This window comes from Arthrobacter sp. Ms25 (genome assembly GCF_059090365.1).
In genome coordinates, this window is sequence record NZ_JBNHFP010000001.1 from 1 (window position 1) to 57,671 (window position 57,671).

The following is a 57,671-nucleotide window of genomic DNA, read 5'->3' on the forward strand; positions in this document are numbered from 1 at the left end:
TCCGGGAGGATGTGGGAGAGTAGGTCACCGCCGGACAATATTTGTGTAGAGGGTCAGGTCCCGCACCATTGGTGCGGGACCTGACCTGTTTAACCGGTCTAGAAGACTGGTAGCCGACATGTCGGCGGGTCCCTGAAGTGCCGTGGTGTCCAGACTCACTCTCCCACCAGCCCCGATACGGCCGGCGGAATCGGCGCCAGGGAGCCCACTGGACTAGAATTACCCGGAGGCCAGATAGCCTCCCCACAACTTTTAGACTTCATTACAGATACATAGTGACGAGCGACTGCAGTAATTCCGTTGGTCGGCTCACGACGAGAGGAACTCAGCAGCATGTCAGAGCACAATAACCGGGACCAGCGAAGCAGCGACGGAAACCGCGGCAGTAGCTCATCAGACCGCCGCGATGACCGCGGCCGTCCAGCCACAAACGACCGCAACGCCCCCAAGCGCTTTGAGGACCGCAAGCCGTCCTTCGGCGGCCGCCCGGCGCGGGACGGAGAGCGGAAATCCTTTGGCGACCGTGGAGCCTCATCTGAGCGGAAGCCGTATTCCAAGGACCGCAAGCCGTCCTTTGGCGGCCGTCCGGCGCGTGACGGCGATGACCGTCGTCCGGCCCGTGATGGTGAGCGTAAGCCGTTCTCCCGTGATTCGCGTCCGGCCCGTGATGGTGAGCGTAAGCCGTTTGGTGATCGTTCGGATCGTAAGCCTTCGTACGGCAGCGATGACCGTCGTCCGGCCCGTGATGGTGAGCGTAAGCCGTTCTCCCGTGATTCGCGTCCGGCCCGTGATGGTGAGCGTAAGCCGTTTGGTGATCGTTCGGATCGTAAGCCTTCGTACGGCAGCGATGACCGTCGTCCCGCCCGTGACAGCGACGGCCGGCCGCCGTTCAGCAATCGTTCCGAACGGAACGACCGCGCCAGCCGGGGGAGCGATGACCGTCGTCCGGCCCGTGATGGTGAGCGTAAGCCGTTCTCCCGTGATTCGCGTCCGGCCCGTGATAGTGAGCGTAAGCCGTTCGGCGACCGCAGTGAGCGTAAGCCGTTCTCCCGCGATGATCGTCCGCAGCGGAACAGCCGCCCGCCCCGCGGCGACCGGCCCGCGAACGGTACCGACCGTCCGTCCTTCCGCCGCGATGACGCCCCTGCCGCACCCCGTGCGCGCAACGCCAAGGACCTGCGCAGCGCAAACCGCCCCGATCGTGAGCGCTCCCCGGAAATCGATGAGGACGTCACAGGGCAGGAGCTGGACAAGGTTACCCGCGCCCAGCTGCGCAACCTGGAGGAAGTCAACGGCGAATGGGTCGCCAAGCACCTGGTGATGGCCGGCCGCCTGATCGACGCCGAGCCGGAACTGGCGTTCCAGCATGCCCTGGCCGCCAGCCGGCGCGGCGGCCGCATGGCTGTTGTCCGCGAAGCCGTTGGCCTGACCGCTTACGCAGCCGAGCACTTCGGCGAAGCACTGCGTGAATTCCGCACCTACCGCCGCATCAGCGGATCCAATGCCTACCTGCCCATGATGGCCGACTGCGAACGTGGTCTGGGCCATCCGGAGAAGGCACTGGACATGGCCCGCTCGGAGGACGCCAAGGACCTGGACACCGCCGGACAGGTGGACCTGGCCATCGTAATCTCCGGCGCCCGGATGGACATGGGCCAGTTCGACGCCGCCGTAGCAGCACTGGAAATCCCGCAGCTGGACCGTAACCGTGCGTTCTCCTACAGCCCGCGCCTGTTCCGTGCCTACGCGGACGCCCTCGAAGTAGCCGGACGCGACGAAGACGCGGAGAAGTGGCGGAAGCAGGCGCTCCGCGCTGACGAGGCCCTAGGCTTCGGCGACTTCGCCGAGCCGGAGATCTTTGACCTGGTACCCGAAGAAGAGGAACGTCCTAAGCGCCGCCCCGAGGGCCGTGAGGACCGCTCCGGCGCGTACTTTGCGCCCGCTGAAGAGGCACCGAAGGACACGCTTGAGCCGGCGGACGACGTCGACGCGCTGCCCAGCGACGAGCAGGAGGGCCTGCTGACCGAGAGCAGCGACATCCACGACGACGACGATGACGTGGAAGTCACTGTTTCGGACTTCAACGCAGACGACGATGATGACGAGGAAAACCCTCGCGAAGACGACGATGATGACGAGGAAAACCCTCGCGAAGACGCCGATGAGACGGAGCAGCAGCGCATTGACGACTAATCCTTCACTGGTCTCCGCCTACGACGCGGTCTTCTCCGACCTGGACGGCGTGGTGTACGCCGGACCGCACGCGATACCGGGGGCCGTGGAGGCCTTGGGCAGGCTGGCCGATGTATCGGTCCAGCTTGCCTACGTCACCAACAACGCCTCGCGCTCCTCGGAGACGGTGGCTGCCCACCTGCGCGAACTCGGAGCACCCGCCACCGCGGAAAACGTCTTCGGGTCCGCGCAGGCAGGGGCTGAACTGCTGGCCTCCAAGGTCCCGCCGGGCGCCAAGGTCCTGGTGACCGGCAGCGCGACCCTGGCCGCTGCAGTTGAAGCGCAAGGCCTTGTCCGGGTTGCCTCTGCTGATGACGCGCCTGATGCCGTGATCCAGGGTTTTGATCCCTCCCTGGGCTGGGCAGACCTTGCCGAGGCGGCTTTTGCCGTCGGACGCGGGGCCGTCTGGGTGGCCACGAACACCGATCTGTCCATTCCGCAGGCCCGCGGCATCGCTCCGGGCAACGGGACTCTCGTGGCCGCCGTCGGCGCTGCCACCGGCCGCGTTCCCTTGGTCGCCGGCAAGCCGGAGGCGCCTCTGTTTACGACGGCGGCCCGCCACCTGGACGTTCAGCGCCCGCTTGTTGTGGGGGACCGGCTGGATACAGACATATTGGGCGGCACCAACGCGGGCTTTGACACCGCCCTCGTGCTCACCGGCGTCGATACGCCCCTGACCGCCCTCGCCGCACGGACACCGGAACGGCCGGTGTACCTTATCGCGGACCTTCAGGGGCTCTTTGAGTCGTATCCGATGCCCGCGCTGGAAGCCGGACGGTACCGCTGCGGCTCCGCCGTCGCCTGGGTGGAAGACACAACCGTGGTCATTGCCGGCGATTCCTCCGACCTGGACAGCTGGCGCGCTGCCTGCGCCGCCTGGTGGGCAGCCAGGCCGGACGTCGATTCCGCCGAGGCGCCCGAGATCCGCTGGACTGTCACCGCACGCGGCTAGGCTTCCAAGCAGGAGTCTCCACACTCGTCACGCACCCAGCAGGCAACCGCAGGAGGAAACCAGATGTCCGAATCCCAGCCGGCGGCGACATGGCCGCAGACAGCCGTGTGCACGGACGACACCGCCGTCGACTCCCTCCTCGAAGCACTCGGCCCGGTGCAGGCCACCCAAGTGGCGGCACACGCAGCCGTCTATGCGGAACTGCATGATGCCCTGCTCACTGAGCTGAATAAACAACCCCCGGCGCCGTCTCCCCTGCCCGGGAACCACAGAGCAGGATAGATATGCCGCGACTCGACCAGGAACTCGTCACCCGCGGACTCGCCCGTTCGCGCACCCAGGCCGCCAAACTCATTGCGGCCGGGAGGGTGCTGCACGCAGGGACCGCGGCGGGCAAGCCCTCGGCCCCGGTGCATGCCCAAGACCGGCTGGAAGTGCTCGACGACGGCCTTCCGGACTACGTCAGCCGGGCCGGCCACAAACTGGCCGGCGCCCTGGCGGCTTTCCCTGCCGTCCAGCCGCACGGGCTGCGCTGCCTGGACGCCGGTGCCTCCACCGGAGGCTTTACGGACGTCCTGCTGCGTTCCGGCGCGGAGCACGTGGCCGCCGTCGACGTCGGCCACGGCCAGCTGGTGGAACAGCTCCGGCAGGATCCGCGGGTGAGCGTGTATGAGGGCATGAATGTGCGCTACCTGGACCCGCAGGACATCGGGGGCCCGGTGGATCTGACGGTGGCCGATTTATCCTTCATCTCCCTCACCATGGTGGTGGGCCCCCTGGCCGCTGCCACCCGTCCCGGCGGCAGCCTGCTCCTGATGGTGAAGCCCCAGTTCGAAGTGGGCCGCGAAAGGCTGGACCGTACCGGGGTGGTAACGGATCCCGATCAGCACCGGTCGGCCGTCGCGGCGGTGGCCGCCGCAGCCATGGACGCGGGACTAGCTATCGGAGGCATCGCTCCCAGCCCACTGCCCGGCCAGAACGGCAATGTCGAGTTCTTTATGTGGCTGCAGGTGCCGGAACAAATCCCTGCCTCCACAGGTGCAGGAGCAGCCGCCGCGGGACAGCCCGACGGCGCACGGACCGCTGATGCGGCGGCCGAGCTGGTAGATGCAGCCTTTGCCGGGTTTGCGGAGCCCAAGCCCGGCGTAGAAGACTGACGGATGGACAATGCCCCGGGCATCCACCCGTAAGACGAAGAGGATGAAGACGCAGATGAGCAGACGGATACTGGTTCTGGCCCATACCGGACGGCGGGCCGCCATGACCGCTGCCCAGGAGGCATGCACCCAGCTCCACGAATCCGGGCTGATTCCCGTGATGCGCCGGAGCGACCTCGAAGACATCCAGGCCGAATACGGTGTGCTCACGGCCCCCACAGAAATCCTCGACGAAGACGTAGCTCTGGACGATGTGGACCTGGGCATGGTGCTCGGCGGCGACGGAACCATCCTGCGGGCAGCAGAACTGGTGCGCGGCACCAATGTCCCGCTGCTCGGCGTCAACCTGGGCCACGTGGGCTTCCTGGCCGAAAGTGAACGCGCGGACCTGGCGCAGACCGTCCACTGGGTGGTGGAGCGTGCCTACACCGTGGAAGAACGGATGACCATTGATGTCCTGGTCTGGCACGGCGGGGAACTGCTGGCCCGCACCTGGGCGCTGAACGAGGCAGCCGTGGAGAAGGCCGACCGCCAGCGCATGCTCGAAGTGGTCATCGAAGTGGATGCCCGGCCCATCAGCTCCTTCGGATGCGATGGCGTCGTGCTGGCCACCCCGACCGGCTCCACCGCGTACGCGTTCTCCGCGGGCGGCCCGGTGGTCTGGCCCGAGGTCGAGGCGCTGCTGCTGGCGCCCATCAGTGCCCATGCATTGTTTGCCAAGCCTCTGGTGGTTTCCCCGACGTCCGTGCTGGCTGTGGAGATCCTGACCCGTACCGACGCCTCGGGCGTGCTCTGGTGCGACGGCCGGCGCAGTATTGACCTGCCGCCGGGATCCCGCGTGGAGGTGACCCGTTCCCAGACACCGGTGCGCCTGGCCCGCACCCACACCACCCCCTTCTCCGAGCGGCTGGTCCGTAAGTTCCAGCTGCCCACCCACGGCTGGCGCGGCCCGGCGCCGGCGGCGGCCCCCGGAACCCAGCTCAGCCCTGCAGTCAAACCCGCAGTCCTGGGCAGGAACCCGGACGGCAGCAGCGCAGCAAAGAACAGCCCGAAAGCCAGGGGCGCAGCAGTTTCGGACAGTGGAGGCTTGGTCGAATGATTGAGGAAATCCGGATCAGGGACCTCGGTGTCATTACCGACGCCACCCTGGACCTTGGACCCGGCTTCACCGTGGTGACCGGTGAGACCGGCGCAGGCAAGACCATGGTGATCACCGCCCTTGGGCTGCTCCTGGGGGCACGGTCCGACGCCGGTGCCGTCCGCATAGGTGCCAAGTCCGCCGTCGCCGAGGCGCTCGTCCACGTGGATCCGCAGAGCGCTGCGGCCGTGCGCGCAGCCGAAGCCGGAGCCGAACTCGAGGAGTACGACGGCTCTGCTGAACTGACACTCGTCCGAACAGTCAATGCTGACGGCCGCAGCCGTGCACACGTCGGCGGACGCTCGGCGCCCGTCGGTGTACTGGCGGAAGTGGGTGAGCACCTGGTGGTGGTCCATGGCCAGACCGACCAGCTGCGGCTGAAAAGCGCTGCGGCCCAGCGTGAGGCGCTGGACAAATACGCAGGAGCGCCGCTTGCCGCCGAACTGGGCACCTACCGGGAGGACTATGCCCGCTGGCGTGCCGCGGCGAAGGAACTCGCCGACCTGCGGGACCAGGCGCGGGACCGGCTGCGGGAAGCCGAATACCTGACGGCCGCCCTGGAGGAAATCGAGGCGGTGGATCCGCAGCCGGGCGAAGACGATTCGCTCAAGGCCGAAGCCATGCGTCTGAGCAACCTCGAGGAACTGCGTACCGCTGCCGTCAGCGCCCACGCGGCCCTGATTGCAGACGACTTTGCCGACGGCGGGGATGCCACCTCGCTGGTGGACGCGGCGAAACGCCAGCTGGAAACAGCGGGGGAGCATGATCCGGCGCTTGCCGCGTCCGGACAACGGCTGGCGGAGGTGGGGTACATCCTCGCAGACATCGCCACGGAGCTTGCCAGCTATGCGGCCTCGCTGGATACCGAAGGGCCGGAACGGCTGGCCGAGGTGGAATCCCGGCGGGCGGATCTGGCCGGCCTGGTCCGCAAGTACGCGCCGTCGATCGACGGGGTCCTGGAGTGGAGCGGCGAAAGCGCCAAACGGCTGGCGGAGCTCAGCTCCGACGATTCCCGGATCGAAGCACTGGAAGCGGAGATCAGTGCCCTCGGCGAACGCCTGGCAACCCGCGGAGCGGCCCTGACCAAGCTGCGCACAGAAGCGGCAGCGGAACTCGCCCAGCGCGTTAGTGATGAACTGACGGCGCTGGCCATGAAGGACGCCAACCTGGTGATCGAGGTGGAACCCGCGGGGGAGCCGGGACCGCACGGTGCCGACAGCATTTCCTTCCTGCTGGCACCCCACCCCGGCGCGCCCGCCCGCCCGCTGGGCAAGGGTGCCTCCGGCGGTGAACTCTCCCGCGTAATGCTGGCGATCGAAGTGGTCCTGGCCGCGGTGGACCCTGTCCCCACGTTCATTTTCGACGAAGTGGACGCGGGCGTCGGCGGCAAGGCCGCAGTGGAAATCGGGCGCCGGCTGGCCATGCTGGCCAAGCACGTGCAGGTGATCGTGGTGACCCACCTGCCGCAGGTGGCGGCCTTCGCCGACCACCACATCCGCGTCATCAAAACCTCCACGGCAGCCGACGACGGTTCCGGCGTGACCGCCAGCGACGTCCGGGTGCTGGGCCAGGAGGAGCGGATCAAGGAACTCGCCCGGATGCTTGCCGGGCAGGAAGACTCGGCGTCGGCCCGTGCCCACGCCGAGGAACTGCTGGAATCGGCGGGACACCTTCAATGACGTCCCAAGACCAAGAGACAGGTTCCACCCGAAACGACAAAAGGTGATAGGCTCGAACTCCGTGGTGCAGCGATCAAATTCCAGGTTTCCCAAGTCGTCTTCTACGACCAAACACATCTTCGTCACCGGTGGCGTGGCGTCCTCACTCGGTAAGGGGCTGACAGCGTCAAGTCTCGGCCATCTGTTGAGGTCGCGCGGCATTGCGGTGACCATGCAGAAGCTCGATCCGTATTTGAATGTGGATCCGGGCACAATGAATCCCTTCCAGCACGGCGAAGTCTTCGTCACCGACGACGGCGCCGAGACCGACCTCGACATCGGACACTACGAGCGGTTCCTTGACGAGAGCCTCGACGGCTCCGCCAACGTGACCACCGGCCAGGTGTACTCCACGGTTATCGCCAAGGAACGCCGCGGCGAGTACCTCGGCGACACGGTCCAGGTCATTCCGCACATCACCGACGAGATCAAGCGCCGGATGCGCCTGCCCTCCGAGGCGAAGAAGACCCCCGATGTCATCATCACCGAAATCGGCGGCACGGTAGGCGACATCGAGTCCCAGCCCTTCCTTGAGGCAGCCCGCCAGGTCCGCCAGGACATCGGCCGGAGCAACGTCTTCTTCCTGCATGTTTCCCTCGTGCCGTACATCGGCCCGTCCCAGGAACTGAAGACCAAGCCGACCCAGCACTCCGTGGCCGCCCTGCGGTCCATCGGCATCCAGCCGGACGCCATCGTCATCCGCTCGGACCGCCCCGTGCCCGATGCCATGCGCAACAAGATCGGCCGCATGTGCGACGTCGACGTTGATGCCGTCATCGGCTGCCCGGACGCCCCGAGCATCTACGACATCCCCAAGACCCTTCACTCCCAGGGCCTGGACGCGTACATCGTCCAGCACCTGGACCTGAAGTTCAAGGACGTCAACTGGACCAAGTGGGACCGCCTGCTCGAGTCCGTGCACAACCCGAAGCACCACGTGGACATCGCCCTCGTGGGCAAGTACGTGGACCTGCCGGATGCCTACCTCTCGGTGACCGAAGCCCTGCGTGCCGGCGGCTTCGCCAACAAGGCCAAGGTCAACATCCGCTGGGTTCCCTCGGATGACTGCGACACCCCCGAGGGCGCAGCCAAGGCCCTGGCCGGAGCGGATGCCATCTGCGTGCCCGGCGGCTTCGGCATCCGCGGCCTCGAGGGCAAGCTCGGCGCCCTGACCTACGCACGGGAAAACAAGCTTCCGACGCTGGGCCTGTGCCTTGGCCTGCAGTGCATGGTCATCGAGTACGCCCGCAACGTGGTGGGCCTTGAGGGTGCTTCCTCCTCCGAGTTCGAACCGGATACCCAGTACCCGGTGATTGCCACCATGGCCGAGCAGAAGGACATCGTTGCCGGCGGCGGCGACATGGGCGGCACCATGCGCCTGGGCCTGTGGGACGCGAAGCTGGAACCGGAATCCGTGGTCGCCAAGACCTACGGCAAGACGGAGGTGGCCGAACGCCACCGCCACCGCTACGAGGTCAACAACCAGTACCGCGACCAGATTGCCGACGCCGGCCTGGTGTTCTCCGGAACCACCACCGACGGCGGCCTGGTGGAGTTCGTCGAGCTTCCTGCCGACGTGCACCCGTACTACGTGTCCACCCAGGCACACCCGGAGCTCAGCTCCCGCCCGACGCGTCCGCACCCGCTGTTCGCCGGACTCGTCAAGGCTGCCCTGGCCCACCAGAGCGGCAAGGCCTAGCCATGGCACAGGGGTTCGCCGATGCACAAAGCCCGCGCCCGCTGCTGGAATCGGAAACGGTGTACAGCGGTCCGGTGTGGGACGTGGTCAAGGAGAAGTTCACCCTGACCGACGACGGCGAACCCCTGGTCCGTGACTACATTGCCCACCCCGGCGCGGTGGCCATCCTGGCCATGAACGACGCCGGGCAGGTGTTGCTGATCAACCAGTACCGGCATCCGGTCCGGATGACCCTGTGGGAAATTCCGGCCGGACTGCTGGACGTGGAGGGCGAAGACTTCCAGGTCGGCGCCGCCCGTGAACTGGCAGAGGAAGCCGACCTGGTTGCCGAAGAGTGGCAGGTCCTGACGGATCTGTTCCTCTCGCCCGGTTCCTCCCGCGAAGCCCTCCGCATTTACCTGGCCCGGGGCATCTCCGAGGTGCCTGAGGCACAGCGGCACACCCGCACCCACGAAGAAGCCGAAATCAAGGTCGAATGGGTGGATTTGGACGAGGCCGTGCAGGCCGCCCTGCAGGGACGGATGCACAGCCCGTCCGCCGTGGCTGCCGTCCTGGCCGCCGCCGTCGCCCGCGGCAACGGTTTCCGCGACCTGCGTCCGGCCGATGCACCGTGGCCGGAACACCATTCGCAGCATTCCTCCTGGGCCAACGGCCCGGTGCGCTAGGAACAACCGATGCCCAGCGCTGACGCTGATGCGGGCCCTCCGAATAACGACACCATTGCCATTCAGCTGCCCGCCTCCCTGAATCCCACCCTGAAACTGGATCTGGAATCCGAAGAAGCCCGACGGCTGCGGGATGCCGATCTGGCGGAACTTGACCGGACCGGTTCGATGCAGCCGCCCCCCGCGCCGGCACCGGAGCAAAGTACGGCACCGGAGCAGAGCACGGCTGCCGAGCCGGCGGCTAAGCCTGCGCCCAAGGCGGCGGCACCGGCCCGGACCCGTGCCGCGGCAGTGCAGTCTGCTGCAGACGAACTGCGCTCCACCCCGGCCGGCCGGGCCATCGGCAGCTATCTGCAGCATATGGCCGTGGAACGCGGGCTGGCGTTCAACACCCTCGATGCCTACCGCCGGGACCTCCTGCGCTATGCCCGCTTCCTGAGTGCCCGCGGCGTGGAGGACATCTCCCGCATTACCCGCCACGACGTGACAGCGTTCGCGCAGTCGATTTCCGAAGGGTCCGACGGCGCGTCCGCCCTGAGTGTGCGCTCGGCTGCCCGCACGATCGTCGCCGTACGCGGACTGCACCGTTTCTGGGCGCTCGAAGGGATGACGGCGGCCGATCCGGCGTCGGACGTCCATCCACCCATGCCCGGCAAACGCCTGCCCAAGGCGATCACCGTTAACGAAGTCACCCGCATCCTGGAAGCCGTGTCGCTCGATACGCCTTCGGGGCTGCGGGACCGCGCCCTGCTGGAGTTCCTCTACTCCACCGGGGCGCGCATCAGTGAGGCCGTGGGCCTCGATGTGGATGACCTGTCCCTGGAACGTATCCCGGCCAAGGGGCCGGACGTGGTGCGGCTGTTCGGTAAGGGCTCCAAGGAGCGGCTGGTTCCTCTGGGGTCCTACGCTGCCCGTGCCCTGGACGAGTACCTGGTCCGCGGCCGTCCGGCGGCCTCGGTCAAGGGCAAGGGCACACCTGCCCTGTTCCTGAACGCCCGCGGCGGACGGTTGTCCCGGCAGAGTGCGTGGACCATCTTGAAGAACGCCGCCGAGAAAGCGGACATCGGCCGGGATGTTTCTCCGCATACCCTGCGGCATTCCTTCGCCACGCACCTGCTCGAAGGCGGGGCGGACGTCCGTGTGGTGCAGGAGCTGCTGGGCCACGCCTCGGTCACCACCACGCAGGTCTACACACTGGTCACGGCGGAAACACTGCGCGAAGTCTACGCAGCGGCGCACCCGCGGGCGCTGTAGTGGAATTCCGTGCGTCCCCGGTGGTCCTGTGCTTCCTGTTCCGGGAGGCGCCGGACGGCCGGCAGGTGCTGATGGGGTTGAAGAAGACTGGCTTCGGTCTTGGCCGCGTGGTCACCCTGGGCGGCCATATCGAGGCGGGGGAGACTCCGGAGCAGGCCGCCGTGCGCGAGGTGGAGGAGGAATCCGGCGTCGCCGTCCGTGAGGCGGACCTGGAGCGTGCAGGCACCATCGAGTGGATCTTTCCGGCCCAACCAAACCTGGACATGTCCACCATCCTGTTCCGGGCACACCGCTGGGACGGCGAACCGGCGGAGACCGATGAGATCCTTCCGGCCTGGTATCCGGCCGGGGGGATGCCCTACGCCAGGATGTGGCCCGATTCGGCCCTCTGGATGCCCCGCCTCCTCGCCGGCGAATATTTCAACGCGGTCGTCACTATCTCCGACGATAACGTCAACGTGGCAGGCATCGAATTTTCCTAGCCCGGACTTATCAAGCCGCGCGATCGGGTGCGGCTCCGGGAGAGAGCGGGCCCCCGAAGGGCCGCCAGACGAGGGTGCCGTGGACGCATAGGGGCCCCGGATAAGGCGGCTTTAATATTCCCTGCGAGCTCTGCGAGCGGGGAATTTCGTTGCCGCCGTTCCGGGGCCCGGGAGCTGGCCCCTCGGGTCCGGCATAAAGGGTTACGGCAGGTGACGCTCCTCGGCCCCGTTGTACTCGCTGAGCGGCCGGATCAGGGAGTTGGCTTCGAGCTGCTCCATGATGTGCGCCGTCCATCCGGTGATCCGCGCAGCTACGAACAGCGGCGTGAACGTCAGGGTGTCAAAGCCCATCAGGTGGTACACGGGTCCGGCCGGGTAGTCCAGGTTCGGCAGGATGTTCTTGCGCTCGCCCATGGCCGATTCCAGCGCCGTGTAGAGCTCGCCCATATCCGGACGGTCGTAGTACTTGACCATGTTGTCCAGTGCGGCCTTCATGGTCGGCACCCGGGAGTCGCCGTTCTTGTAGACCCGGTGGCCGAAGCCCATGATCTTCTTCTTTTCCGCCAGCGCTTCATCCAGCCAGGCCGCGGCGTGGGCCGCGACGTCGCCGTCGGACGCGCTCTCGGTGATCTCCGCGAACGTGTGCATGACGGCTTCGTTCGCGCCGCCGTGCAGCGGGCCCTTGAGGGCGCCGATGGCACCGGTCACGGCCGAATGCAGGTCCGACAGCGTGGAGGTGATGACGCGGGCGGTGAAGGTGGACGCGTTGAAGGAGTGCTCGGCGTACAGGATCATCGAGACGTTGAAGGCCTCCACCACCTCGGGGGCGGCTTCCTCGCCGAAGGTCATCCAGAGGAAGTTCGCCGAGTAGTCCAGGTCGTCGCGCGGTTCCACGACATCCTCGCCGCGGCGGCGGCGCTGGTCATAGGCGACGACGGCGGGCATCGCCGCGAAGAGGCCCACGGCCTTGTCCATGTTCGCCTGGACGGAGGAATCCCCGGCCTGCTCATGTGACGCGCCCAGGACCGAAGCTGCGGTACGGCAGACATCCATCGGGTGGCAGGTCACGGGCAGCGCGTCGATGACGGCCTTCAGCTCGGGGGTGAGGGCGCGCTGGCTGCGCTCCCCGTCGGTGAATTCGGCCAGCTGCCCCTCGGTGGGAAGCTCGCCGTTCCACAGCAGGTACGCCACTTCCTCGAAGCTGCACCGGGCGGCGAGTTCCTGGACGGGATAGCCGCGGTAGAGCAGGGAATTGGTTTCCGGGTTGACCTTGGAAATGCGGGTGGTGTCTACGAGTACCCCCGCCAGGCCCTTGTGGATCTGGGTATCTGTCATTGCTGCTGACTCCTTCGTCGTGCGGTAAAGCAGTGCCGGTCCTAGCGGGTGCCCGGAACCTGGAAGTTGAAGACGGACGTGTCGAACTGGTTGTACGCCTCATAATCCACCAGATCGTACAAACGTGCACGTGTGAGCATGTTGGGCACATCGGTCTCCTGCGTGCCGTGCGCCTTGATGGTTTCCAAAGTGCGCTCGGCAGCACCCATGGCGCTGCGCAGCAGGGTGACCGGGTAGATCGCCATGTTCACGCCCACGGAGGAGAGCTCCTCGTAGGTGAACAGGTCGCTCTTGCCGAACTCGGTCATGTTGGCCAGGATCGGCACGTCGACGGCGGCGCGGATGGCGGCGAACTCCTCCAGGGACTTCATCGCCTCGGGGAAGATGGCGTCGGCGCCGGCGTCGACCAGCGCCCGTGCGCGGTCCTGCGCCGCCTCGAGGCCGTCCACGGCGCGGATGTCGGTGCGGGCCATGATCAGGAAGTTCGGGTCCCGGCGTGCATCGGCGGCGGCGCGGATGCGCTTGACTGCGGTTTCGGTGTCCACCACGTTCTTGCCGTCCAGGTGGCCGCAGCGCTTGGGGTTGAACTGGTCCTCGATATGGCAGCCGGCCAGGCCGGCGTTCTCCAGCTCCTGGATAGTGCGTGCCACGTTCATGGGCTCGCCGAAGCCGGTGTCGGCGTCGACGATGGCGGGGAGGTCCGTCATCCGGGCGATCTGCCCGGCACGGGTGGCCACCTCGGTGAGGGTCGTCAGTCCGATGTCCGGCAGGCCCAGGTCATTGGCCAGGACGGCACCGGAGATGTAGACGCCGTCGAAGTTTTTTTCTTCAATCAGGCGGGCCGAGAGCGGGTTGAAGGCGCCCGGGAACTGCTGGAGCGTGCCGGAGGCCAGGCCTTCGCGGAAGGCAATCCGCTTGGCCTCGGGGGTGACGGAGGAGTACAGCATTTAGAAGAGTCCCTTCGGTGCAGCGGCGGGGTTGATGACGCCGTCGGCGGCGGTGATGTTCAGCTGGTCCAGTTCGCCGGCACCCAGTTCGGGCAGGCGCTGGACGGTGGCCAGGAAGCGGTCGATTTCCTCTTCGGCGACCAGGCCCTCGGCTAGGGTGCGGAACTTGGTGATGTACTGCTCGCGGGTGAACGGCTTGGCGCCCAGCGGGTGGGCGTCGGCAACGGCGATTTCGTCGGTGATGACGGTGCCGTCGGTGAGCACGATGGTGACCTTGCCGCCGAAGGCCTTTTCGCTGATGTCCAGCGAGTGGTAGCGGCGGGTCCATTCCGGATCCTCGACGGTGGTGACCTTCTGCCACAGCGCAACGGTGTCCGGCCGGCCGGCGCGTTCGGGGGAGTAGGAGTCCACGTGGTGCCAGGCGCCGTCCTGGAGGGCAACGGTGAAGATGTACGGGATCGAGTGGTCCAGGGTTTCGCGCGAGGCGGTGGGATCGTACTTCTGCGGATCGTTGGCGCCGGAGCCGATCACGTAGTGGGTGTGGTGCGAGGTGGCGATCAGGACGCTTTCCACGTTGGCCGCGTCCGCTGCCTCCGGGTGCTCGGCATGGATCTTGCGGGCCAGGTCGATCCAGGCCTGCGCCTGGTACTCGGCGGAGTGTTCCTTGGTGTAGGTGTCCAGGATGGCGCGCTTGGCTTCGCCGTCTTCGGGCAGCGGCACTTCATAGGCGGCATTCGGGCCGTCCAGGAGCCAGGCGATGACGCCGTCTTCACCCTCATAGATGGGGGTGGGGGAGGACTGGCCGCGCATGGCCCGGTCCACGGCCTCGACCGCCATCTTGCCGGCGAACGCGGGGGCGTGTGCCTTCCAGGTGGAGATTTCGCCCTTGCGGGACTGCCGGGTGGCGGTGGTGGTGTGCAGCGCCTGGCCCACTGCCTGGAAGATGGTGTCGACGTCGAGCCCCAGCAGGGTGCCGATGCCGGCGGCGGCGGACGGGCCGAGGTGGGCCACGTGGTCGATCTTGTGCTTATGCAGGCAGATGGCCTTGGCCAGGTTGACCTGGATCTCGTAGCCGGTGGCGATGCCGCGGATCAGGTCCTTGCCGGAGGCTCCGGTGTGCTGCGCGACGGCGAGGACCGGGGGAATGTTGTCGCCGGGGTGGGAATACTCCGCAGCCAGGAAGGTGTCGTGGTAGTCCAGTTCGCGCACGGCCACGCCGTTGGCCCAGGCGGCCCACTCCGGGCTGGTCTTGGCCAGCACGCCGAAGACCGACGCGCCCTTGCCGTGGGCAGAGGGGGAGAAGGACAGTGCCTGGGCGCGGGCGGCAACGATGGGACCGCGGTTCAGGGAGGCGACGGCCACGGAGGCGTTGTCGATGATGCGGTTGATGACCATGTCCGTGACGTCGTCGGTGACGTCCACGGGATCGGCGGCCACCTTGGCGATTTTGTAGGCCAGCTGGTCCTCGCGGGCCAGCTTCTCATCGCTGCGGTAGACGCGCACTTTATGCAGGTTCACGGTGTGTCCTTATCTCAGGGGTGGTGATCTCAGGGGAACCGGTCCGGGCGGACCGAAGATGTTCAAGGCTTTTGTGCAGGTGGACCGAAACGGAGGCACCGGCCAGGTCCGGGTCCCCGGAGGCAACGGCGGCGGCAATGGTGGCATGCTCGCCGGCGGTTTCCCGCAGCCGTTCGGGGTTGTCCTTGGCCAGGCGCCGCACGCGGGCCAGATGCAGGCGGACGTTGGCCAGGGCCTGGGTGAGGTAGGAGTTCGCGGCGGCGGTGTCGATGGCGGCGTCGAGTTCAGCCACCAGCTGGTAGTAGCCGGTGCGGTCCGAATCCGTTCCGGACGTTCCGATCAGTTCCCCCGCGGCGCGGAACCGGGATGCCAGCGAACGGAACACCGCCGCTTGTCCGCGTACCGCGGCCAACGCCGCGCTCTTGCATTCCAGGGCCTGCCTGAGCTCAAAGAGCTCGGCCACGGTGTCGAGGGAAATACCGGTGACGACGACGCCGCGTCCGCTGTGCGGGGCGGCCAGGCCGTCGGCGGCCAACCGGCTGAGTGCTTCACGCAGGGGCGTGCGGGAAATACCCAGCCGCGCAGATTGCTCCACCTCGCCCAGCACCGTGCCGGGCGGGAGCCGCCACTCCACGATGTCCTGCCGCAGGGCAGCGTACGCGCGGTCACTGGCCCGCATGGTGCGCCTCCTCACGACTGATACCTGCGTCACGTTACCCGTCAGTGTATACATGAGCTGGCTCATATGCGTACTGTGGACGCACAGCCGGCACCTAGACGGCGTCGCTGTATACACAACCGCCCTTGTGGAAGCGTTAAGCACCCATGACCATGGCGGGGTCCCACCGGAATCAAGGAGGATTCATGGACGCGCAGAGCACCGGAGCCTACGAACGGGCCTATGCCCGCAGCAGTACCGATCCGGAAGGCTTCTGGCTGGGAGCCGCCGCCCTGGTGGACTGGAACAAGCCGCCGTCGCGCGCCCTCGAGGATTCGAAGGCGCCGCTGTACTCCTGGTATCCCGGGGCGGAACTCAACACCTCCTTCAACGCCCTGGACCGGCACGTCGCCGCGGGCCGCGGGGACACCGCAGCCCTCATCTATGACTCCGCCATGCTCGGCACAACCCGCACCTACACCTACGGCGAACTCCTCGCCGAAGTGGAACGGTTCGCCGGAGTGCTGCGCGGGCTCGGCGTGGGCCCGGGGGACCGGGTGGTTATCTACCTGCCGATGATTCCCGAAGCGGTGATCGCGATGCTGGCGTCCGCCCGGCTGGGCGCGGTTCATTCCGTGGTGTTCGGCGGATTTGCCCCGCGCGAACTCGCGGCCCGGATCGACGACGCCGGACCCACGGTCATCGTCACCGCCAGCGGCGGACTCGAGCCTCGGCGGGCCGTGGAATACCTCCCCGCCGTAGCCGAGGCTTTGGAAGCCGCCACCCACAAGGTGGCCGCCGTCGTCGTCGCCGAACGTCCGGGCTTCGCCGCTGCCCGCGAGGAATTCGACGGCACCGGCGGGGCCGCCTGGCATGACTGGGACGCGCTCGCCGCAGAGGCCGTGCCCGCCGGGCCGGTTCCGGTGGCTGCGGTCGATCCGCTGTACATCCTCTACACCTCAGGCACCACCGGATCCCCCAAGGGCGTGGTGCGGGACAACGGCTCCCACGCGGTGGCCATGGCGTGGTCCATGGAAAACATCTACGGCGTGGGCCCGGGGCGGGTCATGTGGACCGCTTCGGACGTCGGCTGGGTGGTGGGCCACTCCTACATCGTCTACGGCCCGCTGATCGCCGGAGCCACCACGGTGCTGTACGAGGGCAAGCCGGTGGGCACCCCTGACGCCGGCGCGTTCTGGCGGGTGGCAGCGGAGCACGGCGTCGACGTCCTGTTCACCGCCCCCACCGCGCTGCGGGCCATCCGCAAGGCCGACCCCGGCGCCGACGAACCGGGCAAGTACGATCTCTCCCGGCTGCGGCACCTCTTCGCCGCCGGCGAGCGCCTGGACCCCGCCACGCTGGAGTGGGCACAGGCCGCCCTCGGAGTGCCGGTGATCGACCACTGGTGGCAGACCGAAACCGGCTGGGCGATCTGCGCCAACCCCGTAGGGCTGGAGGAACTGCCGGTCAAGGCCGGATCGCCCACCGTCCCGGTGCCCGGGTTTGCGGTACGCGTGCTCGGGCCGGACGGGAAGCCGGTGCCGCCGGGCACCGAGGGGAACATTGCCCTGGAACTGCCGTTGCCGCCGGGCACCCTCCGCACCCTGTGGGGCAGTGATGAACGCTACCGGGGCGCCTATCTGGAGGTCTTCGACGGCTACTACGCCACCGGAGACTCCGGCTACGTGGACGAGGACGGCTACGTGTTCGTGATGGGCCGCACCGACGACGTCATCAACGTCTCCGGCCACCGGCTCTCCACCGGAGCCATGGAGCAGGCCGTGGGCTCCCATCCGGCCGTGGCCGAAGCGGCGGTGATCGGCATTGCCGATCCGGTGAAGGGCCAGCGGCCCTCCGGCTACGTGGTGCTGAAAGCCGGAGCGGAGGTGGACATGGACGTGCTGCGCGCCGAACTGGTGGAACGGGTGCGCTCGCAGATCGGCCCGGTGGCGGATTTCAAGGACGTGTACGTAGTCGATGCCCTGCCCAAGACCCGGTCCGGGAAGGTGCTGCGCAAGACCATGCGCCAGATCGCCGACGGCGTTCCGCACACCGTGCCCTCCACCATCGAGGACCCCGGCGTGCTGGACGCTCTGACCGCTGTGCTGCGCCCGGTGAAGTAGGCCGGGAATAACGGGGGGGATCAATCCGCCGGCTGTTCTGGGGCAGGGGCCCTGCTACGAAGCACGGAGGCATGCCCCAGGGTCTGCAGGTCCTGCAACCATCCCCGGGGTCCCAGCCGCGTGCAGCGCAGCGCAGCGATTTCGGCAGCGGCGGCAAGCAGTTCTTCTGTGTGAAGCCACGGGTGTGCCAAAAACCAACAGAATGCCCCATGGAAAAAGTCACCGGCTCCAAGGGTGTCCACCGCCTTGACGGTTGGCACCGTTACCTGCCCGGAGCGCCCTTTCTCCCACCAGAGGATCGGGCCGGCGCCCTGAGTCACCGCGACCGTATCCGCGCCGCGTGCGGCGACGGCAGCAGCACTTTCGGCGACACCTCGGGTTCCCGGAACCCGGAAGTCAGCCGAGCAGATCACCGCGCGTGCGGATGGCAGCAGTTCCTCTGTGACAGGCCGCCAGCGGCCCGCATCCAGGACCACCGGTATGTGCTGTCGCGCAGCCTCGCGGGAGACGGTCGCCATCAACACGGGATGGTGTCCGTCCAGAAGGACTACGTCCGCGCCGGACAGCAGCTGATCCAGGTGACCCGGTGCCGGCACGCTCCGTCCGGCTGCATCGGTGGACACCACGGAACGTTCTCCCGTTGTCGCGTTGATGATCGCGGATGAGACGGCCGCGTCCCCTGTCTGCGGGCCGACCTCGACGATTTCGACCCCGTAGTTTTCCAGGTCCGCCCGCACCAGGCGTGCAGCCGGGCCGGAGCCAAGGGCGGTCAGCAGCCGGGCCTTTCCGCCCAGCGCGGCGAAGATCACCGCTGCGTTAGCGGCGGGGCCGCCGGCGGCCATCGTTTGCCAGCTCCCGGTAATCTTCTCATTCGGCCCCGGGATCCTGTCAGCCTGCTGGATGACATCGAGGGTTGCCAGACCTGCAAAGACCCCCAGCGGCACCTCAGGCGCCACCCTCGCGCTCCAGCGGGGTCGGCGCCGCAGCACCCGTCATCAGTGCCACTACCTCGGACATGTTCCGTTCCCGCGGGTCGACGACGGCCGCGCGCTGGCCGAGGCGGTGGATATGGATCCGGTCCGCGACCTCGAAGACGTTCGGCATATCGTGGCTGACCAGAACCACGGGAAGGCCTCGGTCCCGTATCTGCCGGATCAGGTCAATCACCATTCCTGACTCCCTGACGCCCAAGGCGGCGGTTGGTTCGTCCATGATGATGACGCGGCGGCCGAATGCCGCGGTGCGTACTACCGCGACGCCCTGGCGCTGGCCGCCGGAAAGAGTCTCCACCGCCTGCCGTACGGATTTGATGTTGACCTTCAAGTCCGTCAGGTGCTGCAGTGCTTTTTCCTGCATGGCTTTCTTATCCAGCTGCCGGAAGACCGATCCCATAATCCCCTTCCGCCGCATTTCCCGCCCCAGATAGACGTTGCTCGCTATGTCCAGCGCCGGCACTACGGCAAGGTCCTGATAAACGGTCTCGATCCCGGCGTCCCGGGCGTCGAGCGTGTTGTGGAAGCGGACCGGCTTGCCGTCCATGAGAATCTCGCCGTTATCCGGTACCAGAGCTCCGGCCAGAGCCTTGATCAGGCTGGACTTCCCCGCTCCGTTGTCACCGATCACGGCCAGCACCTCCGCCGGTCTCAGCTCGAAATCGGCACCGTTGATGGCGGTCACGCTTCCATAGCGCTTCACTAAGCCGCGTGCTTCCAGAACCGGCGTGATGGAACGCTGTTCCGGCACCGGAGAGTTGATTTGCTGCGTCAACCTGTCTTCCTCCTGGCGAACTGGTCCAGTGCAACGGCCGCAATCACCAGCACGCCTGTTGCGACGTTCTGATAGAGGGCATCTACCCCGGCTGCGGTCAGGCCGCTGCGCAGCACGCTGACAATCAGCATGCCAATGAGCGTGCCCATGATGCTGCCCCGCCCCCCGAAGAGGCTGGTTCCACCGATCACCACGGCGGTGATGGTCTCCAGATTCGCGTTCTGGAAGGCGTTCGGGTCTGCGTTGGGGATGCGTCCCAAAGCGGCCCAGGCACCCACCGCCGCGATAAGCCCCGCGGTCATGTAGACGAACAACAGCGTCCGGTCCGACTTGATGCCGACGAGCCGCGCCGCTTCTGCGTTGCCGCCCACCGCATAGACATGCCGTCCGCCGGCTGTCTGAGTCAGGGCGTACCAGACGGCCAGATAGACAACCAGCATGGCGATCACGCCATAGGTCGTCGAGAACGCACCCCGGCCGATGCTGTTGCCGAGGAAGGTCAGCGGCTCGTCCCGGACCGGGTAGGTCTGTGACCCGGCGTAAAGCTGAGTGGCAGCATAGATTGCCGTAAAGGTACCTAGCGTTACGATGAACGGCGGCAGTTTCAGCACCGTGACCAAGGCTCCGTTGATGGTTCCCGCCGCCACGCAGACCGTCACGGCGGCGAGCAACCCTATCCATGGTCCGTGCACGGTCCCGATCTTTGCCATAACGATCGTCCCCAGGACAGCCACCGCACCGATGGACAGATCGATGCCGCCGGTCAGGATAACCAGAGTCTGCGCCGCCGCCAGTATGCCCACCACCACGGATTGCTGCAGGATCAGCGAGAGGTTGTAGGACGTCAGGAACGTGTCAGTGATGAGGGAGAAGACGACGACGGCGAGTAGCAGTGCGGCCAGCGGGCCGACCAGCGGTTGCCGCAGTAGATTCGTGAGCTGAACCGTCCGCTGGTTGGCGGGGCGGGGAGTAGTCAGCGGCGGCGCCGGATTCTTAGTACTCATGGACTACCTCCAGGACGTCGAGCGCTTGGCGGACGAATCTTCAGCCCCAGCAGTTCTCCAGTCCCCAGGCTGTGTCCTTGGAATCGACACCTTCAACCGGTGCATCAGTGATGACCTCCGCACCTGTATCCACGAATCCGGAGGGCTTTGTGCCATCCTCCGCGTAAGCAACAACAGCCTTGACGCCTTCGGACGCCATCTTGGCAGGAAACTGCATCACGGTTGCTCCGATAACTCCCTGTTGCACGTTCTTCACGCCTGTGCAGCTGCCGTCGATGGAACCCACGGTGATCTGATCCTCCCTGCCGGCGGACTCCATTGCCTGGTACGCACCGGCCGCAGCGGGCTCGTTGATTGTGTACAAGGCGTTGGCATCCGGCTCGCGCTGAAGCAGATTCTCCATAGCAGTCTGGGCCTTGGTCTGGTCACCGTTGGTGCTTTCCATTCCCAGGATTTCGGGTGAGCTCTCCGTTAGCCCCATGCCCTTGAGGAAACCGTCATGACGGAAAGTGTCCACTGTTCCTCCCGGCGTGCCGTCCAGCATGAGCACCTGGGGCGGGGCTTCGCCGAGGGCACCTTTGACCCAGCTGCCCTGCAATACTCCGGCCTGCAGGTTATCTGTGGCGAAGGTTGCGTCAACAGCGTCCTCGGGGTCGGTTGCGGTATCCAAGGCAATCACAATGACACCTGCCTGCCGCGCCTTATCGATGGCGTCCAGAATGCCGGTGGACGAGTTGGGGGTAATCAGGATCCCCTTGACGCCCTGGCTGACGAGGTTTTCGATGGCAGCGACCTGGCCCTCGTTGTCCCCATCAAACTTGCCGGCGAGCGCTATCAATTCGGCCCCCTCAGCATCTGCTTCTACGGCGGCGGATTCACGCAGCTTTACAAAGAACGGATTGGAATCGGTCTTGGTAACGAGACCAATCTTGATCTGCTCATCACCGCCGGCGGTCTCCACGCCCGAGCCGCAGCCTGCTCCGGTGAGCACCAGACAGGCCGCAGCAACCAACACGCCGGCCCTCATATGGGTTGTCTTCCGTTGCGGACCCTGCCGGATTGCACGTGCCATCACGACTCCCTTGTCTATGACCATGCGTCTCATCGAGCGACGACTGTGCCCGAGGGTAACGGCGGGTGCACGCTTCCACAAGCGCTTCCCAGGCAATACACGGACCGTTGAGCCAGGCCGGGGCATCAGACAGCCTTACCGGCGCCAGCTGTACTCCAGCTCGGGCCGGCCCCTGGTGCCGTACCTCGGCGAGCGCAGCACCGACTGCTGGTCCGCCAGATACTCCAGGTAGCGGCGGGTGGTGATCCGGGACATGGCCAGCGATTCGGCGGCCTCGGTGGCGGAGAGCGGGGCCCGGGCGCCTTTGAGCAGGTCCGCGACGGCCTCGAGTGTTGCCGGGGACAGGCCCTTGGGGAGCTGGCCCGCCTCGGCTGGACGGAGGGCGGCAAAGGCGCTGTCAACCTCGCTTTGGGTGGTGGATGCTGCCTGCTCGGCCATCCGGCGCCGGTACTCGGCGTAGGCGGTGAGCTTGGTGCTGAACGCCGAAAAGGTAAACGGCTTGATCAGGTACTGGACGATGCCGCCGGACATCGCGCTGCGGACCACCGCGAGGTCCCGGACAGCGGTAACGGCGATGACGTCCACGGGCAGCCCCGCTCCGCGGATCCGGCGCAGCAGGTCCAGCCCGTGCAGGTCCGGCAGGTTCATGTCCAACAGCACCAACCCGATTTCGGCGTCGCTTCCGGGCGGCGCTGACTCGGCGTCCTTGAGCGCTTCCAGGGCCTCGGCGCCGGTGCGGGCAATGCCTGCCAGCCGAAAGCCCGGCACCCGGCGGACATACTCGGCATGGGCCTCGGCGGGAATCGCTTCGTCCTCGACCACCAGCACGCCGATGGCGGGGGAGTGCCGGGTCATGACGGCGCCCCGGCGAGGGGGAGCGGGGCCGGGGCCGGCAGGGGCAGCTCCACGCTGAAGCACGCACCCGGGCCGCCGAGCACCTGGATGCTTCCACCCAGCCGCGTGACGGACTGGCGGACCAGGGCGAGCCCGATCCCGCGCCCGGAAAGCACCCTCGACTCGGGGAGCTCCTTGGTGCTGAACCCTTGTTCGAATATATGTTCGAGTATTGAGGTGTCCACGCCGGGACCGTCGTCCTGCACTTCGATGAGCAGCTGGCCTTCTCCGCTGCCCAGGTACAGGCGCACGGAGCCCTCCGCGGCGTCGAACGCGTTATCCAGCAGGTTTCCGATGATCGTCACCAGTTCCACCGGCTCCAGGCCGGCTCCGCCGAACCGGCCTGCGTCCGGCTCCACCTCGATGTCCAGTCCGATGCCGCGCTCGCGGGCCTGCGCCGCCTTGCCCATCAGCAGGGCCGTGACGGCCGGTTCCTCCACTGCGGCCAGCACTTCGTCGTTGAGCTGCTGGGACTGTTCCAGGTCAGCGGTGGCAAAACGGAGGGCTTCGTCGCTGCGGCCCAACTCGATCAGTGACGCCAGGGTGTGCACCCGGTTGGCGTGTTCGTGGGCCTGCGCGCTGAGGGCATCGGCGAGGGTGCGCATTGAGGCAAGTTCACCGGTCAGGGATTCGAGATCCGTATGGTCCCGCAGTGTGGTGACGGTGCCGAACCGCCGCGGGTGCGGCCCGGCGGACATCGCCGCCGACTGGTTGACCACCAGGACGCGGTCGCCGGTGAGGTGGATCTCCTCCCGGGCATCCCGGCCGGATCGCAGCAGGGATGCCAGCGGGCCGGGAAGATCCGGCAGGGCATGGTGTGCCGCGGAGGTATCGGCGGGCGGCAGGCCGAGCAGGACTGCGGCTTCGTCGTTGTAGAGGACCAGCTGTCCCCGGTCGTTGAACAGCAGCAGCCCCTCGCGTACCGAGTGCAGGGCCGAATCGAAGAAAGCGTACATGTGGGTCAGTTCCGCGGGGCCAAGCCCGTGGGTGGCCCGCCGCAGATAGCGGCTGAGCAGGTAGGAACCGACGGCGCCCACCGCCAGGGCTGCTGCATCAATGGCAAACAGTTCCGGCAGCCGTGCGTCGCGGGCAATGCCCACCCGGTCCACCGTGATGCCCGCGGCCACCAGCGCAGTGATGGTGCCGGCGTCGTCGTATACGGGAGTGATGGCGCGGACCGAGGGTCCGAGCGTGCCCGTATAGGTTTCCGTGAAACTTTCCCCCGCCAGGGCCGGCTCCACGGAACCGATGTAGGGCTTGCCGATCTGTTCCGGGTTGCGGTGCGTAAACCGGGTGCGGTCGGTATCCATGATGGTCAAAAAATCCACGCCCACCCGGTCCATGACCTCGCGGGCGTAGCCCTGCAGGGCGGACGGATCGGGGGAGTCGACGGCGGTGCGGACCGCGCTTCCCGTGGCAACTGTGCCGGCCACGGCCAGCATCCGCGAGCGCGTTTCCTCATAGGTGTTTTCTTCCGCCTGCTGGTACAGCCCCCAGGCAATTCCGCCCGAGACACACAGGATGAAGGCGAGCTGGGCCAGGAACAGCCGGCCGGCCAGGCTGCCTCGTTGCACTTTCGATCCTTTGATTTGCGATTCGCGAACGGCGTAAGGGGTTACCTTGAGAACAGTATGAACACAAGGGTGACTGTCATCACATCACCACGGAAGATGGAAGCCGACCATTTGCAACAAGGAGTACCGCCATGGCAGCAGCCGCCAACCCGCACGCCGGTTCACAGAAGAACCGCAAGCCGGACAGAACACATTTCCTCTACATCGCCGTGATTGCAGCGGTTGTGCTCGGTGCCGTTATCGGCCTCCTGGCTCCGGAATTCGCCAAATCACTGAAGCCGCTGGGGACGGGGTTCATTAACCTCATCAAGATGATGATCGCTCCGGTCATCTTCTGCACCATTGTCCTAGGCATCGGATCAATCGCCAAAGCCGCCACCGTCGGCAAGGTGGGCGGGCTCGCGCTGGGCTACTTCATCATCATGTCGACCTTCGCCCTGGCCATCGGCCTCGTGGTGGGCAACCTGATCCACCCGGGCGAGGGCCTGGACCTCCAGTCCGCGGGCGACGCCGCCCCCGCCGCACCGGAGGAAGGCGAAGGCATGACCGGCTTCCTCCTGAGTATCATCCCCACCACGCTGCTGGCCTCCCTCACCGGCGAGTCGATCCTGCAGACCCTGTTTGTGGCGCTGCTGGTCGGATTCGCGCTGCAGAAGATGGGCCCTGCCGGGGCCCCCGTGCTCAAGGGCATCGGCTACATCCAGGCCTTGGTGTTCCGCATCCTGATGATGATCATGTGGTTGGCCCCGATCGGAGCCTTCGGTGCCATTGCCGCCGTCGTCGGCGAAACCGGCATCCAGGCCATCGTGAGCATGGCAACCCTGATGGTCGCCTTCTACATCACCTGCATCCTTTTCATCGTCGTCATCCTGGGCGGCCTGCTCAAGCTCGTCACCGGGTTCAGCATCTTCAAGCTCATGCGGTACCTGGGCCGGGAATACCTGCTCATCTTCTCCACCTCGTCCTCCGAGGTGGCGCTGCCCCGCCTGATCGCGAAGATGGAACACCTGGGCGTTTCCAAGCCCGTGGTCGGCGTCACCGTACCCACCGGCTACTCTTTCAACCTTGACGGCACCGCCATCTACCTGACCATGGCCGCCCTGTTCGTGGCCTCGGCCATGGGCAAGCCGCTGGAGCTGGGTGAGCAGATCTCCCTGCTGGTCTTCATGATCATCGCGTCGAAGGGTGCCGCCGGTGTCACCGGCGCCGGCCTGGCCACCCTGGCCGGCGGCCTGCAGTCCCACCGTCCCGACCTGATCGAAGGCGTGGGCCTGATCGTCGGCATTGACCGCTTCATGTCCGAGGCCCGCGCGCTGACCAACTTCACCGGCAACGCCGTCGCCACGGTCCTGATCGGTACCTGGACCAAGGAAATCGATAAGGACCAGGTCAACGCCGTCCTGGACCGTAAGCGTCCGTTTGACGAGGCAAGCATGAACCTCGACGCCGGGACGGACGAGCCGCGCCAGACGGAGGAGTCCGCCGAACTGGCAGCCACGGTTCCCGGCCCGGCCGGCAGCACCGCGGTCGCCGGCACTGCCGGAGAGGCCCGGCGTTAGCCAGGAACCATGTGCGTCGCAACGGCTGCGCCAAGGAAATGCGTCCCGTCCCCGTTACACCGGGGGCGGGACGCTTTCCTTTTTCAGGGCCGCCGCCGTGCCGGGATGACGAACGTGCATAATGGTGCTTCCTTTCCGCTCGAGGCAACGGTGGTTTTCCATGACAGCGCTCGGTCCGTATCTGCCCCGGGGAACACTGAACCGCAGCGGACAGCCCGCGCTTGAGGCCGAGTGCCTGATCCTGCGTCCCTGGTCCGAGATCGATTCCGCGGTGGTGCTCACGGCCTACGGGGAACCCGACATAGCCCGCTACAACCGGCGGACCATGGATGCAGAGGATGAAGCCCGTGAATGGATCCGGCGCTGGAAGACCCGCTGGGAGGAAGAAACCGGAGCCGACTGGGCCGTGTGCACCACGGACGCGACGGTGGTGGGGCGGGCGGCCCGGAAGACGGGCTTCGAGCTGGAAGGGATCAGGCGCAGCGGCCTGCGGCATGCGGACGGCTGGCACGATATGCACCTGCACGCCGCGGTCCGGGCCCAACGTTCGAGTTCTACTTGAGCGTCAAGGCTCGCCGACCCTCGCGGCCCTGATTCGCGGGAAGGCTGATGCGCGGCTGTAACCTTGACAAGGACAGCCCGCAGCACAGCTAGATACGGAAGCGTGGATTTATACGTGAGCAGCGATCAGAGTTCATCGACTCTGCAGGACGCAACCGCAACCGAGTCGGCGATGGGCCCTACCGGACGGCCCTTGACGGTATTCCCCGAGCCTCCCGTCCTCACATCCCATGGCCCTGCCCGGATTATCGCAATGGTGAACCAGAAGGGCGGCGTCGGGAAGACGACCTCCACCATCAACCTCGGTGCCGCTCTCGCAGAGGCCGGCCGCCGCGTCCTCCTGGTGGACTTTGATCCGCAGGGGGCCCTGTCCGCCGGAATGGGTGCCAATCCGCACGAACTGGACCTCACCGTGTACAACGTGCTGATGGACCGCAAGGTCAACATCCGCGAGGCGATTCACGAGACGAGCATCGAGAACATCGACCTGCTGCCGGCCAATATCGACCTCTCCGCAGCTGAGGTGCAGCTGGTGAATGAGGTTGCCCGCGAACAGGTCCTTGAACGCGCCCTGCGGCGCGTGTCGGATGACTATGACGTGATCCTCATCGACTGCCAGCCTTCCCTGGGGCTGCTGACGGTGAATGCCCTGACTGCTGCGCACGGCGTGATCATCCCGCTGATCTGCGAGTTCTTCGCCCTGCGCGCGGTGGCACTGCTGGTGGAGACCATCGAGAAGGTCCAGGACCGGCTCAACCCCGGACTGCAGGTGGACGGCGTGCTGGCCACCATGTACGACGCCCGCACCCTGCACAGCCGCGAGGTTATTTCCCGGCTGGTGGAGGCCTTCGGGGACAAGGTCTTCGAAACGGTCATCAAGCGGACCATCAAGTTCGCCGATGCCACCGTTGCCGCCGAGCCGATCACCTCCTATGCCGGAAACCACCCGGGCGCCGACTCCTACCGCCGCCTCGCCAAGGAACTGATTGCCCGCGGCGGCGCGCCCTAAGCCGGCGCGCCAGGCGGAAACGGACCCGGCGGGTCCGTCGGTAACAACACCGGACCCGGCGGTCCGCAGCGGCTTCGAAGTGCGGCTGGTGAACTTCACCGGACCCTTCGATGTCCTGTTGAATCTGATCTCCAAGCACGAGCTGGACATCACCGAGATTGCCCTGGCTGCCGTCACCGATGAATTCCTGGGCTACATCCGGGAGCTCTTCGGTGCCGACTCCGAGGTAGCCCTCGATGAGGCAAGCGAATTCCTGGTTGTTGCTGCCACGCTCCTGGACCTCAAGGCGGCCCGCCTCCTCCCGGCCGGAGACGTTGAGGATGAAGAAGACGTTGCGCTGCTCGAAGCGCGGGACCTGCTGTTTGCCCGGCTGCTGCAGTACAAGGCGTTCCGGGAGATGGCCCGCCTCATGGGGGAACGCCTGGCGGACGAAGCGCAGCGTTATCCGCGGCAGGTGGCACTGGATCCGCACTTCGCGGCCATGCTTCCCGAGCTGGTCTGGCGTACTACGCCGCAGCAGTTCGCGGATCTCGCCGCCCGTGCCCTGGCCCCGCGAGAGGAGCCGCCCACGGCCGTGGGACTGGGACACCTGCACGCTCCCAAGACCAGCGTCCGGGAGCAGGCCGTGATTCTGGCCGAACGACTTGCCGACGAGGGGGCAGCCACCTTCGCGGTCCTGGTGTCCGACGCCGACGGGCCGGTTGCGGTGGCCCGGTTCCTGGCGCTCCTGGAACTGTTCCGGGACGGAGCCGTCAGCTTCGCGCAGGAGACGCCGCTGGGGGAACTGCTGGTCAGCTGGACCGGGGCGGCGCCGCCGGACGCCGGTTTTGCCGCCGGGCTGGACGAATATGACCGGCCGCAGGCAGGCGGCGGGGATCAGCCAACTGGACACATAGACCTGGAAGGGGAGCAGCCATGACTGCGGAACCGGCAGATGGCACCGGGGAAGGCAGCGGCCCCACCGAGCTGCCCGGCGGGGTGAAGGCCGCCGTGGAGGCAGTGCTGATGGTGGTCGATGAGCCGGCGGCCCCGGCCCTGCTGGCCTCGGTGATCGGTGTACCGGAGCCGGAAGTGCTCGCTGCCCTGACGGAACTTCAGCGGGAGTATGACGGCTATACTGGGGATGGACCCGAGGGCGCACCGCGGGGTTTTGAACTCCGCGACGTAGCAGGCGGATGGCGGATTTTCTCCCGCGCCGACTACGCGCCCGTTGTGTCGAAGTTTGTACTGGAAGGCCAGAGTGCACGGCTGTCGCAGGCCGCACTGGAAACATTGGCGGTGATTGCCTATCGGCAGCCCGTCTCCCGGGCCCGGGTTTCCGCAATCCGGGGAGTAAACGTCGATTCGGTGGTCCGCACGCTGGTTCAGCGTGGATTGATCGTCGACGCCGGCACCGAACCCGAGACGGGTTCGCTGCTGTACCGGACTACGCCGTACTTCCTGGAACGGCTTGGCCTGGGCAGCCTCGACGAGCTTCCGCAGATTGCGCCGCACCTGCCCGGGCTGGAAAACCTGGCCGAATTTGAAGACACTACTTACTAACCGCTAGACCCTAAAGGACTTACTCATGACCCCAGCACCCCGTTCCGGATCCGGCCGCAATACCCCGCGCGGCGGCGGACGCAGTGCCGGCGGCCCCGCCGGCGGCAAGGGCGCCGGCCGCGGCTCCAAGCCCGGGTCATCCCGCACCGGCGGTCCCCGGACCGCCTCCGGGCTGAAGAAGGGTGAGGAGCGCGCCAACGGGTACCGTCCCGCCCCCGAGGTCCGCCCGGAAAAGTTCAAGTCCGATGCCGTGAAGGCCTTCGGGGACACGCCGTCCAAGTCCGGCGGCCCCAAGTCCGGTGCCCGCAGCGGCGCCCCCAAGGGTGCACGCCCCGGCGCTGCACGGTCCGGTGCCGGCAAGTTCGGCGGACCCCAGCAGGGCCAGCGCAAGAGCGGGGACCGTGCCTTCAAGAACGAGCGCTTTGGCCAGAACCTCGGCCCGGTGCGCCGTTCTGCCACCCGCCGGCCCGCGCCCCCGGTGATCTCCGAACACCACAACCCCGAAGGCGTCCGCCTGCAGAAGGTCATGGCCAGCGCAGGCGTCGCTTCCCGCCGCGTGTGCGAAGAGATGATTGCCGAAGGCCGCGTCGAGGTCGACGGCGAGGTCGTGACCGAGCTCGGTGTCCGGGTGGATCCGGCCACCGTCGCCATCCATGTGGACGGCATGCGCCTGCAGCTGGATGAGACCCAGAAGTATTACGTCTTCAACAAGCCCCGCGGCGTCATTTCCACCATGGAAGACCCCGAGGGCCGTCCCTGCATCAGTGACTACCTCAAGCCCAGCAGCCGGCACGAGCGCCTGTACCACGTGGGCCGGCTGGACAATGAGACCGAGGGACTGCTGCTGCTGACGAACGACGGCGAACTGACCAACCGGCTCACCCACCCCTCCTACGAGGTGCCCAAGACCTACCTGGTGCAGGTGCGCGGACCCATGGGCCCCGGCGTCGGCACCCAGCTGCGTGAAGGCATCGACCTGGAGGACGGCTTCCAGAAGGTCGACTCCTTCAAGCTGGTGGATTCCACCCCCGGCCACATCCTGGTGGAAGTGGTCCTGCACTCCGGACGCAACCGCATTGTGCGCCGGCTGTTCGAGGCCGTCGGCCACCCGGTGGAGCGCCTGGTGCGCACCCAGATCGGCCCCATCCGCCTGGGCGACCAGCGCCAGGGCAGCATCCGCGTCCTGGGCCGCGGCGAGGTCGGACACCTGCTCGCGTCGGTAGGACTGTAACCCATGGCCGCTGCCGCTGACGGGGGCACGCATCTGTCCGGATCCGTGCTGATTATAGGTACGGGACTGCTGGGCACCAGCATCGGCCTCGGGCTGTCGGCCCGGGGCGTGGACGTGGTGCTCTCGGACCTGTCTCCCTCGACAGAGGCAGTGGCCCGCGACATCGGCGCCGGACGGCTGCTCAGCTCCGTCCAGGAAAGCTTCGAGCCGGCCCTTGTGGTTGTCGCGGCACCGCCGGACGTCACCGCTGCCCTCGCGGCGTCGGCACTGAAGGACTGGCCCGCCGCCGTCGTCGTCGACATTGCCAGCGTCAAGTCCGCCGTCGTGGCCGATCTGCGGGAGCGGGACGCCGATCTCAGCCGCTACGTGGGCACCCACCCAATGGCAGGCCGGGAAAAATCCGGGCCGGTCGCCGCGCGGGCGGAACTGTTCAACGGGATGCCCTGGGTGATCTGCCCGCCGCCGGAGGCCGCACCGGAGGCGGTGCGCCGCGCACAGGCCCTTGCCTTCGATCTGGGCGCCGTGGTCTCGCGGATGTCCGCCGAAGACCACGACGCCTCCGTGGCGCTGACCTCGCACCTGCCGCAGGTCATGGCCTCCCTGGTGGCCAGCCGGCTGCAGGAAACCCCGCCGCAGTCCCTGGCCCTGTCCGGCAACGGACTGCGGGACGTAACCCGGATCGCCGCGAGCGATCCGAACCTCTGGGTGCAGATCCTCAGCGGCAACGCCGGACGGCTGGTGCCGATCCTGCACGGGGTCCGCGAAGACCTGAACCGGCTGATCCGGACCCTCGAGGACCCGGTGGCGGACGGTGCACGGCTGGACATGGCGCAGCTGATCGCAGAGGGCAACGCCGGGCAGGCCCGTATCCCGGGCAAGCACGGCGGGCCGGCGCAGACCTTCGTGTCCTTCACCGTGCTGGTGGATGACACGCCGGGACAGATCGCCCGCCTGCTCACCGAGATCGGTGAAATCGGAGTGAACCTGGAGGACCTGCGCCTGGAGCATGCCTCCGGCCGGCAGCTGGGACGGGTGGAAATCTCCGTCCTTCCAGGCCGGGTGAATGACCTTGTTTCTGAATTAAGCGCCCGCGGGTGGAAGGTAGTGCAGTGAGTTCAACAGTTGATCCGGCCCAGTTCCGGCAGGGGAAGCCGCTGGTGGTGGCCATCGACGGACCGTCAGGTTCGGGCAAGTCCAGCATCAGCCGGGAAGTAGCACGCCGCCTGCATGCTGCGTACCTCGACACCGGTGCCATGTACCGTGCGGTCACGCTCTCCTGCATGGAGGCCGGCATTGATCTGACCGACTCCGTGGCCGTCGAATCCGCTGCCGAAAACGCCGACATTGCGCTGAGCCTGTCCCCGGACGAGGAATGGGTCCGGGTCTCCGGGCGCGACGTCACTGACGCCATCCGTGAACCCGTGGTGTCCTCTTCAGTCAGCGCCGTCGCCACGACACTGGGCGCACGTGCGGAACTGGTCCGCCGCCAGCAGCAGCTGATCCGGGACTCCGGGCTGCGGATTGTGGCCGAGGGCCGGGACATCACCACCGTGGTGGCCCCGCATGCCGAAGTCCGGATCCTGCTCACCGCCAGCGAGGAAGCCCGGCTCCGCCGCCGCGGCATCCAGCTCGGCGGCACGCAGACCGCTGCGGCCCTGAAGGAGCAGGTCCTGGTCCGCGATGCCAAGGACTCCACCGTGGTGGACTTCCAGCAGGCAGCCGACGGCGTCGTCACCATCGATTCCTCGGATCTGGACTTCGAGGAGACCGTCTCGGCGGTACTGGATGTGGTTTTCACCAGCACCCACTGACTCCTTGCCGGAGACCAGGACACCATCCGCGGGCACCCGCCCGTGTTTCAATGGGAAGAGGACACCGGGCGGCACCGCCGTATGATCCTCCCTCACACTTACCGGGCTGAACGTCCGGCGACGGCCTGTATGCGCAGTGCTGCAGACCTCAACGGAAAGAAAGCAATTCAATGAAACCTCTCAACGACGACACCGCCGGTGACGGGATCTCCACGGACGAATACGTCCCCGCCGGAGAAGACTCGATCGACGAGCGCCTCGCGGCAATGGACGACGACGAGGCCGATACCCGCGCCCGATCCCTCCGCGCCGGCCTCGACGACTACGAACTTGACGAAGACGACGCCGCGCTGCTCGCCGGCGGCTTCGAAGAATACGACGAAGACGCCCCGCTCCGGCAGGATCCGGTGGTCGCGATCGTCGGACGCCCGAACGTCGGCAAGTCCACCCTGGTCAACCGCATCCTCGGCCGGCGCGAAGCCGTGGTCGAAGACACCCCCGGCGTCACCCGCGACCGGGTGTCCTACCCGGCCACCTGGAACGGCGTGAACTTCACGCTGGTGGACACCGGCGGCTGGGAGCACGATGCCCGCGGCATCCACGCCCGGGTGGCCGGCCAGGCCGAAATCGCCGTCGACCACGCCGATGCCGTCATGCTGGTGGTCGACGCGACCGTCGGCATCACCGCAACGGACGAAGCCGTGGTGCGGATGCTGCGCGGCAAAAAGAAGCCCGTCGTTGTGGTGGCCAATAAGGTGGACGACATCCAGAACGAAGCCGATGCAGCCGCCCTCTGGGGTCTGGGCTTCGGCGAGCCGTTCCCGGTCTCCGCCCTGCACGGCCGCGGCACCGCCGACATGCTGGACGCCGTGATGGAGGTCCTGCCCGAGTACTCGGCCTACGGCGGACTGGACCGTTCCGGCGGCCCGCGCCGCATCGCCCTGATCGGCCGCCCGAACGTGGGCAAGTCCTCGCTGCTGAACAAGCTGGCCGGGTCCGAGCGCGTGGTGGTCGACGATCTTGCCGGCACCACCCGCGATCCGGTGGATGAAATGATCGAACTCGGCGGCCGCACGTGGCGCTTCGTGGACACCGCCGGCATCCGCCGCCGCCAGCACATGGCCCAGGGCGCCGACTTCTACGCGTCCCTGCGCACGCAGGCCGCCTTGGAAAAGGCCGAGGTCGCCGTCGTACTGCTGGCCGTGGACGAAGTCCTCAGCGAGCAGGATGTCCGCATCCTGCAGCTGGCCATCGAATCCGGCCGTGCCCTGGTCCTCGCCTTCAACAAGTGGGACCTGCTCGACGACGACCGCCGCCGCTACCTCAAGACCGAGATCGAGCGCGACCTGGCCCACGTCGAATGGGCTCCGCACGTGAACATCTCGGCCAAGACCGGCTGGCACAAGGACAAGCTGGTGCCCGCGCTGGACACCGCCTTGGAGAATTGGGACAAGCGCATCCCCACCGGCAAGCTCAACGCCTTCCTCGGCGAACTGGTGGCGGCCCACCCGCACCCCGTGCGCGGCGGCAAGCAGCCCCGCATCCTCTTCGGCACACAGGCCTCGTCGCGTCCGCCGAAGTTCGTGCTGTTCACCACCGGATTCCTGGACCCCGGGTACCGCCGGTTCATCACCCGCCGGCTGCGCGAAACGTTCGGCTTCGAGGGCACGCCCATCGAGGTCAGCATGCGCGTACGGGAGAAGCGCGGCAAGAACAGCAAGCGCTAAGTCTCTTCGCGTCGTGAACCCCGGTTCCGGTCCCTTTTGGGGGAGTGGGGCCGGGGTTTTGCGTGTTTCAGCCCGCCCGGAACGCCCGATGCGACGGAATGGCCAGTTGTGGTGTAAGGTATTTCAGGTGGTTCAGCCGGGAGGGATTCCGGAAGAACTGCGGGTTGTGGCGCAGCTTGGTAGCGCACTTGACTGGGGGTCAAGGGGTCGCAGGTTCAAATCCTGTCAACCCGACGGTAAGCCTGATGAAGCGAAAGCTTTGTCAGGCTTTTGTCGTTAAGACGGTGCCCGGATCGGTCGGTCGGCGTGGGTAGAAAGTGCCGGATCATCCGTTGACCGAGGCAACATCGTCGGCGACGGCGGCCATCCGCCCCTCGAACTGGTGTCCGCCGGAATCGTGCCGGCGGACCCGGGCCTGCGGCAGCCGGGCAGCGTGCCGGTCGAGGTGGTCGACGGGCACCACCTCGTCGTCGACACAGTGGTGCAGCCAGATCGGGAAACCGGCCGGCGGCTCCGCATCGGCGGGTAGGGCGTATTCCGCCTGCCAGCCCTCGGTGCCCCAGAACGGCATCGCGAGAAAAACCAGCCCGAGCGGCGGTGCGCCCCGGAGGTCATCGGTGAAGTGAAGCAGGGCCATTGAAGCTCCGAACGAATGCCCGACAATCACCAGCTCCGGTCCCAGGGATTCGCGGTGCCGTTCAATTTCGCTGCGCCAGGCTGCGGCCGACATGTCCTCGTCCGGAAACCGGGGAGCCGACACCGGTGCCCCCAGGAATCCGTGCAGCGCCTCGGCCATCGACCGGTCCTCGACCCAGCCCCCTGCGCCATGGATGAAAAGGATCTCCACACCCTGCTCCAATCCTTATTCGGGAACCTTCAGGACCGGCACCCGGGTGACTGCGGTGTCCGGCCCTGCTAGCGTCAGCCCACCGGACGGTTGGTATCCAGCATCCTCCCGAGACAGGAGCAGGTCCATGGCGGCAGACACCCCATCTCAGACAGTCATCATCCACGGAGCGGCCGGCGCGGTGGGCGGTGCCGTGGCCGACGCGTTCGCCCGCAGGGGAGCGGGGCTGTTCCTGGCCGGCCGTCATCTGGACGCGGTCAATGCGACGGCGGACCGGGCGCGGTTCCTGGGGGCAGGGGATGTGCAGGCCGCGGAAGTCGACGCGTCCGATCCGGCGGCGGTGGACGCGCACGCAGCCGCCGTCGTCGCACCTGCTGCGGGCTGGCTGCGGACACATTTCCTCACCTCGCGGGCCGCTGCCGTCCACATGGCGGCGCGCGGAAGCGGAACCATCCTGCTGCTGTCCGCCTCTCCGGCACGGGTGTCCATCGCCGGTGTAGGAGGCTTCGCAGCGGCATGCTCCGCCGTCGAGGCGCTGACGCGGACCTTTGCCGCGGAGCTGGGCCGCTCCGGGGTAAGGGCGGTCTGCCTCCGTCCGCAGCGCATTGCGGAAACCATCGGCAGCACACCGGACCTGCCGATGGCGCTGGACGAGTTTACCGGCTTCCTGGAGTCCCTTACCACCACGGGGACCCTGCCCACCCTTGAGGACGTCGCGGATGCCGCCGTCTTTCTGGCCGAGGGCGGATCCGCGAGTATGAACGGGGCAAACCTCACCTGCGGCATGAGCAGTGACTAGGGCACCCCGGACGCGCCTGGCCTCGGTCCTGGGCGCAGTAGCCGCCGTCGTCGCCGGCGTGCTCACCGGATGCACGCCGGCAGAAGAGCAGCCCGCGCCGCCGGCCGCCACCGGTACCGCCGGAGCAGCGGCCCCCGCCGCCCCGGAAGTCCTGGCCACGGACCTCGAGGCACCCTGGTCCATCGCCTTCCACGAGGGCATCCCGCTGGTCAGCGAGCGCGACTCGGCACGCATCCTGGAGCTCGACGCCGGCGGGACCGCCCGCGGGGCCGGCACCATCGAGGGCGCCGGCGGCAGGGGAGAAGGCGGGCTTCTCGGCATCGCCGTGCAGGACGGCTACCTGTACACCTACTTCACCGCGGACGGCGAAAACCGGATCGAACGCCACCGGATCACCGGCGCACCCGGTGCACTGGCGCTGGAGGACACCGAAACCGTGCTCGACGGCATCCCCGCCGGCCCGGTCCACAACGGCGGACGCATCGCGTTCGGCCCGGACGGGATGCTCTACGCCACTACGGGCGACGCCGGGAACCGGGACAGCGCGCAGGACCGGGATTCGCTCTCCGGCAAGATTCTGCGGATGGACCCGGACGGCAGGGTCCCTGAGGACAACCCCTTCCCCGGAACACTGGTCTACAGCTACGGGCACCGCAACCCGCAGGGCATCGCCTGGGACGGCGGCGGGATCCTTTATGCGAGCGAGTTCGGGCAGGACACCTGGGATGAACTGAACGTCATCCAGGCCGGAGGGAACTACGGCTGGCCGGAGGTCGAGGGCACCGCCGGCGAGGAAGGCTTCACCGACCCGGTGCAGCAGTGGACGCCCGGCCAAGCGAGCCCGAGCGGAATCGCCGTGGCGGGCGGCTCCCTGTACATCGCGAACCTGCGCGGGGAGCGGCTGCGGGAAGTCCCGCTCAACGCCCTCGGTACGTCCACGGAGCGCCTCGCCGGCGGGTATGGCCGGCTGCGCGATGTCGTCGATGTTCCGGACGGCAGTGTCTGGATCCTGACCAACAACACGGACGGCCGCGGACAGCCAGCTCCCGACGACGACCGGATCCTCCGGGTGGGCACTGATTAGAAGGAGACGCCATGCGCGACTCGAGGGACGTGATCATCGCCGGCGGCGGCCCGACGGGGGTTTTCCTCGCCCGCGAGCTACGGCTGCACGGCGTGGATGTGCTGGTGCTTGAGCGGGACGAGCAGCAGACCACAGTGGTCCGCGCCGGCGGCCTGCATGCGCGCAGCCTGGAGATACTGGACCAGCGGGGCCTGGTCGGGCCGTTCCTGGACCACGGCCGCAGGTATCCGCTCGGCGGATTCTTCGCCGGCATCCTCAAGGACACTCCCGACGGGCTCGATACCAGCTACCCGTATGTCCTGGGCATTCCCCAGCCCGTCACGGAACGGTTGCTGGCCGAATCCGCGCTCGCCGCCGGCGTCGAACTCCGCCGCGGACAGGAAGTGGCGGGCCTGGACCAGGACGACGACGGCGTCACGGTCCGGCTCCGCGGCGGAGGACAGGTTCGGGCACGTTACCTGGTCGGCTGCGACGGCGGGCGCAGCACGGTGCGCAAACTGGCACGCATCGGCTTCCCCGGCCAACCCAGCCGGCAGGACCGGCTGCTGGGGGAGGTGCAGCTGGCCGAATCCGAGGAGACCGTCATAGCCGTGGTGGCCGAGGTCCGCGAAAAGCACAAGGACTTCGGCGCAGCCCCGCTGGGAGACGGCCTCTACAGCGTGGTGGTGCCGGCCGAGGGGGTGGACCGCGGCGCACCTACCCTCGACGAACTCCGTACCCAGCTGCACGAGTATGCGGGCACCGACTTCGGCGCACATTCCCCGCGCTGGCTCTCCCGGTTCGGTGATGCCACGCGGCTGGCCGAACGCTACCGTTCCGGCCGGGTCCTGCTGGCCGGCGACGCTGCGCACATCCACCCGCCCTTCGGCGGGCAGGGACTCAATCTGGGCCTCCAGGACGCGTTCAACCTCGGCTGGAAACTGGCCGGAGCAGTGAAGGGATGGGCGCCGCCGGATCTGCTGGACACCTACGATGCCGAACGGCGGCCCGCAGCCGCAGCCGTCCTGGAGAATACGCGTGCCCAGTCGGAGCTGACGTCCACGGAGCCGGGACCGCAGGCAGTGCGGCGGCTGCTGGCGGAACTGATGGACTTCAACGAGGTGAACCGGCACCTGATCGAGAAAATCACGGCCACGGCGATCCGGTACGACGTCGGCGACGGACACGAACTACTCGGCCGCCGGCTGCCGGACCTGTCATTGACGAACGGACGGCTCTACGATCGGATGCATGCCGGACGCGGCCTGCTGCTGGAGCGGACCGGCTCCCTGTCGCTCACCGGATGGGGGGACCGGATCGATACGGTGACCGACGCCGGCCCGGGCGCGGTGCCCTCCGGGGTGCTGCTGCGCCCGGACGGCCACGTGGCCTGGGTCGGCGACCGGCAGGATGACCTGCTGGCGGCGGTGACGCGCTGGTTCGGCGCACCGGCCCGATGAACTGCCCTACACCGGAAGTGAACCGCCCACGGAAAGGACCGCCATGCCGAACACCGTCACCGCGTTTGCCGTCTCGCTGAATGTCCCGGATCCGGCCGCGTCGGCAGCATTCTTCATTGAGCGTCTCGGGTACGCCGTCGAGATGGAAGACGACGGATTCATCTCGCTCCGGCACCTGGACGGGGGATCGAACCTCATCTTCCTCCGCACCGGACTCCCGACGTTCCGTCCGCCCGAGGCTGCAGGCAGGGCCCGGGACGGACTGCTGCTGGTCCACGTCGTCGAGCATCTCGATCCGGTCCATGAGAAGTTCGTGTCCGACGGCGTTGACGTGGTGACACCCCCGCACACCGAGCCCTGGGGTGAGAGGTTTGCCCAGTACCGCGATCCAAACGGTTTGATCGTCCAGCTTGTGCAGTGGGTGAACGGAGATGACTAACGGCATTCCGGAAGATCTTGCCCGCGGGGAACTTGAGCGGCTGGAACGCCGGCTGGCCCTCGAGGGGGCCCCTGCCTACGAGGAGCTGCTGCACCGGGACGCACTGGTGGTGGTGCCGGGAGCCGTGCTGAATAAGGGAGAGTGCGTCGCTGCTATTGCCGCGTCCGACCCCTGGGACGCGATTGACATCGCCTCGTTCTGGCATTTCGCGTCGGTGGATACTGCCAGCATCGCCTACCGTTTCTCCGGCCGGCGCGGCACGGACGAATATTCGGCCGTATTACTGTCCAGCTATCTGCTCGAGGACGGTACGGCCCGCCTAATCCATCACCAGCAGACCCCGGAGCCCGGCTGACGCATCCCCTGCGGGAGGCTGCCGTGCCGGGCATGCGGCAGCGTCCACCCGGCAGCCGGGTCCGGGCGAATTCGTGCCCCGGCGTGCGAAAGCAGCAAGGAGTACTTGTAAACCAGTGCCGCACGGGGCCGGTAACGGGTAGGCTGATACAGCACGTAAGGCAGAAACAGTCATCGGAACCGGGTCAGCCAGACATATTTGGCTGATCAGTTTTCTTTTTTGGGGAGGAAATTGCACATGGCGGGCGAGCAGTACAGCGCCGAACGGGCGGGCAACCGACGGGCGCCCAGCGCGGAAGACACCACATCCATCAGTCTTCCCCCGATGTCGGATTCCACCACGGTGGAGCCCAAGCTGACCCCGGACGAGCGGGCAGCAGTCGCCGCGCTCCCGGCACGTTCAGCCCTGCTGATTGCCCACAGCGGCCCGAACGCCGGTGCACGCTTCCTCCTGGACCAGGACGTCACCACAGCAGGACGGCACCCCAACGCAGATGTCTTCCTCGATGACGTCACTGTTTCGCGTAAGCACGTTGAGTTCCGCCGCACCCCGGAGGGCTTCCGGGTGGTGGACTCCATGAGCCTGAACGGCACATACGTCAACCACGACCGGGTGGACAGCGTGCTGCTGCGCACCGGCAGCGAGGTGCAGATCGGTAAGTTCCGTCTCACTTTTTACGCTGCCCGTCCCGCATCTGCCGGGAACTAGGCCCAGGCCCCGGCGCTGGGCAGATAAGGTAGAAGACATGTCAGCATCACAGTCCGTCAGGCGCACCACCGGACCCGAACGGCTGCGCGGCAGGGTGCTGAATATCGGTGAGGTCCTGAGCGAGCTCAGCGCAGAGTTCCCTGCCATCAGCGCTTCCAAGATCCGTTTCCTTGAGGAAAAAGGCCTGGTGACGCCGCAGCGCACCGCTGCCGGGTACCGGAAGTACACCACCGCCGACGTGGAACGCCTGCGGTTTGTGCTCGCGCTCCAGCGGGACCAGTACCTCCCGCTGAAAGTCATTAAGGACTACCTCGATGCGATCGACCGCGGCGAACGCCCGGAGTCGCTTCCCGGCGGCATGTCCCTCGCACCTCGGGTGGTTTCGGACCAGCTGGCCGGAGAGCTCTCGGCCCGCGCCCACGCCCGGACCCTGACCTTCAACGAACTCGTGCAGGAATCCGGGGCCAGCACTGAACTGGTGCGCAGCCTGGCCAGCTACGGCCTGATCAACGGCGCGGACGAGAACTATGACGAACACGCACTGAAAGTGGCCAAAGCCTGCGTCCAGCTCGAGGCCCACGGCATCGAACCCCGGCACCTGCGTCCGTTCCGTGCTGCCGCTGACCGGGAGCTGGGCCTGGTGGAACGCGTGGTTGCCCCCGTGGCCTCCCGCCGCGACGTCGCTTCCAAGGCCCGTGCCGCGGAGACCGCCCGGGAGATCAGTGACCTTTGCCTCAGCCTGCACAGTGCCTTGGTACACGGCCAGATCGCACGGATGGAGGGCTGAGATGCAGGAAGTGGAAGTCGTAGGCGTTCGGATAGAACTTCCGTCCAACCAGCCGCTGGTCCTGCTCAAGGAAATCAACGGCGAACGGCACCTGCCCATTTGGATCGGCGCACCGGAAGCCAGCGCCATTGCGTTCGTGCAGCAGGGGATCGTGCCCCCGCGGCCCATGACCCATGACCTGCTGGTGAACCTGATCCATGCCCTCAAACGCGAAGTCACCTTCGTCCGGCTGATCTCTGTCGAAGACACGGTATTCCACGCGGAGATCGTCTTCGAAGACGGCACCGCAGTGAATTCGCGGGCTTCTGACGCAATTGCCGTTGCCCTGCGCATCCCGTGCCCCATCTACTGCGCGGATGAGGTCCTCAATGAAGCCGGCGTCCGGATTGCCGATGCCGATCCCGAAGCCGAGGAAGAACAGGACAACGCCGAGCAGGAGATGCGCCAGTTCCGGGAGTTCCTGGCCGACGTCGAACCGGAAGACTTCGAACGCTGACCGCCCGTTCGGGTGCTGCCTCCGACACGCGGATGAAAAAGTTCCCGGCATCTTTGACCTTGGTGCCCGTCGGTTCTAACGTCGAAGAATAGAGTTCCCATTGCACCGGGGGGAGTCTCGGGGCACACTGAAGAAGCCCTGACAGCTCCTGCCAGTGCCAACCCCCACGGGAACCGTTATTAGGAGGCACACGTGAGTCCGAAAGGCGATGCCGGCGAACACGCCGTGGCACCGGGGAACATCCCTTCCCGGAGCGCCCAGGGCTTGCTGTTCACCGAGGATCTGCCTCTTCTCGACGAAGATGCAGGCTACCGTGGCCCCACCGCCTGCAAGGCTGCCGGGATCACCTACCGCCAACTCGATTACTGGGCCCGCACCGGCCTGGTGGAACCCGCCGTGCGCGGGGCTGCCGGTTCCGGGACCCAGCGTCTCTACGGTTTCCGCGACATCCTGGTCCTGAAGGTCGTCAAGCGGCTGCTGGATACCGGCGTATCGCTCCAGCAGATCCGGACAGCTGTTGAACACCTGCGCGAACGCGGCGTGGAAGACCTGGCGCAGATCACACTGATGAGTGACGGCGCCAGTGTCTACGAGTGCACTTCCGCCGACGAGGTCATTGACCTGGTCCAGGGCGGACAAGGGGTCTTCGGAATCGCCGTGGGCCGGGTCTGGCGCGAGGTTGAGGGCAGCCTCGCGCAGCTGCCCAGTGAGCACGTCAACGAACAGGACTTTCCCGGCGATGAACTGAGCCAGCGCCGCATCGCACGCAAGATCAGCTAGGGCACCACATTAGACAAGGCTTAACGTAAGAAGGGCATCCCCGCGGGGATGCCCTTCTTACGTTAATTCAGCTGTTGTGAACCCCTGGCCGGGGTCTAGGCGACCGGACGGCGCATGACCCGGTTGCGTACGCTGCCGGAATCCGTCAGGTTTTTCAGCAGAGCATCGAAGGTCCCTGCCGCCTGCTTGGCAGACTCGCCCGGCCAATGGTGCACCGAGTGGGCCGCGCCCTGGATCTGCTGCCAGTTTGCCTGCTCCGCAACGGTGGGGGAGAGCAGCAGGTCGCCGAACATCTGCTTCATTTCGGCCAGCCGGAAGACGTGCTCGTTGGAACTGGGCCGTACACGGTTGGCAATAATCCCCGCGGGGGCCAGGTTGGGGGCAAACTCCGCCCGGAACAGCTCGAGCGCACGCATGGTGCGTTCGGTGCCGGCCACCGAGAACAGTCCCGGCTCTGCCACCAGCAGGACGCGGTTGCTGGCGGTCCAGGCCATGCGGGTGAGTCCGTTCAGCGACGGCGGGCAGTCAATCAGGACCAATCCGTACCCGGTGACCCGCGACAGCAGGGTGGTCAGGCGCCGCACATCGCGTTTGCCCAGGTCGGGACGGTCATAGATGCCCGAGTAGGCCGACCCCATGGCCACGTCGAGGACCGGTTTCCGGCCGCCGGAATCCTTGCCGAAGCGGCGGGCGTTCGCCACCCATCCGCTGGGCACCACATTGTCGGAGAGCTGCGCCCGGCGGGCCGCACGGAGCATTTCGCCGATTCCCAGCTGGTTGCCGGCGCTCACGCCCAGGCCGGTGGTGGCATCGGCATGCGGGTCCAGGTCCACGACGAGCGTCGGAATGCCCGCGGCCAGCGCGGCGGATGCCAGACCCAGGGTCACGGAGGTCTTGCCCACGCCGCCCTTTAGGCTGCTGATGCTCACTACTTGCACTTGTTGAACCAAAACCTAACGTGTCTAGGGGTCACAGGACAGCTGCAGACTCATTCTATGTGACGGACAACCGTTACCTTGGCAGCAGGCTTTTGCAGGGGTGGCGCTTAGACTTGTTGCGTGTGATGTTCGACACCACAGCTTTGGAGTCCGCCCGCCGGCAACCTGCGGCCACGACGTGCTCCGGGGTGCCGTGGCTAAAATCCGTATACGGCGGCATCTGTCCGGATGCCCCTTCCGCAATCGACGCAGGAGATCCATGTTCTCGAAGATATTGGTCGCGAACCGGGGCGAAATTGCCATCCGTGCCTTCCGCGCAGCCTATGAACTGGGCGCCAAGACCGTGGCCGTGTTTGCCCACGAGGACCGCAACTCCATCCACCGCCAGAAAGCCGACGAAGCCTATCTGATCGGGGAGGAGGGGCATCCGGTCCGGGCGTACCTGGATGTGGATGAAATCATCCGGGTAGCCAAGGAATCCGGCTGTGACGCCATCTACCCCGGCTACGGATTCCTTTCGGAGAACGCAAACCTTGCGCGGGCAGCGGCCGATGCCGGCATCACCTTCGTAGGTCCCGCCGCGGACATCCTGGAGCTGGCCGGCCACAAGGTGCATGCCCTGAACGCCGCGCGCAAGGCAGGCATCCCGGTCCTGCGCTCCACCGAACCGAGCGACGACGTCGACAAGCTGATCGGCGAAGCGGAGGACATCGGGTTCCCCATCTTCGTCAAGGCCGTCGCCGGCGGAGGCGGCCGCGGCATGCGGCGGGTAGACACCGCCGACAAGCTGCCCGAGGCCCTGCAGGCAGCCATGCGCGAAGCCGAAACGGCCTTCGGGGACGCCACGGTGTTCCTCGAGCAGGCGGTCCTGCGCCCCCGGCACATTGAGGTCCAGGTTCTTGCCGATGCCGAGGGAAACATCGTGCACCTGTTTGAACGGGACTGCTCCCTGCAGCGCCGCCACCAGAAGGTGGTCGAAATCGCCCCTGCCCCGAACCTGGACGACGACATCCGCCAGGCCCTCTACCGGGACGCGGTGAAGTTCGCCAAGGAGCTGGGGTACGTCAACGCCGGAACCGTCGAGTTCCTCGTGGACACTGTGGGAGAACGGGCCGGCCAGCACGTGTTCATCGAAATGAACCCCCGCGTCCAGGTGGAACACACGGTCACCGAGGAAATCACCGACGTGGACATTGTCCAGTCCCAGCTGCGGATCGCTGCCGGGGAAACGCTGGAGGATCTGGGCCTGCGGCAGGACGAACTGCAGATCCGCGGAGCCGCCCTGCAGTGCCGCATCACCACCGAAGATCCGGCCAACGGGTTCCGGCCCGACGTAGGCCGGATCACGGCGTACCGGTCCGCCGGCGGTGCCGGGGTCCGGCTCGACGGCGGCACCGTGTACGCAGGCGCAGAAATCAGCCCGCACTTCGACTCCATGCTGGTCAAGCTGACCTGCAGGGGCCGCACCTACCCCATAGCCGTCAACCGCGCCCGTCGGGCACTGGCCGAGTTCCGCATCCGCGGTGTCGCGACCAATATTTCCTTCCTACAGGCTGTTTTGGACGATCCGGACTTCGTTGCCGGTGACGTTGCCACCTCCTTCATCGAGGAACGCCCCGAACTTCTCAATGCCCGCGGCTCGGCGGACCGCGGCACCAAGCTGCTCAACTGGCTGGCCGACGTCACCGTCAACAAGCCCTACGGCGATCCCGTTGCACACATCGACCCCGCGGAGAAGCTGCCCGTCGATCTGCCCGAAGCCGTGCCGGGCTCGCGGCAGCGGCTCCTGGAGCTGGGGCCGGAGGGTTTCGCAGCAGACCTGCGGCAGCGGCGCGAACTGGCCGTCACCGACACCACCTTCCGCGATGCCCACCAGTCGCTGCTGGCCACCCGGGTGCGGACAAGGGACCTCGTGGCGGCCGCACCGGCGGTAGCGGCCCTGACCCCGGAACTGCTTTCCGTGGAGGCGTGGGGCGGTGCCACCTATGACGTCGCCCTGCGCTTCCTGGGGGAGGATCCCTGGGAGCGGCTCGCCGCCCTGCGGCACGCGCTGCCCAATGTCTGCATCCAGATGCTGCTGCGCGGACGGAACACAGTGGGGTACACGCCGTATCCCACCGAAGTCACCGAAGCGTTCGTCGAGGAGGCCGCCGCGACCGGCGTCGACATTTTCCGCATCTTCGACGCGCTGAACGACGTCTCCCAAATGGAGCCTGCCATCAAGGCCGTCCGCAGGACGGGAACCGCCGTCGCCGAAGTGGCACTCTGCTACACCGGGGATATGCTGAGCCCGGACGAGGATCTCTACACGCTGGACTACTACCTGGACCTGGCACAGAAGATGGTGGACGCCGGCGCCCACATCCTCGCCATCAAGGACATGGCCGGCCTGCTGCGCCCGGCCGCGGCAGCCAAACTGGTAGCGGCGCTGCGGGAGCGCTTCGACCTGCCCGTCCACCTGCACACCCACGACACCGCAGGAGGCCAGCTTGCCACCCTGCTGGCCGCAGCGGATGCGGGCGTCGACGCGGTCGACGTCGCCAGCGCCCCGCTGGCCGGCACCACCAGCCAGCCGTCCATGTCCTCGCTGGTCGCCGCGCTGACCAACACCGAGCGGGACACCGGGATCAGCCTGGACGCCGTCGGCACGCTGGAGCCGTACTGGGAAGCCGTGCGGCGCGTGTACGCGCCCTTCGAATCCGGGCTGGCCGGTCCCACCGGCCGCGTGTACCGCCACGAAATCCCCGGCGGCCAGCTCTCCAACCTGCGCCAGCAGGCCATCGCCCTGGGGCTGGGGGAGCGCTTCGAGGCCATCGAGGACATGTACACCGCCGCCGACCGGATCCTGGGCCGCCTGGTCAAGGTCACGCCGTCGTCGAAGGTTGTCGGCGACCTCGCCCTCCAACTGGTGGGTTCCAACGTCTCCCCGGAGGACTTCGAGGAGAACCCGCAGAACTACGACATCCCGGACTCGGTCATCGGCTTCCTCAGCGGGGAACTCGGAGATCCGCCCGGCGGCTGGCCCGAACCCTTCCGGACCAAGGCCCTGCAGGGACGCGAGATCAAGGCCCGCCACGTCGAGCTGACGGAGGTGGACAAGGCAGGCCTGCGTGCAGACTCCGCCACCCGTCAGGACACCCTGAACCGTCTGCTCTTCGCCGGGCCGGCCAAGGAGTTCGCCACCGTCCGGGAAACCTACGGCGACGTGTCGGTCCTGGAAACGCGCGACTACCTGTACGGGCTCCGGCGCGGCGAGGAGCACGTCATTGAACTGGAGAAGGGGGTACGCCTCATTGCAGCGCTGGACGCGGTGTCAGAGCCCGACGAAAAGGGCATGCGTACGGTCATGACCACGCTGAACGGGCAGATGCGGCCCGTTTCCGTGCGGGACCGCAGCATTGAAAGCACCACCAAAACGGCCGAGCGGGCCGATCCTGCCGAGCCCGGCCACGTAGCGGCTCCGTTTGCCGGAGCCGTGACGGTCACGGTCAAGCAGGGCGCTGAGGTTGCCGCGGGGGAGACCGTTGCCACGATTGAGGCCATGAAGATGGAAGCCTCCATCACGGCGCCGGTCGCCGGAACCGTGGAACGGGTTGCCATCTCGCAGGTGGAACAGGTCCAGGGCGGTGACCTGCTGCTGGTCGTCACGCCGAAATGAGCTCCGGTCCGGGCCGGTGCACACCGGCCCGGACGGCTCGAAATGAACGCCGGCCGTTGACTGCATAGACTGGTGAGCGTGACTCACTTCGATCTGGCCATCATTGGTTCCGGCTCCGGCAACTCGATCATCACCCCGGACTGGGACGGGAAAAAGGTAGCGATCATCGACGGCGGTACGTTCGGCGGTACGTGCCTGAACGTCGGCTGCATCCCGACCAAGATGTTCGTCTATCCCGCCCAGCTGGCGGCGGCAGCAGCCGACGGTGCGCGGCTGGGCGTGGACACGGTGTCCGCGGGCGTGCGGTGGCGCGATATCCGGGACCGGGTCTTCGCACGGATCGACGCCATCTCCGACGGCGGGCGCCGCTACCGCGACGAGGAACTCGAGAACGTCACGCTCTACAGCGAATACGCCCGCTTCGTCTCCCCGCACGCCCTCGTGACCGCATCCGGCGAGAAAATCACGGCCGACCAGATTGTCGTGGCCGCAGGTTCCCGTCCGGTCCTGCCGGATACGCCGGGGATGGACCTGCCGAAGGTCCATACCTCGGACACGGTGATGCGCATCGACGATCTGCCCGAGCGGGTGCTGATCATCGGTGGCGGGTATATCGCTGCCGAGTTCGGGTTCGTCTTCTCCGCCTTCGGCTCGGATGTCACCGTAGCCGTGCGGTCGGGGGCGCTGCTTCGCTCCCTCGACGACACCGTGTCCGAGCGCTTTACCGCTGAGGCTTCCAAGCAGTGGAACCTCGAGTTAAACACCACCGTGGACTCACTGACGGAAAACGCTGACGGGTCCGTGCATGCCGTGCTTTCGGGTCCGGCCGGGGAATCGGCGCTGGAGGTGGACCTGGTGCTGGTGGCGACCGGCCGAACCCCGAACACGGACCGGCTGGACGCCGCTGCGGCTGGTTTCGACGTCACCGAAGACGGGCGCCTGGCGGTGGACAGCTACGGACGTGTGCTCGCAGCAGGCGTCCCGGCACCCGGGATCTGGGCGCTGGGCGACATCAGCAGCCCCTACCAGCTCAAGCATGTAGCCAACCACGAGGCCCGCGTGGTGGCGCACAACCTGGTGCATCCCGAAGACCTGCGTCCCATGGACCACCGGGTTGTGCCCGCCGCCGTCTTCAGCAGCCCGCAGATCGCCAGTGTCGGGATGACGGAGGAAGAAGCCCTGGCCGATACCGAAGCCCGCGGCGTCGAACTGGCCCTCGCCGTGCAGGAATACGGGTCGACGGCGTACGGCTGGGCCATGGAGGACTCCACCGGATTCGTGAAACTGCTGGCGGAGAAGGACAGCGGACGGCTGCTGGGCGCCCACATCATGGGACACGAGGCCTCCATGCTGATCCAGCCCCTGGTGCAGGCGATGGAGTTCGGGCTGGACGCGGCCACCATGGCCCGCGGGCAGTACTGGATCCACCCGGCGCTCAGCGAGGTGGTCGAAAACGCCCTGCTTTCGCTGAACACAAAGGAAAGGCCGGGCAGGAACCGTCTCTAGGAGAGTGGGTTCCTGCCCGGCGGAGAAGAATCAGACCCGCTGCCCGCTGTAGATGTCGTCGATGACATCCGAGAAGTCCCGCAGCACCTGGGCACGCTTGATCTTCAGCGACGGCGTCAGGTGTCCGCTGGTCTCGGTGAAGTCCGTCGGTACCACGCGGAATTTCTTGATCGCTTCGGCGGCGGAGACCTTCTTGTTGGCGCGGTCCACCAGGGCCTGCAGTTCGTTCTGCAGCTCATCGGTCTTGGCTACCTCGGTCACCGTCATGGTGGCGGGCAGCTTGTGGCGTCCGAGCCACCCCGGGAGGGCTTCTTCGTCCAGGGTGATCAGCGCCGAAATGAACGGTTTCGCATCGCCGACCACCACGCACTGGGACACGATGGAATCGGCGCGGATGGAATCCTCCAGCTGGGAGGGGACAACGTTCTTGCCGCCGGCGGTGATGATGATTTCCTTCTTGCGGCCGGTGATCTTCAGGAAGCCGTCCGCGTCGAGTTCGCCGATGTCGCCGGTATGGAACCAGCCGTCAGTGAACGTCTCGTCCATGAGTTCAGGGCGGTTGTAGTAACCCTTCATCACGCTGATGCCCTTGGCCAGGATCTCGCCGTCGTCGGCGATCTTCACGCTGTTCCCCGGCAGGGGTGCACCTACCGTGCCCAGCTTGACGAGCTGCGGGGTGTTGGTGGTGAGCGGAGCCGTGGTTTCGGTCAGGCCGTAGCCCTCCAGCACCAGCAGGCCGATGCCGTGGAAGAAGTGTCCCAGCCGTTCACCCAGGGGAGCGCCGCCGGAGACGGCGTACTTCACGTTGCCGCCCATGGCTTCGCGGATCTTGCCGTACAGCAGGCGGTCGAAGAGGGCGTGCTTCAGGGTGAGGCTCAGCGGAACCTTGCCCTCCTGCTTCGCCTTCGACCAGGCGACGGCGGTCGCGACGCCCCCGGAGAAGATCTTGCCCTTGCCGCCGTCCTCGGCCTTCAGCATGGAGGCATTGAAGACCTTCTCTAGGACACGGGGAACCACCAGGATGAAGGTGGGCTTGAAGCTCTGCAGGTCGGGAAGGAGATTCTTGACATCGGGGGTGTGCGCCACGGTGGCACCGGTGGAGACACTGAGGACGGAAATGAAGCGGGCGAGGACGTGCGCCAGGGGCAGGAACATGATCGTCTGTGAGCCTTCGGGCGCCACTTCGGGCTCAGCCAGCTCGGAGTTGCGGCAAAGGTTGACGAAGTTGGCGTGCGTCAGTTCGCAGCCCTTCGGCTTGCCCGTGGTCCCCGAGGTGTAAATGATGGTGGCCAGGTCGTCCATCCGGGCAGTGGAGCGGCGAACCTCGAGATCTTCATCACTCACGGAAGCGCCGTCGGCACGCAGCGTGTCGAGTCCGCCGCCGTCCATCTGCCAGACATTCGCTACCAGGGAAAGGTCTTCATCGGCCGCCGCTGCGCGGACCACGTTCTCGTGCCGGGCCGCTTCGACCACGATGCCGACGGCGCCGGAATCGCTGAGGATCCAGGCAACCTGGGAAGGGGAGGAGGTCTCGTAGACCGGAACCGACACGGCGCCGGCAAACCAGAGCGCAAAATCCACGAGGGTCCACTCGTACCGGGTCCGGGACATGATGGCCACACGGTCGCCTGCCTTGATACCGCTGGCCATGAAGCCCTTCGCCAGCGCCCGGACGTCCTTGGTGAAGTCGGTTGCGCTGATCCGCTGCCAATCGCCCTGGCCGTTCCGGACGGCAAACAGTGCGGGGTTGCTGGGCTTGGCCGCTTGGTCGAGCAGCATGGTGGTGATGTTTGTCTGCGGCGGGGACTCCGCTAGGACGGGAACGCTGAATTCTCGCACGATAGCTCCTTTGATATCCGGTAGGCCCGTAGGCATGTTCAGCCTATAACCTAGATCACATTTTAGTACCCGCCGGTAACCTTGCGGATAGATAACGAACGCGTCGCCCCTCTTGCCGTTTCCCTAGAATAGGTTTCTGATGCGTCAAGTTACCCCAGCACCCTTTTCCCGCCCGCTTTCCACCCCGCTCCAGCGCCGGCTGCCGGCGGCGGAACCCTTCCGGACCCGCAGGCCGATGCGGCTGCCGAATCGGATGCGCAGGCGCGGGCTGGCCATCGGAATCGATATCGGCGGAACGAAGGTCGCTGCCGGTCTGGTGGACGGGGACGGCCGGGTATTGCGGCAGGCCCGCCGATCGACCCCCGGACAGGATCCGCGGGAAGTCGAAGCCGTCATTGTCGACCTGGTCCGGGAACTCTCCGCCGAGCACCACGTCTGGTCCGTCGGGATCGGCGCGGCGGGGTGGATGGACCTCGCGGGCAGCACCGTGTTGTTCAGCCCCCATCTGGCGTGGCGCAACGAACCCCTCCGGGAGAACCTGGAGCGGCTGCTGCGCCGGCGGGTCTTCCTGGTCAACGACGCCGACGGGGCCGCCTGGGCGGAGTACCGGTTCGGTGCCGGCGCAGGGGAGAACAGGATGGTCTGCGTCACCCTGGGGACCGGAATCGGCGGGGCAATGGTGGTCGACGGCCGCCTCGAACGCGGCCGGTACGGGGTGGCGGGCGAATTCGGCCATCAGATCATCATGCCCGGCGGGCACCGCTGCGAATGCGGCAACCGCGGCTGCTGGGAACAGTACGCATCGGGTAACGCCCTGGGCAGGGAAGCCAGGGAACTGGCGGCGGCCAACTCGCCGGTGGCCTCCGAACTGCTCCGGGCCGTGGACGGCAATGCGGACCAGGTAACGGGCACCGTCGTGACCCGCCTTGCCCTCGACGGCGATCCGGCGTGCGTGGAACTGCTGGACGAAGTGGGCCAGTGGCTGGGCCTGGGCCTGGCAAACCTGGCGGCGGCCCTTGACCCCGGGATGTTCGTCATTGGCGGCGGACTCAGCGATGCCGGTGACCTGCTGCTGGAGCCTGCACGGCGGTCCTTTGCCCGGAACCTCACCGGGCGCGGATTCCGCCCGGCAGCCCGAATGGAGCGGGCCGCCCTGGGACCGGCGGCCGGAATGATCGGCGCGGCCGACCTGTCGCGGATCGCCGCGCGCCGTTGAACCGTCCGCCATTGAGCCGCCTGCCGTTGAGCCGCACGGCCGGGAAGCCGAAACGCTGCACCTAGACGGCGGCGCCGTCGTCGCCCTCATCGCGGTGCTGGGGTAGGCGGAACAGCAGGTATCCGGCCGATCCTGCGAAGACCGCAACGGTTCCCAGGACGACTGCCAGGGGAGCGTCCCGCCAGAACATCGCAAACACCAGAAGCAGCAGGGGCCCGGCCAGTGTCCCCAGCCAGCTGAGCACCACCAGCGGCTCGCCCATACCGAGCGGCGGTGGCTCGGGCGGCACGAAACCGTCGTCGTTCCCTTCATCCTCCGCTGTGTAGTCCCGCGGTCCTGCGGCTGCCAGGGGCTGGTTCTGGAAAATCGCGCGGGTGCGTTCGGCCGCAGACGGTGCCGGCGCGTCGGGGGCGGGCCCTTGTTTTCCGGCCTCCCCGCCGTCGGTTTCGTGCGTACCGGCCTCCCCGGGGACAGGGCCCGGCTCCGGTGTCACCGGATCGGCGGCGTCCATGTGCTCGAGCCGGGCCACCAGGTCCAGCCAGACTTCCTCGTCCGTCGACTCGTTGTGTTCCGGTTCGCGTTCACTCATGCCCGCACCCCGGCACTGACGCGTTGGATGAATTGATGCGACCGTTCAAAGATCAACGGCGCATCGTGGTCCATGGTGGCGACGTGGTAGCTGTTTTCCAGCGGTACCACTTCAAGTTCTGCGTTCACGAGGCGCCGGCGGAGCAGCTCCATGCTTGACTCCGGCACCACGGCGTCCACCCGTGAACGGAAGGCCAGCACGGGCGCGGTGACCGCCGGCAGCGAGGCGGCGGTATCGCGGAAGAGCCTTCCCAGCTGATGTACGGCACCCACCGGCGTCCGGGCATACGCGCCCTCATCCTGTCCTTCAAGCGCGATGTCGTTGCCGATGGCGGGCACCGACTTCATGAAGTACTTGAGCACGCCTGAGTACCGGGCACGCGGATCACCGAACGTCAGGCCGGGATTAACGACGGCGACCCCGGCCACCGGCCGGCGCGCCGCCAGCCGCAGCGCCAGCGCCCCGCCCATGGAAAGGCCGGCGGATACGACACAGCCGGTCCGCTCCTGCAGGGCGGAGTACGCGTTGTCGTACTCCTCATACCAGCGCTGCCACGGCGTGCGTGCCAGTTCCTGCCAGCTGGTTCCGTGGCCCGGCAGCAGCGGGAGGCTCACGGCGTATCCGCGGTCCGCGAGGTAACGCGCCCACGCGGCCATGCTCACCGGGGATCCGGTGAATCCGTGGCTGAGGAGCACGCCTACGTCCGCGTTGGGGCCGTGCCCCTCGGAGTGGAAGGCGTCTGTGCCGGGGAGGGGAGTCATGTGTCTATGGTTGCATTAGCGGGCTCCTTTTGGACCCCGCCGGGGGGAAACTCTCCGCGGGCCCGGTACGCGCAAAGTTAACCAGCGGAGATCAGCGCGCATACAGTAGAGTCTGGGGAACCAATCGGGTCCCTAGTAATTGTCTTGTCCGGACGGGAGATCAAGCCGCGTGTTCTATTGGGTGATGAAGACGATATTCATCGGGCCGGTGGTGAATCTTCTCTTCAGGCCATGGGTCAAGGGAATGGACAACATTCCCGAATCCGGGCCTGCGGTCCTGGTGAGCAATCACCTTTCGTTCTCCGATTCGATCTTCCTTCCGCTCGCCGTGCCGCGTCCGGTGAGCTTCCTCGCGAAGAGCGACTATTTCAACGGCAAAGGCATCAAGGGAAAGCTCACCGCCGCGTTTTTCCGGCTCGCCAACCAGTTGCCCATGGACCGTTCCGGGGGTGCAGCCTCCGCGACCTCGCTCAAGGCCGGCGTCGACGTCCTGGAGAACGGCGGACTCCTGGGCATTTACCCCGAAGGTACCCGCAGCCCGGACGGCCGGCTCTACCGGGGCAAGACAGGCGTTGCCAAGCTGGTGCTTTCCACCGGTGTGCCCGTGATTCCCGTTGCGATGATCGGAACCGATAAGGTCCAGCCCATTGGACGCCGTATCCCGAATATCCGCCGCATCGGCATCATCGTGGGCGAGCCCCTGGATTTTTCCCGGTACGCCGGTTTGGAGAATGACCGGTTCATCCAGCGCTCCGTCACCGATGAGATCATGTACGAACTCATGCGTCTTTCGGGCCAGGAATACGTGGATGTGTATGCCAGTACGGTCAAGGAGAAGCTGGCAGCACGCAAGGGAGGCAAAGCTGCCGAAGCGCGGGGCGCGGCCGTTCGCCTTACGGCCGGTAGCGAACCCGGCACCGGTTCCGGTTCCGGAACCCCGTCCGGCAGCCCTGAGCTGCCCGTTGAGCCGGGCAGCCGGCCCCCTGGTTCGGTGACCGTCATCGGTTCGGCGCCGGTCAAGGGCAAAAGGAGTACCCCGACGCCGGTGGACGAGGCCGGCGCCGCCGGCACCGGGACTCCCCGCCGGGTGAAGCTCCGCCGCCGGATGCCCGGCGCCAACGGTGCCCGGGCGGCCAGCGGCGGCGCTCCTGCCGACGCCGGATCCAACGGTGCCCGCACGGGCGGGACCGCAGCGTCTGAAACCGATGCCGACGGTGCCCGCGCCGACGGCGGCGACCGCGAGGCGGGCCCCCGTTCCCAGGCAGGCTAGGTCCGCCGGGAGGGTTCTAAATTGCCCGTATTGCGTGCTTCCGTGGCAATTGTGACGGTGTTGCTCGCTCCTGCGGGGCAGCAAGTACGCTTAAGCCGTGACTGACATTTCCGTACACCGCGAGTCCATTCCCACCACGCTTTCCGGCGCGGCGGCGACGTCCGCAAGCCATCCCGAGCTGGATAACTGGCGTTCGCTGCCGATTTCGCAGCAGCCGTCCTGGCGGGACCATCCGGGGTATGACGCGGCCGTTGCCGAGCTGTCGATGGTGCCGCCGCTGGTGTTTGCAGGCGAAGTGGACGTGCTCCGCAGCCGTTTGGCCGAGGCGGCGCAGGGCCGCGCCTTCCTCCTGCAGGGCGGCGACTGCGCCGAAACCTTCGAGGCCGCCACGGCCGACAAGATCAGTGCACGCGTCCGGACACTGCTGCAGATGGCCGTGGTCCTGACGTACGGCGCCTCCGTTCCGGTGATCAAGATGGGGCGCATGGCCGGCCAGTTCGCCAAGCCCCGTTCATCCAATGACGAAACCCGGAACGGCGTCACGCTGCCTGCCTACCGCGGCGACATGGTCAACGGCTATGACTTCACTCCCGAGTCCCGCCGGCACGACCCTGCGCGGATGGTGCGGGCGTACCACACGTCCGCATCCACGTTGAACCTGATCCGGGCCTTCACCCAGGGCGGATTTGCCGATCTTCGGCTCGTGCACCACTGGAACAAGGGGTTCACCTCCAACCCGGCGCACTCCCGCTATGAATCCCTGGCCCGGGAAATCGACCGGGCGGTACGGTTCATGGATGCCTGCGGGGCGGACTTCGAAGCACTGGAACGAGTCGAGTTCTTCGCCAGCCACGAGGCCCTGCTCCTGGACTACGAGCGTGCCCTGACCCGGGTGGACTCCCGTACCGGCCAGCCGTACGACACCTCCGGACACTTCCTGTGGATCGGGGAGCGGACCCGGGATCTCGATTCCGCGCACGTGGACTTCCTCTCCCGGGTACGCAATCCCATCGGGGTCAAGCTCGGCCCGTCCACGAGTGCCGAAGACGCCCTGGCCCTGATCGAGAAATTGGATCCGAACCGGGAACCCGGACGGCTGACGTTCATCACCCGGATGGGTGCCCGGAACATCCGCGAAAAGCTGCCGCCCCTGGTGGAGAAGGTGACCGCTTCGGGTGCCCAGGTCCTCTGGGTGACGGACCCGATGCACGGCAACACCGTCACGTCGCCGAACGGCTACAAGACCCGCAACTTCGACGACGTAATGGACGAGGTACGGGGCTTCTTCGAGGTGCATGATTCGCTGGGTACCTTCCCCGGCGGCCTGCACGTCGAAATGACCGGTGACGACGTCGCGGAGTGCCTGGGCGGCGCGGACCCCGTGGACCAGGAGGCGTTTGCGGAGGGCTACGAATCCGTCTGCGACCCGCGTCTAAACCACATGCAGTCCCTGGAGATGGCCTTCCTGGTAGCGGGCGCGCTCTCCCGCAGGAGCTGACCGGGCGGACCGCCCCCGGGCTACACCACCTTCAGGATGACGGTGGAGCCCTCGGGGGCGGTTCCTGCACCCGGCTCCTGGTCCCGGACCAGGCCCAGCAGGCCGCCCAGCAGGTTCTCCACTTCCACGGTGAAACCGCGGCTTTCCAGATCCGCCCGTGCGGCCTCGGCACGCTGGCCCACGTAGTTGGGGACCTCCACCATCCGTGGCCCGAGTGAAATGGTCAGGGTGACGGTGGAACCCCGTTCCAGCAGACCGGACTCCGGCGTCTGGGTAACCACTGCGCCCTCGGGTACGGAGGCGCTGTTGACCCTGTCCTCGGCGACGGCAGCGGACAGGCCGGCGTCCTCGACGGCTTTCACTGCGTCATCCTCGCTCAGGCCGGTGACCGCGGGAACCTCAACCGGTGCGGGTCCCTTGGATACGACGACGTCCACCTGGGTGCCCAGCCGCAGCAGCGTGTCGGGAGAGGGCTGTTGGCGGATAATGCTTCCGACGGTAATGCTTTCGCTGTATTCCTCGGTAACCGCACCGAGGGTAAGTTCTGCGTCCAACAGGTCCGCTTCGGCGGCTTCAAGGGTCCGCTGGACCACGTTGGGCACCGGGAAAAGCTGCGGACCCTTGGAGACAAGCAGGGTCACCGGCTGAAATCGCCGGACCTCCTGCGGCGCGGCAGGATCAGTCCCCACGGCCATCCCCGCTGCCACCACTTCGTCGAACACCTCGTCGGTGGTGTAGGTCAGCCCTGCCTCGCCCAGCTCCGCCCCGGCTTCCTCCGCGCCGATGTTGCTGACGTCCGGTACGGATACGAGGGCACCGGGACCCGCGCCGAAGAACCAGCCGGCGAAGGCAACTGCTGCGAGCAGTGCCGTCAGGAGGACGGCCAGCAGGATGCCGCGGCGGCGCGGTTTGCCGCTGCGCAGGGATACCTGCGGGCGGTGGGCTTCGCGGTCGTTGCGCCGCTGCAGGGCCCGTTCCTCGCGCTTGTTCAAACGCCGCTGCGGACCCGGGCCGTCATGGTCATGTCCGTCGTCATCGTCACCGTCTTGGTAGGAGTCTTCATCCTCGTCGTCCGGGTAGCCGCCCGTGCCGGGTCCGTCGCCGGGATAACCGGAGGCGCTGCCGGAGGGGAATACGGTGGTGGCGTTGTCGCTGCGCTGGATGACTTCGGTGGCATGGCCGCCGGCTTCGTCCTGGCCAGCCCCTGACGTATCGATGACGCTGGTGGCTGCGCCTGTACCCGCGAGGACTTCCGTGGCGCCGGCCGGCGTTTCGGTGGGGGAGCCGCCTGCGGCCGGGCTGCGGTCCGGTGCCGGAGTGCAGCGGAAGTCAAGCTCTGTGTCACTCAGGGAGGTGCGGATGTGGCGCAGCTCGCCGAGCAGGGCGCGGCCGTTGACCGGACGCTCCTCGGGGTCTTTGGCGGTACACCAGCGGACCAGGTCATCCAGGTCCTCCGCCAGCCCGGGGCAGAGGGCCGACGGCGCGGGAACCGAGGAGTGGACGTGTGCGAAGGCCACCTGGATGGGGGAATCCCCGGTGAAGGGCTGGCGGCCGGTGAGCATCTCATACAGCATGATGCCGGCCGAATAGACATCGCTGCGTTCGTCGGCACCGCCCGCCGTCACCAGTTCCGGCGCCAGGTAGGCGACAGTACCCACGAGGGTCCCGGTGTTGGTGCTGGTGGAAACGGCGCGGGCCAGGCCGAAATCGGCGATCTTGATCCGGCCGTTGTCTGCAAGGAGCACGTTCTCCGGCTTAACGTCACGGTGGACCAGGCCCGCGTCGTGCGCTGCGGCAAGTCCTTCGACTACTGCGTCCATGAGTGCGAGGGCGAGGCGCGGCGACAGCGGGCCGCGCTCGTCCATCAGCCCGCGCAGGGTCCGTCCCGGTACGTACTCCATCACGAGGTAGGCCAGGTCGTCGGTGATGCCCTGGTCCAGGACGCCCACCACATGCGGGTGCGAGAGTCGTGCCGCGGATTTGGCTTCGCTTTCAAAACGCCTCAGGAAACCGCGGTCGGCGGCAAGGTGCGGGTACAGCACCTTCAGGGCCACGTCGCGGTCGAGGCGGCGGTCGGTAGCGAGGTAAACACTGGACATTCCGCCACGCGCAACCAGGGACCTGACGAAGTAACGGTCGTCTACCAGCGTCTCAACGAGGGAGTCTTTCACGGGCTCATGCACCCTTCGATCCTAATGGCGGTACGCGAAAGGGTCCGGATCGACACCCGACCCGGACCCTTTCGCGGCACCCCGGCGTGCTACCGGAAGGAGGCGCGGTGGGCAAGCACCGAGCTTACATAGGCGCGGGTGTCGGCAAACATGCCGTGGGTGGTCACCGAGTACTGTCCCTGGTAGTACGAGGCAATGGCCGTTTCCAAGCTGTCGCTGCTGCGGATCAGGGCACTGATAATGGCCACGCCTGCCGTTGCGTTGTCGTACGGATCCAGCAGGTTCAGCTGCCGGCCCACCAGCTGCGAGGCCCACTCTCCGGAGGAGGGAATGACCTGCATGGTGCCGATGGCGTTGGCGGGGGAGACGGCGCGCTGGTCGAAACCGGATTCCTGGAGGGCAAAGGCCTGCGCCAGGGCAGGATCAACGCCCATCTGCACGGCCGTATCGGCAACGATCTGCTGCATCTGTGCGCGGTCGGGAACCGGCAGCGAGTTCAGCGTCTGCTTGTTCCGGTTGGCATCGGCGACGGTGTGCTCCGGGTAGGTGTAGTGCAGGAAAGTGTTCGGCACCAGGTCAGTCGGTGCCGAGACGGGCGCGGACGCCGTGACGCTGACCGTGCTGCCGTCAACGCGGATCTGCTGTCCGGGACGGATGACCGAGGACGCGTTCAGGCCGTTGGATGCGAGGATGCCCGAGAGGCTGACTCCGTGCTTGGCCGCGATGGCGCTGAGGGTATCGCCGGCGGCGACGGTGTAGCTGCCTCCGGTGCCGGGCGCGGTCTGGCCCTGGTCGGGAGAGGTCGGAGCGGGGGCCTGGCCGCTGAGCCGGATGGTCTGGCCCGGGTAGATAACGGAGGTGA

50 protein-coding genes, 1 tRNA gene and 1 pseudogene (1 of these 52 running past the window's edge) are annotated in these 57,671 nt (G+C 66.9%); 35 read left to right on the forward strand and 17 right to left on the reverse strand.

Going from position 1 to position 57,671, the window contains the following annotated elements; genetic code table 11:
- Window positions 1-333: 333 nt before the first annotated feature.
- From AC5RT8_RS00005 to AC5RT8_RS00050, 10 genes are all read left to right on the forward strand, one after another.
- Window positions 334-2,193, forward strand: a complete 1,860-nt coding sequence (locus AC5RT8_RS00005) for a hypothetical protein (protein WP_494093661.1) — start codon at window positions 334-336, stop codon at window positions 2,191-2,193.
- Entirely contained in the window at window positions 2,183-3,184 is a 1,002-nt protein-coding gene (locus tag AC5RT8_RS00010; protein ID WP_494093662.1) for an HAD-IIA family hydrolase, read from the forward strand. Before AC5RT8_RS00005 ends, AC5RT8_RS00010 begins: the two co-directional genes overlap by 11 nt.
- Before the next feature lie 63 nt (window positions 3,185-3,247).
- Entirely contained in the window at window positions 3,248-3,466 is a 219-nt protein-coding gene (locus AC5RT8_RS00015; protein ID WP_494093663.1) for a hypothetical protein, read from the forward strand.
- A gap of 2 nt (window positions 3,467-3,468) precedes the next feature.
- Window positions 3,469-4,341, forward strand: a complete 873-nt coding sequence (locus tag AC5RT8_RS00020) for a TlyA family RNA methyltransferase (RefSeq protein ID WP_494093664.1) — start codon at window positions 3,469-3,471, stop codon at window positions 4,339-4,341.
- A gap of 55 nt (window positions 4,342-4,396) precedes the next feature.
- Window positions 4,397-5,440: an NAD kinase gene (locus tag AC5RT8_RS00025; RefSeq protein ID WP_494093665.1), complete on the forward strand. Its 1,044-nt coding sequence runs from the start codon at window positions 4,397-4,399 to the stop codon at window positions 5,438-5,440.
- Window positions 5,437-7,158, forward strand: a complete 1,722-nt coding sequence (gene recN, locus AC5RT8_RS00030) for a DNA repair protein RecN (protein WP_494093666.1) — start codon at window positions 5,437-5,439, stop codon at window positions 7,156-7,158. The genes AC5RT8_RS00025 and recN overlap by 4 nt, the downstream gene beginning before the upstream one ends.
- Window positions 7,159-7,201: 43 nt before the next feature.
- Window positions 7,202-8,896 carry a CTP synthase gene (pyrG, locus tag AC5RT8_RS00035; RefSeq protein ID WP_308036363.1) on the forward strand — a complete coding sequence of 565 codons (1,695 nt, stop codon included), beginning with the start codon at window positions 7,202-7,204 and terminating at the stop codon, window positions 8,894-8,896.
- Window positions 8,897-8,898: 2 nt separating this feature from the next.
- Window positions 8,899-9,561, forward strand: coding sequence for an NUDIX domain-containing protein (locus AC5RT8_RS00040; RefSeq protein WP_494093667.1), 663 nt, complete (start codon window positions 8,899-8,901; stop codon window positions 9,559-9,561).
- A gap of 168 nt (window positions 9,562-9,729) precedes the next feature.
- Window positions 9,730-10,815, forward strand: coding sequence for a site-specific tyrosine recombinase XerD (gene xerD / locus AC5RT8_RS00045; protein WP_494094503.1), 1,086 nt, complete (start codon window positions 9,730-9,732; stop codon window positions 10,813-10,815).
- A complete protein-coding gene (locus AC5RT8_RS00050) occupies window positions 10,815-11,297 on the forward strand; it encodes an 8-oxo-dGTP diphosphatase (RefSeq protein ID WP_494093668.1) in 483 nt (160 codons plus the stop codon). The genes xerD and AC5RT8_RS00050 overlap by 1 nt, the downstream gene beginning before the upstream one ends.
- A gap of 201 nt (window positions 11,298-11,498) precedes the next feature.
- Here AC5RT8_RS00050 and AC5RT8_RS00055 read toward each other — a convergent pair whose 3' ends face one another.
- Genes AC5RT8_RS00055 through AC5RT8_RS00070 form a run of 4 tightly spaced genes read right to left on the reverse strand, consistent with a single transcriptional unit; the run spans window position 11,499 to window position 15,776 of the window.
- Entirely contained in the window at window positions 11,499-12,632 is a 1,134-nt protein-coding gene (locus AC5RT8_RS00055) for a bifunctional 2-methylcitrate synthase/citrate synthase (RefSeq protein ID WP_494093669.1), read from the reverse strand.
- 41 nt (window positions 12,633-12,673) lie between these two features.
- Window positions 12,674-13,579 carry a methylisocitrate lyase gene (gene prpB / locus AC5RT8_RS00060; protein WP_494093670.1) on the reverse strand — a complete coding sequence of 302 codons (906 nt, stop codon included), beginning with the start codon at window positions 13,577-13,579 and terminating at the stop codon, window positions 12,674-12,676.
- Window positions 13,580-15,097 carry an MmgE/PrpD family protein gene (locus AC5RT8_RS00065; RefSeq protein WP_494093671.1) on the reverse strand — a complete coding sequence of 506 codons (1,518 nt, stop codon included), beginning with the start codon at window positions 15,095-15,097 and terminating at the stop codon, window positions 13,580-13,582. It lies immediately after the preceding gene.
- Window positions 15,084-15,776 carry a GntR family transcriptional regulator gene (locus AC5RT8_RS00070; protein ID WP_494093672.1) on the reverse strand — a complete coding sequence of 231 codons (693 nt, stop codon included), beginning with the start codon at window positions 15,774-15,776 and terminating at the stop codon, window positions 15,084-15,086. The genes AC5RT8_RS00065 and AC5RT8_RS00070 overlap by 14 nt, the downstream gene beginning before the upstream one ends.
- Window positions 15,777-15,961: 185 nt before the next feature.
- On the opposite strand from AC5RT8_RS00070, the gene AC5RT8_RS00075 reads away from it, so the two are divergent.
- Window positions 15,962-17,878 carry an AMP-binding protein gene (locus AC5RT8_RS00075; protein WP_494093673.1) on the forward strand — a complete coding sequence of 639 codons (1,917 nt, stop codon included), beginning with the start codon at window positions 15,962-15,964 and terminating at the stop codon, window positions 17,876-17,878.
- Between the two features lie 20 nt (window positions 17,879-17,898).
- Here the strand turns inward: AC5RT8_RS00075 and AC5RT8_RS00080 are convergent, their stop codons facing one another.
- From AC5RT8_RS00080 to AC5RT8_RS00105, 6 genes are all read right to left on the reverse strand, one after another.
- A complete protein-coding gene (locus tag AC5RT8_RS00080) occupies window positions 17,899-18,834 on the reverse strand; it encodes a PfkB family carbohydrate kinase (RefSeq protein WP_494093674.1) in 936 nt (311 codons plus the stop codon).
- Entirely contained in the window at window positions 18,824-19,645 is an 822-nt protein-coding gene (locus tag AC5RT8_RS00085) for an ATP-binding cassette domain-containing protein (RefSeq protein WP_494093675.1), read from the reverse strand. Before AC5RT8_RS00085 ends, AC5RT8_RS00080 begins: the two co-directional genes overlap by 11 nt.
- Window positions 19,642-20,649 (reverse strand): ABC transporter permease, encoded by a 1,008-nt coding sequence (locus AC5RT8_RS00090; protein WP_494093676.1) that lies wholly within the window; start codon window positions 20,647-20,649, stop codon window positions 19,642-19,644. Before AC5RT8_RS00090 ends, AC5RT8_RS00085 begins: the two co-directional genes overlap by 4 nt.
- 40 nt (window positions 20,650-20,689) lie before the next feature.
- Complete coding sequence (locus AC5RT8_RS00095) at window positions 20,690-21,721, reverse strand: substrate-binding domain-containing protein (RefSeq protein WP_494093677.1); 1,032 nt, start codon at window positions 21,719-21,721, stop codon at window positions 20,690-20,692.
- Between the two features lie 135 nt (window positions 21,722-21,856).
- Window positions 21,857-22,576: a response regulator gene (locus AC5RT8_RS00100; protein WP_494093678.1), complete on the reverse strand. Its 720-nt coding sequence runs from the start codon at window positions 22,574-22,576 to the stop codon at window positions 21,857-21,859.
- Entirely contained in the window at window positions 22,573-24,189 is a 1,617-nt protein-coding gene (locus tag AC5RT8_RS00105; RefSeq protein ID WP_494093679.1) for a sensor histidine kinase, read from the reverse strand. The genes AC5RT8_RS00100 and AC5RT8_RS00105 overlap by 4 nt, the downstream gene beginning before the upstream one ends.
- Window positions 24,190-24,320: 131 nt before the next feature.
- Between AC5RT8_RS00105 and AC5RT8_RS00110 the strand changes: the two genes are divergently transcribed.
- The 10 genes from AC5RT8_RS00110 to AC5RT8_RS00155 all read left to right on the forward strand — a co-directional run bounded on the left by AC5RT8_RS00110 (window position 24,321) and on the right by AC5RT8_RS00155 (window position 33,863).
- Window positions 24,321-25,748: a cation:dicarboxylate symporter family transporter gene (locus tag AC5RT8_RS00110; RefSeq protein WP_494093680.1), complete on the forward strand. Its 1,428-nt coding sequence runs from the start codon at window positions 24,321-24,323 to the stop codon at window positions 25,746-25,748.
- A 160-nt stretch (window positions 25,749-25,908) separates the two neighbouring features.
- The gene (locus tag AC5RT8_RS00115) at window positions 25,909-26,310 is read left to right on the forward strand and encodes a GNAT family N-acetyltransferase (RefSeq protein ID WP_494093681.1); all 402 of its coding nucleotides are present in this window, start codon (window positions 25,909-25,911) and stop codon (window positions 26,308-26,310) included.
- 114 nt (window positions 26,311-26,424) lie between these two features.
- On the forward strand, window positions 26,425-27,318 hold the full coding sequence (locus AC5RT8_RS00120; protein WP_494093682.1) for a ParA family protein: 894 nt from the start codon (window positions 26,425-26,427) through the stop codon (window positions 27,316-27,318).
- Entirely contained in the window at window positions 27,296-28,237 is a 942-nt protein-coding gene (locus tag AC5RT8_RS00125; protein WP_494093683.1) for a segregation and condensation protein A, read from the forward strand. The genes AC5RT8_RS00120 and AC5RT8_RS00125 overlap by 23 nt, the downstream gene beginning before the upstream one ends.
- Window positions 28,234-28,860 carry an SMC-Scp complex subunit ScpB gene (gene scpB, locus AC5RT8_RS00130; RefSeq protein ID WP_494093684.1) on the forward strand — a complete coding sequence of 209 codons (627 nt, stop codon included), beginning with the start codon at window positions 28,234-28,236 and terminating at the stop codon, window positions 28,858-28,860. The genes AC5RT8_RS00125 and scpB overlap by 4 nt, the downstream gene beginning before the upstream one ends.
- 25 nt (window positions 28,861-28,885) lie before the next feature.
- Window positions 28,886-30,091: a pseudouridine synthase gene (locus AC5RT8_RS00135; RefSeq protein WP_494093685.1), complete on the forward strand. Its 1,206-nt coding sequence runs from the start codon at window positions 28,886-28,888 to the stop codon at window positions 30,089-30,091.
- 3 nt (window positions 30,092-30,094) lie between these two features.
- A complete protein-coding gene (locus AC5RT8_RS00140) occupies window positions 30,095-31,204 on the forward strand; it encodes a prephenate dehydrogenase (protein ID WP_494093686.1) in 1,110 nt (369 codons plus the stop codon).
- Complete coding sequence (gene cmk / locus AC5RT8_RS00145; RefSeq protein ID WP_494093687.1) at window positions 31,201-31,902, forward strand: (d)CMP kinase; 702 nt, start codon at window positions 31,201-31,203, stop codon at window positions 31,900-31,902. The genes AC5RT8_RS00140 and cmk overlap by 4 nt, the downstream gene beginning before the upstream one ends.
- A gap of 170 nt (window positions 31,903-32,072) precedes the next feature.
- A complete protein-coding gene (gene der, locus AC5RT8_RS00150) occupies window positions 32,073-33,629 on the forward strand; it encodes a ribosome biogenesis GTPase Der (protein ID WP_494093688.1) in 1,557 nt (518 codons plus the stop codon).
- Window positions 33,630-33,789: 160 nt separating this feature from the next.
- Window positions 33,790-33,863: transfer RNA gene (locus AC5RT8_RS00155), tRNA-Pro, on the forward strand.
- 91 nt (window positions 33,864-33,954) lie between these two features.
- Here AC5RT8_RS00155 and AC5RT8_RS00160 read toward each other — a convergent pair.
- Entirely contained in the window at window positions 33,955-34,476 is a 522-nt protein-coding gene (locus tag AC5RT8_RS00160; RefSeq protein ID WP_494093689.1) for an alpha/beta fold hydrolase, read from the reverse strand.
- A gap of 127 nt (window positions 34,477-34,603) precedes the next feature.
- Here AC5RT8_RS00160 and AC5RT8_RS00165 point away from each other — a divergent pair, with 127 nt between their 5' ends.
- From AC5RT8_RS00165 to AC5RT8_RS00205, 9 genes are all read left to right on the forward strand, one after another.
- The gene (locus tag AC5RT8_RS00165; RefSeq protein WP_494093690.1) at window positions 34,604-35,275 is read left to right on the forward strand and encodes an SDR family oxidoreductase; all 672 of its coding nucleotides are present in this window, start codon (window positions 34,604-34,606) and stop codon (window positions 35,273-35,275) included.
- Window positions 35,268-36,359 carry a PQQ-dependent sugar dehydrogenase gene (locus tag AC5RT8_RS00170; protein ID WP_494093691.1) on the forward strand — a complete coding sequence of 364 codons (1,092 nt, stop codon included), beginning with the start codon at window positions 35,268-35,270 and terminating at the stop codon, window positions 36,357-36,359. Before AC5RT8_RS00165 ends, AC5RT8_RS00170 begins: the two co-directional genes overlap by 8 nt.
- An 11-nt stretch (window positions 36,360-36,370) precedes the next feature.
- The gene (locus tag AC5RT8_RS00175; protein ID WP_494093692.1) at window positions 36,371-37,798 is read left to right on the forward strand and encodes an FAD-dependent oxidoreductase; all 1,428 of its coding nucleotides are present in this window, start codon (window positions 36,371-36,373) and stop codon (window positions 37,796-37,798) included.
- 43 nt (window positions 37,799-37,841) lie between these two features.
- Window positions 37,842-38,237 (forward strand): VOC family protein, encoded by a 396-nt coding sequence (locus AC5RT8_RS00180; protein WP_494093693.1) that lies wholly within the window; start codon window positions 37,842-37,844, stop codon window positions 38,235-38,237.
- The gene (locus AC5RT8_RS00185) at window positions 38,230-38,592 is read left to right on the forward strand and encodes a hypothetical protein (RefSeq protein WP_494093694.1); all 363 of its coding nucleotides are present in this window, start codon (window positions 38,230-38,232) and stop codon (window positions 38,590-38,592) included. Before AC5RT8_RS00180 ends, AC5RT8_RS00185 begins: the two co-directional genes overlap by 8 nt.
- A gap of 237 nt (window positions 38,593-38,829) precedes the next feature.
- Complete coding sequence (locus AC5RT8_RS00190; protein WP_494093695.1) at window positions 38,830-39,300, forward strand: FHA domain-containing protein; 471 nt, start codon at window positions 38,830-38,832, stop codon at window positions 39,298-39,300.
- 37 nt (window positions 39,301-39,337) lie between these two features.
- Window positions 39,338-40,087 (forward strand): transcriptional regulator FtsR, encoded by a 750-nt coding sequence (gene ftsR / locus AC5RT8_RS00195; RefSeq protein ID WP_494093696.1) that lies wholly within the window; start codon window positions 39,338-39,340, stop codon window positions 40,085-40,087.
- 1 nt (window position 40,088) lies between these two features.
- Window positions 40,089-40,583: a bifunctional nuclease family protein gene (locus AC5RT8_RS00200; protein WP_494093697.1), complete on the forward strand. Its 495-nt coding sequence runs from the start codon at window positions 40,089-40,091 to the stop codon at window positions 40,581-40,583.
- Between the two features lie 192 nt (window positions 40,584-40,775).
- Window positions 40,776-41,363: a MerR family transcriptional regulator gene (locus AC5RT8_RS00205; protein WP_494093698.1), complete on the forward strand. Its 588-nt coding sequence runs from the start codon at window positions 40,776-40,778 to the stop codon at window positions 41,361-41,363.
- Window positions 41,364-41,458: 95 nt separating this feature from the next.
- Here AC5RT8_RS00205 and AC5RT8_RS00210 read toward each other — a convergent pair whose 3' ends face one another.
- On the reverse strand, window positions 41,459-42,301 hold the full coding sequence (locus tag AC5RT8_RS00210; protein ID WP_494093699.1) for a ParA family protein: 843 nt from the start codon (window positions 42,299-42,301) through the stop codon (window positions 41,459-41,461).
- Window positions 42,302-42,560: 259 nt separating this feature from the next.
- Between AC5RT8_RS00210 and AC5RT8_RS00215 the strand changes: the two genes are divergently transcribed.
- Both AC5RT8_RS00215 and AC5RT8_RS00220 read left to right on the forward strand, forming a co-directional pair.
- Window positions 42,561-45,959: a pyruvate carboxylase gene (locus AC5RT8_RS00215; protein WP_494093700.1), complete on the forward strand. Its 3,399-nt coding sequence runs from the start codon at window positions 42,561-42,563 to the stop codon at window positions 45,957-45,959.
- A 78-nt stretch (window positions 45,960-46,037) separates the two neighbouring features.
- Window positions 46,038-47,465, forward strand: coding sequence for a mycothione reductase (locus AC5RT8_RS00220; RefSeq protein ID WP_494093701.1), 1,428 nt, complete (start codon window positions 46,038-46,040; stop codon window positions 47,463-47,465).
- 30 nt (window positions 47,466-47,495) lie between these two features.
- Here the strand turns inward: AC5RT8_RS00220 and AC5RT8_RS00225 are convergent, their stop codons facing one another.
- Entirely contained in the window at window positions 47,496-49,304 is a 1,809-nt protein-coding gene (locus tag AC5RT8_RS00225) for an AMP-dependent synthetase/ligase (RefSeq protein ID WP_494093702.1), read from the reverse strand.
- 235 nt (window positions 49,305-49,539) lie between these two features.
- Here AC5RT8_RS00225 and AC5RT8_RS00230 point away from each other — a divergent pair, with 235 nt between their 5' ends.
- The gene (locus AC5RT8_RS00230; protein WP_494094504.1) at window positions 49,540-50,520 is read left to right on the forward strand and encodes an ROK family glucokinase; all 981 of its coding nucleotides are present in this window, start codon (window positions 49,540-49,542) and stop codon (window positions 50,518-50,520) included.
- Window positions 50,521-50,581: 61 nt separating this feature from the next.
- On the opposite strand, the gene AC5RT8_RS00235 is transcribed toward AC5RT8_RS00230, so the two are convergent.
- Entirely contained in the window at window positions 50,582-51,109 is a 528-nt protein-coding gene (locus tag AC5RT8_RS00235) for a hypothetical protein (protein WP_494093703.1), read from the reverse strand.
- Complete coding sequence (locus tag AC5RT8_RS00240) at window positions 51,106-51,870, reverse strand: alpha/beta hydrolase (RefSeq protein ID WP_494093704.1); 765 nt, start codon at window positions 51,868-51,870, stop codon at window positions 51,106-51,108. Before AC5RT8_RS00240 ends, AC5RT8_RS00235 begins: the two co-directional genes overlap by 4 nt.
- A 169-nt stretch (window positions 51,871-52,039) precedes the next feature.
- Between AC5RT8_RS00240 and AC5RT8_RS00245 the strand changes: the two are divergent.
- Window positions 52,040-52,727, forward strand: a pseudogene (locus AC5RT8_RS00245) (lysophospholipid acyltransferase family protein); the annotation flags it as partial.
- Between the two features lie 540 nt (window positions 52,728-53,267).
- The gene (locus tag AC5RT8_RS00250) at window positions 53,268-54,638 is read left to right on the forward strand and encodes a class II 3-deoxy-7-phosphoheptulonate synthase (protein WP_494094505.1); all 1,371 of its coding nucleotides are present in this window, start codon (window positions 53,268-53,270) and stop codon (window positions 54,636-54,638) included.
- 20 nt (window positions 54,639-54,658) lie between these two features.
- Here AC5RT8_RS00250 and AC5RT8_RS00255 read toward each other — a convergent pair whose 3' ends face one another.
- Entirely contained in the window at window positions 54,659-56,809 is a 2,151-nt protein-coding gene (locus AC5RT8_RS00255; RefSeq protein WP_494093705.1) for a Stk1 family PASTA domain-containing Ser/Thr kinase, read from the reverse strand.
- A gap of 89 nt (window positions 56,810-56,898) precedes the next feature.
- Window positions 56,899-57,671, reverse strand: partial view of a LysM peptidoglycan-binding domain-containing protein gene (locus tag AC5RT8_RS00260; protein WP_494093706.1) — the 3' portion only. 568 nt of this gene lie beyond the right edge of the window; the window shows 773 of its 1,341 coding nt (coding positions 569-1,341); the start codon falls outside the window, past its right edge; it ends in the stop codon at window positions 56,899-56,901.

Coding starts and splice junctions, on each gene's coding strand:
- AC5RT8_RS00005 (WP_494093661.1), top strand. CDS start 334: ATGTCAGAGCACAATAACCGGGACCAGCGAAGCAGCGACGGAAACCGC.
- AC5RT8_RS00015 (WP_494093663.1), top strand. CDS start 3,248: ATGTCCGAATCCCAGCCGGCGGCGACATGGCCGCAGACAGCCGTGTGC.
- AC5RT8_RS00020 (WP_494093664.1), top strand. CDS start 3,469: ATGCCGCGACTCGACCAGGAACTCGTCACCCGCGGACTCGCCCGTTCG.
- AC5RT8_RS00025 (WP_494093665.1), top strand. CDS start 4,397: ATGAGCAGACGGATACTGGTTCTGGCCCATACCGGACGGCGGGCCGCC.
- recN (WP_494093666.1), top strand. CDS start 5,437: ATGATTGAGGAAATCCGGATCAGGGACCTCGGTGTCATTACCGACGCC.
- AC5RT8_RS00040 (WP_494093667.1), top strand. CDS start 8,899: ATGGCACAGGGGTTCGCCGATGCACAAAGCCCGCGCCCGCTGCTGGAA.
- xerD (WP_494094503.1), top strand. CDS start 9,730: ATGCAGCCGCCCCCCGCGCCGGCACCGGAGCAAAGTACGGCACCGGAG.
- AC5RT8_RS00055 (WP_494093669.1), bottom strand. CDS start 12,632: ATGACAGATACCCAGATCCACAAGGGCCTGGCGGGGGTACTCGTAGAC.
- prpB (WP_494093670.1), bottom strand. CDS start 13,579: ATGCTGTACTCCTCCGTCACCCCCGAGGCCAAGCGGATTGCCTTCCGC.
- AC5RT8_RS00070 (WP_494093672.1), bottom strand. CDS start 15,776: ATGCGGGCCAGTGACCGCGCGTACGCTGCCCTGCGGCAGGACATCGTG.
- AC5RT8_RS00075 (WP_494093673.1), top strand. CDS start 15,962: ATGGACGCGCAGAGCACCGGAGCCTACGAACGGGCCTATGCCCGCAGC.
- AC5RT8_RS00090 (WP_494093676.1), bottom strand. CDS start 20,649: ATGAGTACTAAGAATCCGGCGCCGCCGCTGACTACTCCCCGCCCCGCC.
- AC5RT8_RS00095 (WP_494093677.1), bottom strand. CDS start 21,721: ATGGCACGTGCAATCCGGCAGGGTCCGCAACGGAAGACAACCCATATG.
- AC5RT8_RS00100 (WP_494093678.1), bottom strand. CDS start 22,576: ATGACCCGGCACTCCCCCGCCATCGGCGTGCTGGTGGTCGAGGACGAA.
- AC5RT8_RS00110 (WP_494093680.1), top strand. CDS start 24,321: ATGGCAGCAGCCGCCAACCCGCACGCCGGTTCACAGAAGAACCGCAAG.
- AC5RT8_RS00115 (WP_494093681.1), top strand. CDS start 25,909: ATGACAGCGCTCGGTCCGTATCTGCCCCGGGGAACACTGAACCGCAGC.
- scpB (WP_494093684.1), top strand. CDS start 28,234: ATGACTGCGGAACCGGCAGATGGCACCGGGGAAGGCAGCGGCCCCACC.
- AC5RT8_RS00135 (WP_494093685.1), top strand. CDS start 28,886: ATGACCCCAGCACCCCGTTCCGGATCCGGCCGCAATACCCCGCGCGGC.
- AC5RT8_RS00140 (WP_494093686.1), top strand. CDS start 30,095: ATGGCCGCTGCCGCTGACGGGGGCACGCATCTGTCCGGATCCGTGCTG.
- der (WP_494093688.1), top strand. CDS start 32,073: ATGAAACCTCTCAACGACGACACCGCCGGTGACGGGATCTCCACGGAC.
- AC5RT8_RS00165 (WP_494093690.1), top strand. CDS start 34,604: ATGGCGGCAGACACCCCATCTCAGACAGTCATCATCCACGGAGCGGCC.
- AC5RT8_RS00175 (WP_494093692.1), top strand. CDS start 36,371: ATGCGCGACTCGAGGGACGTGATCATCGCCGGCGGCGGCCCGACGGGG.
- AC5RT8_RS00180 (WP_494093693.1), top strand. CDS start 37,842: ATGCCGAACACCGTCACCGCGTTTGCCGTCTCGCTGAATGTCCCGGAT.
- AC5RT8_RS00185 (WP_494093694.1), top strand. CDS start 38,230: ATGACTAACGGCATTCCGGAAGATCTTGCCCGCGGGGAACTTGAGCGG.
- AC5RT8_RS00190 (WP_494093695.1), top strand. CDS start 38,830: ATGGCGGGCGAGCAGTACAGCGCCGAACGGGCGGGCAACCGACGGGCG.
- ftsR (WP_494093696.1), top strand. CDS start 39,338: ATGTCAGCATCACAGTCCGTCAGGCGCACCACCGGACCCGAACGGCTG.
- AC5RT8_RS00200 (WP_494093697.1), top strand. CDS start 40,089: ATGCAGGAAGTGGAAGTCGTAGGCGTTCGGATAGAACTTCCGTCCAAC.
- AC5RT8_RS00215 (WP_494093700.1), top strand. CDS start 42,561: ATGTTCTCGAAGATATTGGTCGCGAACCGGGGCGAAATTGCCATCCGT.
- AC5RT8_RS00230 (WP_494094504.1), top strand. CDS start 49,540: ATGCGGCTGCCGAATCGGATGCGCAGGCGCGGGCTGGCCATCGGAATC.
- AC5RT8_RS00235 (WP_494093703.1), bottom strand. CDS start 51,109: ATGAGTGAACGCGAACCGGAACACAACGAGTCGACGGACGAGGAAGTC.
- AC5RT8_RS00240 (WP_494093704.1), bottom strand. CDS start 51,870: ATGACTCCCCTCCCCGGCACAGACGCCTTCCACTCCGAGGGGCACGGC.